The sequence below is a fragment of the Pseudomonas sp. 5C2 genome (genome assembly GCF_034314155.1).
GTDB lineage: Bacteria > Pseudomonadota > Gammaproteobacteria > Pseudomonadales > Pseudomonadaceae > Aquipseudomonas.
Window position 1 is genome coordinate 1 of record NZ_JAVIWH010000001.1, and the last position, 57,671, is coordinate 57,671.

47 protein-coding genes and 5 pseudogenes (1 of these 52 running past the window's edge) are annotated in these 57,671 nt (G+C 58.1%); 28 read left to right on the forward strand and 24 right to left on the reverse strand.

Annotated elements, in window-relative coordinates; all coding sequences use genetic code 11:
- Positions 1-793 (reverse strand): DUF262 domain-containing protein (locus RGU44_RS00005; RefSeq protein ID WP_322215121.1); only part of this gene is annotated, 793 nt, incomplete at its 3' end.
- A gap of 642 nt (positions 794-1,435) precedes the next feature.
- On the opposite strand from RGU44_RS00005, the gene RGU44_RS00010 reads away from it, so the two are divergent.
- From RGU44_RS00010 to RGU44_RS00040, 7 genes and pseudogenes are all read left to right on the forward strand, one after another.
- Positions 1,436-6,613: a hypothetical protein gene (locus tag RGU44_RS00010; protein WP_322215122.1), complete on the forward strand. Its 5,178-nt coding sequence runs from the start codon at positions 1,436-1,438 to the stop codon at positions 6,611-6,613.
- A 968-nt stretch (positions 6,614-7,581) separates the two neighbouring features.
- A complete protein-coding gene (locus RGU44_RS00015; protein ID WP_322215123.1) occupies positions 7,582-8,352 on the forward strand; it encodes a hypothetical protein in 771 nt (256 codons plus the stop codon).
- Between the two features lie 888 nt (positions 8,353-9,240).
- Positions 9,241-9,747 (forward strand): annotated as a pseudogene (locus RGU44_RS00020) (chromosome segregation protein SMC); the annotation flags it as partial.
- A gap of 64 nt (positions 9,748-9,811) precedes the next feature.
- Positions 9,812-9,970 carry a hypothetical protein gene (locus RGU44_RS00025; RefSeq protein WP_322178121.1) on the forward strand — a complete coding sequence of 53 codons (159 nt, stop codon included), beginning with the start codon at positions 9,812-9,814 and terminating at the stop codon, positions 9,968-9,970.
- A gap of 546 nt (positions 9,971-10,516) precedes the next feature.
- Positions 10,517-12,022 carry a PLP-dependent aminotransferase family protein gene (locus RGU44_RS00030; protein ID WP_322215125.1) on the forward strand — a complete coding sequence of 502 codons (1,506 nt, stop codon included), beginning with the start codon at positions 10,517-10,519 and terminating at the stop codon, positions 12,020-12,022.
- A gap of 112 nt (positions 12,023-12,134) precedes the next feature.
- The gene (locus RGU44_RS00035) at positions 12,135-13,205 is read left to right on the forward strand and encodes a sugar phosphate isomerase/epimerase family protein (protein ID WP_322215126.1); all 1,071 of its coding nucleotides are present in this window, start codon (positions 12,135-12,137) and stop codon (positions 13,203-13,205) included.
- A gap of 33 nt (positions 13,206-13,238) precedes the next feature.
- Complete coding sequence (locus RGU44_RS00040) at positions 13,239-14,504, forward strand: MFS transporter (protein ID WP_322178118.1); 1,266 nt, start codon at positions 13,239-13,241, stop codon at positions 14,502-14,504.
- Between the two features lie 767 nt (positions 14,505-15,271).
- Here the strand turns inward: RGU44_RS00040 and RGU44_RS00045 are convergent.
- Positions 15,272-15,967, reverse strand: coding sequence for a tRNA (adenine(22)-N(1))-methyltransferase (locus RGU44_RS00045; RefSeq protein ID WP_322215181.1), 696 nt, complete (start codon positions 15,965-15,967; stop codon positions 15,272-15,274).
- Between the two features lie 353 nt (positions 15,968-16,320).
- A complete protein-coding gene (locus RGU44_RS00050; protein ID WP_322178117.1) occupies positions 16,321-16,803 on the reverse strand; it encodes an OsmC family protein in 483 nt (160 codons plus the stop codon).
- A 575-nt stretch (positions 16,804-17,378) separates the two neighbouring features.
- Here RGU44_RS00050 and RGU44_RS00055 point away from each other — a divergent pair.
- The 4 genes from RGU44_RS00055 to RGU44_RS00070 are packed head-to-tail and all read left to right on the forward strand — an operon-like array spanning position 17,379 to position 22,517.
- Positions 17,379-17,855: a formate dehydrogenase subunit gamma gene (locus RGU44_RS00055; protein ID WP_322178116.1), complete on the forward strand. Its 477-nt coding sequence runs from the start codon at positions 17,379-17,381 to the stop codon at positions 17,853-17,855.
- The gene (locus RGU44_RS00060; RefSeq protein WP_322215127.1) at positions 17,852-19,414 is read left to right on the forward strand and encodes a formate dehydrogenase beta subunit; all 1,563 of its coding nucleotides are present in this window, start codon (positions 17,852-17,854) and stop codon (positions 19,412-19,414) included. The genes RGU44_RS00055 and RGU44_RS00060 overlap by 4 nt, the downstream gene beginning before the upstream one ends.
- Positions 19,411-22,299, forward strand: a complete 2,889-nt coding sequence (fdhF, locus tag RGU44_RS00065) for a formate dehydrogenase subunit alpha (protein WP_322215129.1) — start codon at positions 19,411-19,413, stop codon at positions 22,297-22,299. The genes RGU44_RS00060 and fdhF overlap by 4 nt, the downstream gene beginning before the upstream one ends.
- Positions 22,296-22,517, forward strand: a complete 222-nt coding sequence (locus RGU44_RS00070) for a formate dehydrogenase subunit delta (protein WP_322215130.1) — start codon at positions 22,296-22,298, stop codon at positions 22,515-22,517. The genes fdhF and RGU44_RS00070 overlap by 4 nt, the downstream gene beginning before the upstream one ends.
- A gap of 52 nt (positions 22,518-22,569) precedes the next feature.
- On the opposite strand, the gene RGU44_RS00075 is transcribed toward RGU44_RS00070, so the two are convergent.
- The 4 genes from RGU44_RS00075 to RGU44_RS00090 all read right to left on the reverse strand — a co-directional run bounded on the left by RGU44_RS00075 (position 22,570) and on the right by RGU44_RS00090 (position 24,609).
- Entirely contained in the window at positions 22,570-23,364 is a 795-nt protein-coding gene (locus RGU44_RS00075; protein WP_322215131.1) for a hypothetical protein, read from the reverse strand.
- Positions 23,365-23,555: 191 nt separating this feature from the next.
- Positions 23,556-23,936 carry a hypothetical protein gene (locus RGU44_RS00080; protein ID WP_322215132.1) on the reverse strand — a complete coding sequence of 127 codons (381 nt, stop codon included), beginning with the start codon at positions 23,934-23,936 and terminating at the stop codon, positions 23,556-23,558.
- 115 nt (positions 23,937-24,051) lie between these two features.
- Positions 24,052-24,234: a DUF1289 domain-containing protein gene (locus tag RGU44_RS00085; protein ID WP_322178110.1), complete on the reverse strand. Its 183-nt coding sequence runs from the start codon at positions 24,232-24,234 to the stop codon at positions 24,052-24,054.
- A 3-nt stretch (positions 24,235-24,237) separates the two neighbouring features.
- Positions 24,238-24,609, reverse strand: a complete 372-nt coding sequence (locus tag RGU44_RS00090) for a hypothetical protein (RefSeq protein ID WP_322215133.1) — start codon at positions 24,607-24,609, stop codon at positions 24,238-24,240.
- A 285-nt stretch (positions 24,610-24,894) separates the two neighbouring features.
- On the opposite strand from RGU44_RS00090, the pseudogene RGU44_RS00095 reads away from it, so the two are divergent.
- Positions 24,895-25,754 (forward strand): annotated as a pseudogene (locus tag RGU44_RS00095) (CAP domain-containing protein).
- Between the two features lie 55 nt (positions 25,755-25,809).
- Here RGU44_RS00095 and RGU44_RS00100 read toward each other — a convergent pair.
- The gene (locus RGU44_RS00100) at positions 25,810-26,481 is read right to left on the reverse strand and encodes an ATPase (protein ID WP_322215134.1); all 672 of its coding nucleotides are present in this window, start codon (positions 26,479-26,481) and stop codon (positions 25,810-25,812) included.
- Between the two features lie 213 nt (positions 26,482-26,694).
- On the opposite strand from RGU44_RS00100, the gene RGU44_RS00105 reads away from it, so the two are divergent.
- The 5 genes from RGU44_RS00105 (at position 26,695) to phnE (ending at position 31,497) form a co-directional block, all read left to right on the forward strand.
- Entirely contained in the window at positions 26,695-28,110 is a 1,416-nt protein-coding gene (locus tag RGU44_RS00105; RefSeq protein ID WP_322215136.1) for a diguanylate cyclase domain-containing protein, read from the forward strand.
- Positions 28,111-28,266: 156 nt separating this feature from the next.
- Positions 28,267-29,118, forward strand: a complete 852-nt coding sequence (locus tag RGU44_RS00110; protein WP_322215137.1) for a putative selenate ABC transporter substrate-binding protein — start codon at positions 28,267-28,269, stop codon at positions 29,116-29,118.
- On the forward strand, positions 29,115-29,912 hold the full coding sequence (locus RGU44_RS00115; protein ID WP_322178105.1) for a phosphonate ABC transporter ATP-binding protein: 798 nt from the start codon (positions 29,115-29,117) through the stop codon (positions 29,910-29,912). The genes RGU44_RS00110 and RGU44_RS00115 overlap by 4 nt, the downstream gene beginning before the upstream one ends.
- Positions 29,906-30,733 (forward strand): ABC transporter permease, encoded by an 828-nt coding sequence (locus RGU44_RS00120; RefSeq protein WP_322215138.1) that lies wholly within the window; start codon positions 29,906-29,908, stop codon positions 30,731-30,733. Before RGU44_RS00115 ends, RGU44_RS00120 begins: the two co-directional genes overlap by 7 nt.
- Positions 30,730-31,497, forward strand: a complete 768-nt coding sequence (gene phnE / locus RGU44_RS00125; protein ID WP_322215139.1) for a phosphonate ABC transporter, permease protein PhnE — start codon at positions 30,730-30,732, stop codon at positions 31,495-31,497. The genes RGU44_RS00120 and phnE overlap by 4 nt, the downstream gene beginning before the upstream one ends.
- A 234-nt stretch (positions 31,498-31,731) precedes the next feature.
- On the opposite strand, the gene RGU44_RS00130 is transcribed toward phnE, so the two are convergent.
- Positions 31,732-32,406 (reverse strand): DUF3313 domain-containing protein, encoded by a 675-nt coding sequence (locus RGU44_RS00130; protein WP_322215182.1) that lies wholly within the window; start codon positions 32,404-32,406, stop codon positions 31,732-31,734.
- Between the two features lie 47 nt (positions 32,407-32,453).
- Positions 32,454-33,371 (reverse strand): annotated as a pseudogene (locus tag RGU44_RS00135) (OmpP1/FadL family transporter); the annotation flags it as partial.
- Between RGU44_RS00135 and RGU44_RS00140 the strand changes: the two are divergent.
- A protein-coding gene (locus RGU44_RS00140; protein ID WP_250690811.1) for an IS3-like element ISPpu4 family transposase occupies positions 33,338-34,890 on the forward strand; the annotation gives its coding sequence in 2 pieces (ribosomal slippage) (positions 33,338-33,800 and positions 33,800-34,890; 1,554 coding nt in all). The pseudogene RGU44_RS00135 and the gene RGU44_RS00140 sit on opposite strands and share 34 nt — an antisense overlap.
- A 36-nt stretch (positions 34,891-34,926) precedes the next feature.
- Here RGU44_RS00140 and RGU44_RS00145 read toward each other — a convergent pair.
- Both RGU44_RS00145 and RGU44_RS00150 read right to left on the reverse strand, forming a co-directional pair.
- A pseudogene (locus tag RGU44_RS00145) lies at positions 34,927-35,400 on the reverse strand (OmpP1/FadL family transporter); the annotation flags it as partial.
- Between the two features lie 56 nt (positions 35,401-35,456).
- Positions 35,457-37,007, reverse strand: a complete 1,551-nt coding sequence (locus RGU44_RS00150; RefSeq protein WP_322215184.1) for an arylsulfatase — start codon at positions 37,005-37,007, stop codon at positions 35,457-35,459.
- A gap of 489 nt (positions 37,008-37,496) precedes the next feature.
- Between RGU44_RS00150 and RGU44_RS00155 the strand changes: the two are divergent.
- From RGU44_RS00155 to RGU44_RS00180, 6 genes and pseudogenes are all read left to right on the forward strand, one after another.
- A pseudogene (locus RGU44_RS00155) lies at positions 37,497-39,843 on the forward strand (tetratricopeptide repeat protein).
- Between the two features lie 204 nt (positions 39,844-40,047).
- Positions 40,048-40,662 carry a hypothetical protein gene (locus RGU44_RS00160; RefSeq protein ID WP_322215140.1) on the forward strand — a complete coding sequence of 205 codons (615 nt, stop codon included), beginning with the start codon at positions 40,048-40,050 and terminating at the stop codon, positions 40,660-40,662.
- Complete coding sequence (locus RGU44_RS00165) at positions 40,646-40,960, forward strand: hypothetical protein (RefSeq protein WP_322215141.1); 315 nt, start codon at positions 40,646-40,648, stop codon at positions 40,958-40,960. The genes RGU44_RS00160 and RGU44_RS00165 overlap by 17 nt, the downstream gene beginning before the upstream one ends.
- A gap of 276 nt (positions 40,961-41,236) precedes the next feature.
- A complete protein-coding gene (locus RGU44_RS00170) occupies positions 41,237-41,569 on the forward strand; it encodes a hypothetical protein (protein ID WP_322178099.1) in 333 nt (110 codons plus the stop codon).
- Positions 41,559-41,705 (forward strand): hypothetical protein, encoded by a 147-nt coding sequence (locus tag RGU44_RS00175; protein WP_322178098.1) that lies wholly within the window; start codon positions 41,559-41,561, stop codon positions 41,703-41,705. The genes RGU44_RS00170 and RGU44_RS00175 overlap by 11 nt, the downstream gene beginning before the upstream one ends.
- A complete protein-coding gene (locus RGU44_RS00180) occupies positions 41,689-42,264 on the forward strand; it encodes a DUF6701 domain-containing protein (protein WP_322215142.1) in 576 nt (191 codons plus the stop codon). Before RGU44_RS00175 ends, RGU44_RS00180 begins: the two co-directional genes overlap by 17 nt.
- Positions 42,265-42,309: 45 nt before the next feature.
- Here the strand turns inward: RGU44_RS00180 and RGU44_RS00185 are convergent, their stop codons facing one another.
- From RGU44_RS00185 to hmpA, 8 genes are all read right to left on the reverse strand, one after another.
- Positions 42,310-42,936, reverse strand: coding sequence for a hypothetical protein (locus RGU44_RS00185; protein ID WP_322178096.1), 627 nt, complete (start codon positions 42,934-42,936; stop codon positions 42,310-42,312).
- A 191-nt stretch (positions 42,937-43,127) separates the two neighbouring features.
- On the reverse strand, positions 43,128-44,015 hold the full coding sequence (gene cyoE / locus RGU44_RS00190) for a heme o synthase (RefSeq protein WP_322178095.1): 888 nt from the start codon (positions 44,013-44,015) through the stop codon (positions 43,128-43,130).
- 10 nt (positions 44,016-44,025) lie between these two features.
- Positions 44,026-44,358, reverse strand: a complete 333-nt coding sequence (cyoD, locus tag RGU44_RS00195; RefSeq protein ID WP_219060992.1) for a cytochrome o ubiquinol oxidase subunit IV — start codon at positions 44,356-44,358, stop codon at positions 44,026-44,028.
- On the reverse strand, positions 44,359-44,973 hold the full coding sequence (locus RGU44_RS00200) for a cytochrome o ubiquinol oxidase subunit III (protein WP_219060991.1): 615 nt from the start codon (positions 44,971-44,973) through the stop codon (positions 44,359-44,361). It abuts the gene before it with no gap.
- A gap of 3 nt (positions 44,974-44,976) precedes the next feature.
- Entirely contained in the window at positions 44,977-46,953 is a 1,977-nt protein-coding gene (gene cyoB, locus RGU44_RS00205; protein WP_322215143.1) for a cytochrome o ubiquinol oxidase subunit I, read from the reverse strand.
- Between the two features lie 3 nt (positions 46,954-46,956).
- A complete protein-coding gene (cyoA, locus tag RGU44_RS00210) occupies positions 46,957-47,895 on the reverse strand; it encodes a ubiquinol oxidase subunit II (protein WP_322215145.1) in 939 nt (312 codons plus the stop codon).
- 481 nt (positions 47,896-48,376) lie between these two features.
- A complete protein-coding gene (locus RGU44_RS00215; RefSeq protein ID WP_322178092.1) occupies positions 48,377-48,886 on the reverse strand; it encodes a disulfide bond formation protein B in 510 nt (169 codons plus the stop codon).
- A gap of 235 nt (positions 48,887-49,121) precedes the next feature.
- Complete coding sequence (hmpA, locus tag RGU44_RS00220) at positions 49,122-50,303, reverse strand: NO-inducible flavohemoprotein (protein WP_322178085.1); 1,182 nt, start codon at positions 50,301-50,303, stop codon at positions 49,122-49,124.
- A 335-nt stretch (positions 50,304-50,638) separates the two neighbouring features.
- Between hmpA and RGU44_RS00225 the strand changes: the two genes are divergently transcribed.
- The 4 genes from RGU44_RS00225 (at position 50,639) to RGU44_RS00240 (ending at position 53,287) form a co-directional block, all read left to right on the forward strand.
- The gene (locus RGU44_RS00225) at positions 50,639-51,541 is read left to right on the forward strand and encodes a chemotaxis protein (RefSeq protein WP_322215147.1); all 903 of its coding nucleotides are present in this window, start codon (positions 50,639-50,641) and stop codon (positions 51,539-51,541) included.
- Between the two features lie 44 nt (positions 51,542-51,585).
- Positions 51,586-52,041, forward strand: a complete 456-nt coding sequence (locus RGU44_RS00230) for a GNAT family N-acetyltransferase (protein ID WP_322178083.1) — start codon at positions 51,586-51,588, stop codon at positions 52,039-52,041.
- Positions 52,042-52,106: 65 nt separating this feature from the next.
- A complete protein-coding gene (locus RGU44_RS00235) occupies positions 52,107-52,430 on the forward strand; it encodes a hypothetical protein (RefSeq protein WP_322178082.1) in 324 nt (107 codons plus the stop codon).
- 104 nt (positions 52,431-52,534) lie between these two features.
- The gene (locus tag RGU44_RS00240) at positions 52,535-53,287 is read left to right on the forward strand and encodes a YkgJ family cysteine cluster protein (protein WP_322178081.1); all 753 of its coding nucleotides are present in this window, start codon (positions 52,535-52,537) and stop codon (positions 53,285-53,287) included.
- Between the two features lie 29 nt (positions 53,288-53,316).
- On the opposite strand, the gene RGU44_RS00245 is transcribed toward RGU44_RS00240, so the two are convergent.
- The 4 genes from RGU44_RS00245 to RGU44_RS00260 form a co-directional block, all read right to left on the reverse strand.
- Positions 53,317-53,568, reverse strand: coding sequence for a hypothetical protein (locus RGU44_RS00245; protein ID WP_322178080.1), 252 nt, complete (start codon positions 53,566-53,568; stop codon positions 53,317-53,319).
- Positions 53,569-53,686: 118 nt separating this feature from the next.
- Positions 53,687-54,676 (reverse strand): fimbrial protein, encoded by a 990-nt coding sequence (locus tag RGU44_RS00250; protein ID WP_322215149.1) that lies wholly within the window; start codon positions 54,674-54,676, stop codon positions 53,687-53,689.
- On the reverse strand, positions 54,673-55,479 hold the full coding sequence (locus tag RGU44_RS00255; protein WP_322215150.1) for a molecular chaperone: 807 nt from the start codon (positions 55,477-55,479) through the stop codon (positions 54,673-54,675). The genes RGU44_RS00250 and RGU44_RS00255 overlap by 4 nt, the downstream gene beginning before the upstream one ends.
- Positions 55,476-57,671, reverse strand: partial view of a fimbria/pilus outer membrane usher protein gene (locus tag RGU44_RS00260; RefSeq protein ID WP_322215186.1) — the 3' portion only. It continues 264 nt past the right edge of the window; 2,196 of the gene's 2,460 nt are visible here — the last part of the coding sequence; its start codon lies off the right edge, out of view; the stop codon is at positions 55,476-55,478. The genes RGU44_RS00255 and RGU44_RS00260 overlap by 4 nt, the downstream gene beginning before the upstream one ends.

Below are 57,671 nucleotides of genomic sequence, written 5' to 3' on the forward strand. Positions count from 1 at the left end.
AGTTTTCCTTCATTTCCTTCAACATAACAGCGTCATACTTATTAAACTCTACCATCTTATTAGTTAAGAACTTCTTAAATTGCCCCTTGTATTCTAAATACCCGTTACTATGGCTTATTGCAAAAAACCTGAGAACCAGCTCTTCATCTTCCATTTTTTTAATGCGAGTAGAATCCGGATCTAAATTTGCCACTTCAGCAAATATTGGATTTTTCGCAAGCTCTTTAATAAGATCTTTAAATGGACCTCTGCATGTCGCATTTCTTAGCTCTTGCGCTTCAAGCTTTACCGATCCGCTATTCAATCTTTCAAAAATATCAAATTTAACTTGAGTATCTACAGTGGAGTCAATTCGCAAGCAACGTATTGTTCTTTCCTCCAGCCTCCTTATCAGAAATGGGGGCAAATCTTTGTAGTAAGAACCATTTAGTTCAGACAGAACTTCTAACGACTGAAGTGCGTAACTTCCACTAAAAAAATTATATATGGCAGTCAACCTTTGCTGCCCATCTATGACCGAGTACCTTGCCAACTCATCTTCAGCTTCATCATCAACGTCAATATCCATTGATATATAAACTATAGGAATTGGTATATTCAATATCAGACTTTCAATAAGCTTTGAAGAGAAAGAGTCAGGCCACCGATGATTTCGTTGATAATCCGGATTAAGCCTAATCACCTCTCTTTTTATTTTTTTGACAAGCGTTTCCAAATCGTACTCTACAGTCTGCGTTTTAACAGTCCGCTCTTTAGCTTTTTGCTGTATGGCTTCTAACTGGTCTTTTAACATAAATATCGCTTCCGCTAGCATATATAGGCTTTATCTATCAAAGCTGAACCCCTACGAACATATTACACTAAGCGTGTAGTGGCCAACCGCTATAAAAATTTCTTTCCTCTGCTCCAATGCAAGCCGCTCAACCTATGCTAATGGAGGGGCAACGCTACTACGCAGTTGCCTAAGAGAGTACTGATTATCCGTCCATGCTGGTTGTTTAATCAGGTTATTGCCTTGGCTTGGATGATGCTTTGGAGATGCGGAATCTAATTTTTTGTCGAGTCTCACGCGCTGACAGTCCGTTTTTGGCCGATTGTGTTGAAAAAGTCGGTTGTCTCAAACTGCCGAAAAATTGATCGGTGAAAGCGCCTATTTAGCACGCAGCTACGTGAAATCTCAGTCCGAAAACCTCTGCGAGGATTCAGGATATCAATCTCAGACGCGAACTTTTCTGCAGCGGAAACCGTGGCTGACTTTTTCAATAAAGTCGGCCGATGTCAGCCCTTCATGAATGATGCTTTGAGTGGGGAGCCGTCATTGGGTAGTCGCCTGAAAGCCAACATTCGGCTTCGCGCCCACTCCAGCCGTTCGCAGACGTTCTTGATAATCCCAGAAGCTGACGTCCATTCAGGTGAGTTTGAACATAGGGTATGCTTGCCAGATAACGAAGGCGACCATTCGCCCGACGTATCGATGATGGAAGTGGAGCTCAGACCAGAAATGGAGTGCGGTTCAAGCCCGGCCTCGCGAGGGCCGGCCGGCGCTTATATCGAAGGCGAACTTGGTGCTCTCTATCTGCTCGCCCTGCTGACGGGCAATCGAGCGCCGGGTATGCCAGACGCCCGGGTCGTCAGCGTCCGATTTCAAGGCACCGAGCACGGGTTTAAGCTGGATGACCTGATCGCTTCTGGCGCGGGGCCGGCCGGCGACGCCATCCTCGAAATTCAGTCGAAGCGGGATATCACATTCTCGCCGGGGGACAGCGTCTATCAGGACGTCGCCTCCCAGATCGCGCGGAGCATAGTGGGTTCCGTTCCGGCGGATCGACACCTTCTCGGCATCGCGACGCAGCGGACCAGCCGCAAGATTTCCGGCGCTTATCAGGATGTGCTCAAATGGGCGCGGACAATGGAGAGCGCCGCGGCGTTCTTCACTCGGCTGGACGCCAGGGGCATCGCAAGCAAGGATATGCGCGATTTCGTCGCGACGACGCGAATGCACCTCGTCGCGGGCGGTGTCGCCGATGACGACGATGCGATCTGGCGGCTGTTGCGGCGGATGCTCATCCTCGAATTCGACTTCGAAGCGACGTCACCGATCACCCGAACCTATGGGCATGCGCTCGCACGGACGGCGCTAGCCGACGAGGACGTCGGCCGTGCCGGGGCGCTATGGAGCCGGCTGGTCGACTTGTCAATAAAGACTGGGACTACCGGCGGTGAAATCGACCGGACGGCTCTCGGGGCGAATCTCGCCGAGGCGGGGTTCCGGCTTGCTGGCGGCCGCGAATATGGTCCGGCACGCGTAAGACTTGCCGAGCTCGCGCAGAATACGCTTGCCCATATCGGCACGAGCGTGGCAGGCGTAACCTTGCCGCGGCTGGAAGCTGTCGCTGCGGTCGACGATGCGTCCGAAGCGCATCGTTTCGTCGAGGTCCGCGGCGATCCCGGCGTCGGCAAATCCTGGGTCCTTCGCCATCTAGCCGAGCGTGTTGCGCGCCAGGCACCGATCATCGTCCTCGACCGGGATGCAACGCCTCCGGGCGGTTGGCTGCCGTTTTCAAACGCTCTCGGCATCCCGGGGTCGGCGGTCGAATTCCTGACCGATCTGGCCGCAAGCGGCGGCGCGATGCTCTTCATCGACGGCATGGACATGTTCGACGATGTTGGGCGCCAGCGCACTATCGCCGAGCTCATGAGGGCAGCGAGCGCGATCCCGGACTTCAAGGTGATCGCCACCACGCGCACGGCCGGCAATGTCGATGTCGAACTCTGGCTCGACGATCAGATCGTTGCCGCAATGGGTGGCGCGTACCCGATACAGGTCGGGCCCCTGTCGGAGGATGAAGTCGCGACCCTGGTCGATCAAGAGCCGGATCTCCGATCGCTGCTGGACCCGAAGCATCCCGCCGCCGGACTTGCCCGAAATCTATACCGGCTGTCCCGGCTGCTGAAGGTGCCTCGCGCTACCGGGATCCGGACCGAAGCTGCGATGGCCGGTTTCTGGTGGAAGAGTGCGGACGGCGCGCCTGCAAACGACGTTCGCGCCGCGCAGCGGTTGATGGCCGCGCTCGCCGCAAGCGCCCTGAGGGGCGAAGGAGGGCTTGAAATTGCCGAAGATTCGGCGGCGCGTTCGCATTTGATCGGGGCGATGACGCTCAGGGAGGTGCGACGCGACCGGCTCGACTTCTATCACGACGTGTTGCGCGACTGGGCAATAGGCAGTTGTATCGCCGAGCACCCCCAGCATTTGGCTGCTCTGGACATGACCGTGCCGGTCTCACCGCGCGTTGCCCGCGGTATCGAGTTCGCCGCCCGCCTCGCGCTCGAGTCGGGTGCAGATTACAGCGGGTGGATCCAGCTGCTCGGGCAGCTCTCGGTCCCCGAGGCACATGGGTCCTGGCGGCGTCAGGCGATCCTTGCCTTGTCGCGTTCGGAGGCCGGATACGAACTGCTCGAAAAGTGCAGCGCCGGATTGCTTGCGGACGGGGCGGCCCTCCTCGTCGAATTGTGCACGACGATTGCCGCGGTCGAGACCGTGGCGACTTCCGACCTGATGAGGATGCCGGACGGTACCAGGATCGATATGCCGCGTTCCTATCGGACTGATGTCACCGGCTCCGCCATCGTGGTGCTGCGCTGGGTACTGGCACATGTGGCCGAGATCTCGATATCGGCGATCGGCGCGGTGGTCGAACTGGTCAAAATACAGCTCTATCTCCTCAACCATCTTCAGCTGTTCGCCCACCAAACTGCTGTCATGCTGTTTGGCTGGCTACGACAAATCGATGTCCGCGACGCCGCGGTGACGATCCCGGAGGAGCGGTACCTTGGGCGGACAACGAGCGACGGGCGAAGCAGCATGATCGAGCAACTTCGCCTGATGGCTCTGTTGCTCGGCAAATTCGCGCCTGATGAGCTGAAGGCCTATCTCAGGGAGGTCGGCAGCGAGCGGGACAGCTACAAGGTCGATGCGATCCGGCAGTTTTCGAGAGTGATTGCGCCGGTTGCGCCCGCCGAACTGGCGGAACTCGTGTTAGCGAGCCTCCTCCAGACACGGGATCGGCGCGGCCGCCGTGACCGCATAATGGAGCAGGCCTTCACTTTCGCCGACAGCAATTACTTGCCGGCCTCGCCAGCGCAGCCCCCATTCCTCGATCTGTTGGACGCCGCGCCCGCCGAAGGGTTAAAGCTGATCCGGACACTGGTCGCGGAAGCGATTGCATTCAGCACCGACGCGCGCGCGTCGGTAGATCCAGGCTTCACCGTCGATTTCGGCGATGGTCCACGCTTTTTTCCCCGGACCGACAGCTATCTCTGGTCGCGGGATCAATGCCGCGATTATTCGGCGGCCTCCGGGCTCAAGGCGCTGGAAGCCTGGAGCCAGCAAAGGCTCGATGATGGCGCCCCGGCCGATGAAGTTCTAGCCGATATCCTCGGCCCCGAGGGCAGCTGTGCGGCGTACCTCCTAGTTGCGGCCGATGCGCTGCTTTCGCATTTCGACGTAGCGCGCGATGCGCTGGCGCCGTTGATCGCGGATCCCGAGCTGCTGGCAACCGACCGCATGCGTCGGGATCATGACCAGCTTGGATCGGGGATTGATCAGTTCGCTATCGGGAAGGAGCCAAACAACAAGGTCAGGCTCGCCGACTTGAAGGACCGCCAGTCTCGACGCGTGACCTTATTCGACGTGGTGCACTTTTATCTGGGAGACGATCCCGTGGCGAATCGCCTGCGCGAGCAGCTAGGTGCCGCGGTCGCGAGCCTCGAGCCCGTTCAATCCTATTCGAACTGGAGTGACGCGCGGTTCGTCGCACGGGTTGCCAACAATATGCTCCAGCGATCGAACTGGATCGACATCGGGGGCAAAAAACTAGGATATCGACCGCCAGCGGACGAGGCTGCGCATCTCGAAGCAATGGAGAAGCAGCGGGTCGCATTCATGCGTTCGACCGAGATTGAATCGTGCATCGATTTGGCGATCTCTGGCGGAGGCGAATACGCCACCGCCGCGACGGCGCGCGATGCGGTCGCTTATGCGGGCGGCGGCCTTCCCGACGATAGCGATACCGATGCCCTCAAGTCGCGCTCAACCCGCTTGATCACGACGGCCTTGCTGGTGGCTCGCGACGGTGACGACGGCCTGCTTGCCACCGAGGAGGCGTGGGTCCGTCAGGTCGTCGCCATCGCGCTCGAGGAACATTCCGATCGCGGTATCGGATCAGAGGCTACGCTGCGCTTCAATCGGCCGGCGATTGCCATCCTTACTCTGATCCATCTCTGGGCCCGGAATGGGAGTGAGACGGACCGGAACGAGCTGATCCGGCTCGCGACGCGCGGGGATCAAAGCGCGGCTCCGGCATTCTCAGCCGGACTCGCGCGGATCCAAAAAATCGAGCCCAAGCTCTTCAAGGCAGCAATGCGCGCTGCGTTCGCAAGCATGATTTGGCGCTGGAAGAGCTACGATGAGGAGGACGAGGCAGAGCATGCGCGCTTCGGCGCTAAGCGGACCGCGGCGGTCGCTACCGCAGTCGCGGCCGAGATTGCCTGGCTGAATGGCGAGGCCGAACCTGCATGGCCGGCTTGGCCCGATGAACGCCCGCTTCTGAGCCGCGGTTCGCGCCTCCAAGTTCCTGGACTCGTCACGTCGGCAGAGCTCGGGAAAGAAGAGACGATCAAGTCAGTGATCGCCGAGCCATCGTCGATAATCCACGCCAACAGCAAGGCGGCAGCGCTATGGCTGGCGATGGTCCAAGCTGCGCCCAAGGGATCAACCGATTGGAGGCAGGAGGTGGTCGAGGCTTATGTCGACTGGACCGCGCGGATGAACGGGCTAGGTCTGCCCGTAGATATCGAGATCGATCACGATCCAGACGACTGGAATACACACTACTACGCGCTGTTCGCTGAGCGGCTGCTCGACGCCACCGATGCGTCGTTCGAAGCTGATCTGAAACTCGTGACAGATCTGCCGGACGAGCCATTCGGCGAGGTCGCGCAGACTGTCATCCACTCGGCCGACGCGCTTTATTTCAATGATCCGCAGCGTCCGGCCGCACGGCCTGCCGATTTGCGTGCCCGCTTGACGCAACGCGTAATGGCACTGCACAGGTGGCGATATGCCGATGATCCGGCCAGTTCACGCATCGACATGCAGAGCGGTGGGATCGTCGCAAAGATAATGTTGAACACTTACAACTCGTTCAACGGGACGCAGAGCTATCTGCCACCCGTATTGTTCGACCGCCTCGACCCGCTCCTTCCAGCGATGAGACCGCTGCTGCCAGGCGGCCCGACGGCCTTCGTGGCGCTGTGCACGATGAACCTGCTCCTGGTTGCGACGCGCGCGCGTCACCTCGACTTCCTGCTCGAAGCGACCGAGGCTTGGTTTGGTCGCACACGCGCGCCCGGACTGTGGATCGACATGGGCATCGGACGGAAGGTAGTCCAATGGCTGGAGGCGGCGATCATCCAGGAGCCGGAGTTGCTCGCACCCGCGCATCCTTTGCGCGCCCGTATCGACCGCGCGCTCGGGCGGTTAGTCGGTGTTGGCGTTGCCGAGGCCCATGAGCTCGAACTGAAGGTTGAAGTGGCGGATGGGGCGCATAGGTAAGAAAACCTACTAACTATAGATGACTAGCAACCGCGCTCTCAAGCAACCCGAGTTGCTGAAAAAGCCGGACAACTACCAAAAAAAGGCTTCAAAAAGAACGGGCTTTTTAGCGGGGACGACAGTCCGTATTGGCCGATTTCGACCTGTGGAATACCAATTTTTGTATACGCTGCTGTAACACCTATTTGGGATGTAACACCCAATGGACGCGAAAGACAAACGGTGTGTAACACCAATAAAATACAATAAATTCATATAGTTATGATCATGCGCAACACCTGAAACACCTGTAACACGTCTTTTCAGGCCCCCGCCCCCCATTGACGATAGCGCCGCCAGCGAAAGCTTCTCTGGGTTGGTATCGACTAATGCAGAGTTCGAACGCTGGAGCGTCAAACGCTAGGACGCTTGGGAGGTGTTGTTTGCCAATAACGAACAGGGGGACAGACAGCGACAGGGCGCCGACATCGCGTGGGACCCTGGGGATATTCTGCTGGTACGGGGTCGGAAACCCGCCGGATCTTGGTAGCGGAAAGGTGAGCAGCTTAGTGAACAGGTGAACCGGGTGAACTGCTTGTTCACCTGTGCATTTGCCCTATGGCTTGGTAGTCCGCTGGGGACCCTGGGCATTGCGGAGGGCTACGGGGCAGAGAACCCGCAGGATCTCGTTAGTGGTTGGTTTTCAAAGTTAGTTGACTCGTTGACCGAGTTGACTGGGTCAACCGTTCACTATCATCAACACCATCGGGGACCGTTACCGTTCCGGTAACGATGCCCCTTTCGCTTCAAGATCCTTTCAATTTCAACGTTGAAATTTCAGTAAGCTGGTACGGCTGCCGCTACCAAGATGTCGCGGGTTTCCGACCCCGTGTCGAAGCTACATCCTCAGGGTCCCCGGCGACCGATCTGGCTTTATGGCTCATACCTTCGATATCTTCCGCTCTCCCTCTAGGCATCAAGGAAGAGACATGTTTTGGAAACGAGACAAAACGGTTCGCGTCGAGATCATCACCCCGCTCACCATCAGCTCGCCGATATCCGACCCGAAGGCACAGAACCAGGTCAGCGATGCAGGGAGCCAAGCAAAGACAATAGATACAGACCTAACCTTCAAATTCGCGACCTTCTTCGCCTTAGCCCTGCAAGCGGCATTGATCATCTGGGGCTACCTAGAGCTTGCAGCGTATTACGAGCAATTCGGTATACAAACGAGCGAGCTGGACCTGGGCACACCGACGCTTTTGGTCTACGGGTACAGCTACACTTTTTCCGAACTAATGAGCACCGTTGATCGAGTGCCTGTGCTCGGTGCTTTTATCCCGGCGGTGGTATTCGTAGCCATTGGAGCAGTTGCCACATTTCTGTTCTTTGCAATGCATGGAGCAAGGAAGGTTGGAGATATCATTCAGAGAAGTGTGTGGGTCGGAATGGCTCTTCTTCTGATCTTCATCGCACCAACGCTTGCTGTGGGAAATGCCATCGACAGGGCAAACCGAAATTTTGAAGAGTACACAGGTACGAAGGCCAGCTACGGATTGTCAAAGGAACACAGCATTGTGACGGACCATAAAGAAACCCTTACCGGTCACTTGATCGTCGCAGATACAAAATCCACATTCATTCTTGTTAACGACACTGTCTACAAAGTCGACAACGCCTCAAACCGCGTGATGCGACAGACGGTGTTGAAACCAAAACCCAAAAAAGATAGCAAAACATCACCCGAGGCTGGTGGCTAACGGTGGCCTCCGGCAGTACAGGACGACCAGGCTTGTATGCCCACGTGCATGCCTAACCGAAACACCACCAGCAAACCCCTTATAAAACAAGGGCTGTAGAGCTCAGTTCAAACGACGTCTGGTCTAGCGAAGGGTTTGCACGGCACCCTATGGACTATTCATACTAGGCCCAGCAAAAGAGATCATGTATCCCTACATGTATCCCGAAATAGCAAACCTCTCTGGAGGCCTTGATTTTACTGGAAGACTACAGTCTCCCTCGGGCACCAAATAGCTACACATTGTGAGTTTCTACCGACTCACAGATCCAAAGAAACCGGCCATTTGAGCCGGTTTTTTTGTGCCTGAAACTCTTCTTTTATCTGAAATATAGAAAGCGAATTTTCGCAAATCTGCGGGCGCAGACGTGCCTGCGAATCAGGCAATGAGGTCTGCCAGACACAACGCGCCGCAACCATTCCCCACAGAGCAGTATGTGTCGCACTACAAATCCGCTTCTGGCCGCCAGGCGGTAGGAGATCCCGCCCCACCTTCGTCGCCGCGCTGTCGCGCAGCAAACTGGGAGCCGATTCTGCCCGGAGGGCGTAGGAGCTGACTTGTCTGCGATCTAGCCGGGGTCGCGTCCGACCGAAGCGCTGACAAAAGAATGAATTCAACACCGCTGTAAGGTCGTGCCGACCCGTCCTGGGCAATCCGGCTCTACCACCACACCGAGTTCACCGGACAACATCGCCGAGCCGAAGACGGAGTGAAATCTCTTATCGTGATTCGTAATCACATCGCATGTGGCCTGCTGCGTCGCCATCGACCAGCAAATTTCGTAGTGACGACCGGCATCACCACGTTCCTATCTCCCTTCTGTAAGCCCGGCAAGCTGCATGGCTGGTCTACATTGCCGACATGGCTAACTGGATGGCGGATGAATTGGAACTCAACGCTAAACGGTACAGCCTGAGCACTCGCCTGGAGGAAATTCGCCAGCAAACGCAGGAAGATATGGCCAGCGCACGGCAGGCTGAGACCCAGGCGGCTACCGCTTACGCACGGGCCGTGGCCTGGGGCGACGTCGAAGGCGAAAAAGCAGCCAGCACAGACGCTCAGAAAGCGGCGAAAAACCTCACTACCGCGACCGAACAACATCGCCGCCAGCTACTGATCATCACCGCCTTGCGACTGGCCCACGACGCCCTGGAGGAAACGTGGAATGAAGCCGCCCAAGCGCTGCTTGATGTGGGAGGTAAGCTTTACGCTGCAGCCAACCTGATTGGCCGCGACCCAGTGTCCTTGTTCAAGCTCGACATCCCTGAGCAGGGTGAAAACTCGGGCAGTTGGAGGTGGCGCGACCTGGCAGACCGTGGCAGCCAGCATCGCACGCGCGATCTGCTCGCGATGTAACAGCCGTTTACCCTGAAACAGCCTGCTTTCGCGGGCTGTTTAAATCACTCCAAGGATCGAAGCCATGAACGCTGCGACACAAAACAGCTCATCCATATCCGAAACGCTTAGAGCGAGAAAAGCCCACCTGACCGCCCTACTCAAGATCGTGGATACCAACATCGGAAAAAGCACAGCGATGCAGAAGCTCACAATCACTACGATCAAGGCAGAAATGGGTTGATTCCGGTCATTCATGACCGGCAGCAATCGGCCGAGGCTGTGTAAAAACGTTTTAGAGCCGGTTTGAATGTCCGAATCGGAGCCGAAATCGCGTTCCTACGCAAATTTCAGATCCACTGATCAACCAATCACTGGCAGATTTTACGTAGCGACGCAGACTTCAAAACAGTGGCTGCGTTTTTACACACTCAGGGCCAGAAGCGGACGCTTATGAGGTGACGTGAATCTGCCCTTTTTGGGACTTTGAAAGAACCTGTCAGTCAGACATCGCCTCCGCCATCCTTATACGACAGACCCATGATTTTACAGGGCTTTATCGTTTCTTTGAGGTGAGAACTGCGCCGTTTTCAAGACGCATTACAACACTGGCTTTTTCATCGACCTGGTCAATGCCGTGATCATCGGCCTGTTCAGTGGTATCTAGGGACCGGATTGCGCCGGACATCAACGCCAGACGGATGACTTATCGGATATCGCTCGATACCCTTACCTCCCCGTCGCCTGACGGTTTCCAGATCAAATCCCATTTCACCCAGACGAGCATGTCATGAAATTCCCCGCAGGTTTGCTGCTGTCGGCTATCAAGCTGGACCGTGCCAGTGCCATTCCCCTGTACCGCCAACTGTATCTGCAGATTCGCAAACAGATACTCAACGGCAGAATCCAGGGGGGCGTGCGCCTGCCGTCGACCCGGACCTTAAGCAACGAGTTGGGGTTGTCGCGGATCACCATTCTCAATGCTTTCGATCAACTGATTGCCGAAGGTTTCCTGGCCTCGCGCACTGGCGCCGGTACGTATGTCGGCACTGAGTGGGAAAGCCGGGGTATCGAGGACGAGCAACAGCGCCAGCCACCACGCCTGTCCGACCTGAGCCAGTCGATGCTGTCGCTGCGCAGCGATCATTTTCGTGGGGTGTCCTATGCCGACTGGGACCCCGCGACCCCGACCTCCTTCCTGCCCAGCCACAGCACCTATGATGCATTCCCGCAGGCGATCTGGCGGCGCCTGATGAACCGTCATCTGCTCAAGCCAACCAAGGCCATTCTGGGTTATGGCGAGTTACAAGGCTTGCACGCGTTTCGCACAGCGATTGCCGAATACGTCTTCGATGCGCGTGGCATCGACTGCAGTGCCGGGCAAGTGGTGATCGTTTCCGGCGCGCAGCAAGCGTTCAACCTGCTGGGCATGCTGCTGCTCAATCCGCAGGACAGTGTCTGGATGGAGGACCCGGGGCACATCGCCGCGCGCATTGCGCTGCAAGCCCAGGGGGCTCAGGTGATTCCGTTGCGTATCGATGAACAGGGGATCGATGTCCAGCAAGGCCTGACCGAGTGCCCTGATGCCCGTTTGGTGTTTTGTACGCCTTCGCGCCAGCATCCTTTGGGTGTCACGCTGAGTTATGCGCGGCGCCAGGCACTCATCGACTGGGCTGCGCAACATCAGAGCTGGATCATCGAGGACGATTGCGACAGTGAGTTTCGCTACAGTGGCCGCCTCCTCCCGGCGTTGTATGCCATGGACCAGATGGCCCGGGTGATCTACGTCGGAACGTTCAGCAAAGTTCTCTTTCCGTCACTGAGACTGGGTTACGTGATTCTGCCGCAGGCCCTGGTCGAACCCTTTTGCACCTTGCGCGCGGTCATGGATCGCAGTCCGCCCACACTGCTTCAGGCGACAACGACGGACTTCATGTGCGAAGGCCATTTTCTGGGGCACATCCGCCGCATGCGTGCGCTGTACAAGGCGCGCCAGCAGGCATTGATCGAACAGCTTGAAAAGCAGATTGGCAGCTTCTTCAGGATCACTCCGACGGATGCTGGCATGCACCTGATCGCCTGGCTGTCCCCCGAACTCAGTGACACTGACATCGCCCGGCAACTGGCCCAGCACAACATCCACACCTACGCCTTGAGCGACTACCGCATCAAGCATGCCCTGTCGCCGGCCCTGTTGATCGGCTTTGCCGGCACGCCTGAAAACCAGGCCCGGGAGCGTGTCGAGGCGCTGGCCCGGGCCTTGCGCACATTAGGTTATCTGCCGCCGACCACTTGATGCGAGGCAAGTGGTCTTATCAATTAACTGATAATGGATCTATCGAGAGTTCCTGACTGGCGCGATAAAGGCTGCGCCGGTAGACCCGGTGTCTGAACCAGGAACGACTCTAATGAACAATAAGATCCAGGAACGATTCAACGCCTTGCTGAGCCATAAGGTGGTCGAACACGGGGCTGCTCCCGTGCTGACGGACGCACTGGCCCAGCGGTTGCTTGAGCGTCTCGGGCAATTGCGCCTGTTTGCCCACGCCTACCCGCTACTGACCAACCTCACCCACGGTCGTGTCACCCCTGCCGACCTGCTGGACTTCGCCTATCGCCACGAGCTGCAAGGCCTGAGCCTGCACTTGCTCGACGGCGAGAAAAACAGCCTGAGCCAAATGTCACCCGCGCAGCTCCAGGCGTTTGCCGCCAAGGCCAAAGCGCTGGGGCTGGATGTGCACCTGGAAATCAGCAGCACGCTGAAAAAGGATGTCGACCAGGTGATCGCCATCGCCAGGGCCCTGGGGGTGCGCAACATCCGTGTTTACTCACGTTACGAGGGCACGCTGTCGCGGGTCATGGACGTGATCGAGACTGACCTGCACTACCTCGCACAACAGGCCGACGCACACGATCTGTACTTTGACTTCGAGCAGCATGAAGAACTCAAGAGCGGCGAAATCGCGCAACTGCTCAACCGCCTCAACCACCCTCGCCTGCATGCTCTGTTCGACTTCGGCAACATGATCAATGCCTGCGAACCGCCCCTGCAGGCCCTGCGTAACCTGGCGCCACACATCCGCCAGACTCACCTCAAGGGTGTGCGCATCGTCCCCGAACAAAACGGCTTCGGCCATTACGGCGTATTGCAGGGCAGCGACGAGGACGATCTGCCCAGCGCCCGCATGCTGTTCGAGCTGTTGATGCTGGGCGAAGCAACCCCGCAGGTGATCGCATTCATTCTCGAGCAGGAAAACCACTATGTGGCCCCGGCTTTCCGCCAGAGCCTTGAGGCGGCCGATCCCTTCATTACTTACCGGGAGATGAGCGAAACGCCGCTCCCGAACGGCTACTCGCTTGAGCGAATGCTGGCCGATGAACACCGCTGGGCGAACAACCAGGTCGCCTATGTCCGTAGCCTGCTGGCCGAATTGCGCACATTGGCCGAACTGACCCTTGCCACCCCTTCCAACGCCTGAACCTGACGACCCGATTACGCCCGGAGAACAATAATGACAACTCAAAACAAGGCCAAATGGCTCAGATTCCTGATCCTCATCCTCGGTGGCGGCACCATCTACAAGCTGGCGAACCTCAAGGACGCCTTCTATGTACCCATGCAGGAATTGATGGGCTTGAGCCACACTGAAATCGGTATGCTGCTGAGCGCCAACGCGATCATCGCTACTGCACTGTTTGTGATTGGCGGCCTGCTCGCCGATCGCTACGACACGCGCAAACTAATCCCCCTCGGCCTGATCGGGACCGGTAGCCTGGGGTTGTACCTGGCGACCTTTCCGCCCTTCAGCAATTTGCTGATCGTGTTCTGTCTGTTGGCCGTCTGTGCCGACTGCCTGTTCTGGCCATCGCTGCTCAAAGCCATCCGCAACCTGGGTGACGATCAGGAGCAAGGCCGGTTGTTCGGCCTGCTCGAAGGCGGGCGTGGCGTGGTTGATACACTGGTGGCCTTTTCCGCCCTGGGCGTCTTCGTCGCCATGGGTTCGGGCGAAACCGGCCTGAAGTCGGCGATCCTGTTCTACTCGGTCATCGACATTCTGGCCGGCACCCTGACCTGGTTCCTGCTCAAGGGCGGCAACGCGCAGTCGGTGGCCAAGCCAAAGAATGGTCTGGCGAACCTGATGGAAGCGATCAAGGTACCGGGAATCTGGCTGGTCAGCCTCAACGTGTTCATGGTCTACATCGTCTACTGCGGCCTGACCTATTTCATTCCCTACCTCAAGGAAATGTACGGGTTGCCCGTGGCATTGGTGGGCGCCTACGGCATCATCAACCAGTACTTCCTGAAGATCCTCGGCGGGCCTGCCGGCGGTTTCATTGCCGACAAGCAGTTCAAGAGCACCAGCCGCTACCTGAAATGGGCATTCCTGGCGCTGTTGCCGCTGATGGGCGTGATCATGCTGATTCCGAAAAGCCCGGGCTTCATCTATGCGGGCATGGCCGCCACCCTGTCCTTCGCCCTGATCGTGTTCTCCATGCGCGGCGTGTTCTGGGCCCCCATGGGTGAAGTCGGCATTCCCCAACACATCACCGGCTCGGCCTTCGGCATCGGTTGCCTGATCGGCTATGCACCCGGCATGTTTGCCTACGTCATCTATGGCGCGATCCTCGATCACTTCCCCGGTCAACAGGGTTACAACTATGTCTTCAGCCTGATGAGCATACTGGCCGTTGCGGGCTTCATGGTGTCCAGCCTGCTCTATCAAGCGGTGCGCAAAAAATCCATGGCCACTGGCGGGATGAGCGCGGCGCAAGCCTGATCATCGCCAAGGACTCCAGGAGGAGGAATCGTCTACCACGCCGATCCCTCCTCCGGCCACAACGCAGGAATGAACCGAAGCTTGCGCACAATCTGGATAACGCGTTAGCGCGACGGAACGCTTTTTCATCTTATGGCGACGCACCGGCTTATTGGGCGACCGTTGGCACTCTTGATCGGTGGCTTGAGACTGCAGCGTTTCGCGACAGGCAGCTATCGGCCGAGGCTGTGTGAAAACGTTTTAGAGCGAGTTTGACAGTCAGAACCGCAACGAAAATCGCGTTCCTACGCAAATTTCAGATCTGCTGACCAACTAGACGCTGGCAGATTTTACGTAGCAATGCAGACTTGAAAACGGCGCATGCGTTTTCACACAGCCTTGGCCGACTTCTGCCGGTTACGACAGGCAGAAACGGGTCGATTGCCGTCCTTCGCGACAGGCAGAAAACGGCCGATTGTGTTGAGAAAGTCGATTTTCTCAAACTGCCGCAAAATTGATCGGTGAAAGCGCCTTTTGACACGCCGCCAGGTGAAATCGCAGTCCGAATGCCTCTGCGAAAACTCTGGATTTAAATCTCAGGCGATTACTTTTTTGGCATGGAAACTAAGGCCGGCTTTTCAACAGAGTCGGCCAAAAGCTGTTATTCAGCGGTGTCTACGAATTAGAGGGCGATTCATATTGGCCCTCGCTTTGCCTTATGTTTTGTACGAAAAATCGCCTTGCCTGATTGCCGCTCGACGACTTTTCGTACAAACCCTAGACCGGGCTCAAGCCAGCAGTTCGGTGATCCACCGGGCCTGCCGGGAGATGTCCTGCGACTTCTCCACGGGCACAGCCTGCCGCGCCTGGGCGAAGTTGTTCAGGGTTTGCTGCTTATGGCGCAGCATGCGCCGCCACTTGGCCAGGAACGCCGGGCTGCGTGCCTGCATCTGCAGCGGGCCGAAGTACAACTCCTCGGCGGTGTATATCACCGGCCCGGCGCGCTCGGCGACGATGATTTCGTAGTCGAAACGGTTTTCCCGCAGCACTTCCTCGCAGAGGATGCGGTAGCCATTTTCCATCAGCCATTGGCGCAGTGGCTGCTCGCCGCCGTTGGGCTGCAGGATCAAGCGCTCCTGGCCGCTCAGGCGCGCCTTGCCGCTGTCGAGGATGTCACGGATCGTCTCGCCGCCCATGCCACAAATGCTGATCGCCGTGATCCCGTCTCCCGGCTCGATCGCCGCCAGGCCATTGGCCAGGCGCACGGTGATCCGCTGGTCCAGGCCGTTCTCGCGCACGGTGCGTTCGGCCGAGCGGAACGGCGTCGACGCCACCTCGCCGGCCACCGCTGCTGCGATGGCTCCACGGCGCATCAACACCACCGGCAGGTAGCCGTGATCCGAGCCGATATCGGCCAGGCGCGCATCGGCTGGCACATGCGCCGCCACGCGCTCCAGGCGCATAGACAATGTTTGTTCGTTCAACTGCAGCCCCTTTTCACCACGAACGTCCAGCACCTTTGGCCGGATCGGGACGAGATTCTGTCGAGTAACGCCGTGCATTTCAAACGCCTGCGACCAGGGCCATGGCTCGCCCCGTCCTACCGCTCGCGTATCGGCCCAAAGCAAACCCTGGTCATGGGCGGCTTTTGGTCGACTCCTGTCTGTTGCGACCGGCGGAAAGCGCCTCTAGCAAACACTCGAAAGCGTCTACCCATGCGGGGCCGATCAAGGTTGAGAGGAAGACCTGTGCAGCAGGCAACTCGAACGATAGAACTGCGGCATGGGTGAAAATCAACCTAATCACAAGAAGACGTATCGTTACAGGCTGGTAACGACTAGGTACTCAAGCCTATCGATATTTCGGGAGCGAGGCTGATCGGAAAGTTAACAGAGCGCGCAATGAAGCATTTTTCATGGGCGGCATGATGCAGAGCTAGGGCTTTCTCGATATCGGCTCCGGGAGCCAGGGTCACCTTGGGCCTCAACACCACTGAGGTGAACTGGCCAGCGCCATCGCTTTGCTCGACCATTGTGCCCTGCGGATTATCCACATAGGTCACGATCACCATCCCGGCCTCGGCACAAAGGCCCAGATACCACAGTTTATGGCACGCAGATAAGGAGGCGAGAAGAAGTTCCTCCGGGTTCCAGCGAGTCGGATCACCTCGAAAACTGGGGTCGGATGAGCCATTAATCGGGGGTTTGCCCTTGGCCTGAATAACATGCGAGCGACTGTAACCACGGTAAGAGGAGGTACCTGTACCCTCATTCCCCGTCCAGACAACCTGGACATCGTAGCGGTGAACTTTATCTGCCATTTGATCTTCCCTGAGCATGTTTTTGCGTCCAAAGGCTACGGTACATGCCCTATGAATTGAAAGCTGAACGTTGCCCGTGCCTTTGCTCGATACTTCTGCCTTTCGCATGGATTTAGCAACTCAGCACCCTGAGTTCCAGCGTTACCCGTGAAACCAAATCCAGAGCGCCACCAGCAGAGTCGCCGCGACGAGCCCGGCCAGCACCGCGCCACGTGGTTGACATGCCGCGCGTTTGTCAAAGTGTCTCGGCTCATCTCCTGTACCTGTCGCAGCTCGTTCGACAGCATTCAGGACAACACCTCGGCCCACCCTCTTCTAGACTCAACGCATGGTCGTAGAAAGAACCGAACACGTCGCTTTGGTGCCGTTGAATCAAAGGCGGCGTGGCAAGCTGCCTTTTATGCCCTGAAGAGGTGCGGCAAAGACCGCACCGGGTCCAACAAGATGCCCGCCAAGGGTGCCCTGGTCAACGGCCTGAACATGCCACGATACCGTGACGTGGTGTGAGTGCCGCAGCCGACACTTTCGGACAACCGGCGACTGCCTGGTTTGCCCGTGATCGTGAGGAATGCTGTATGCCTGATGAGATGTTGCAATTGCCTGTGGTCAACAGCGTGCTGGAGCGCCACAAGGGCTGCCCCGGTGCACTGTTGCCGATTCTTCATGAGATTCAGGAGGGCATCGGTTACATCCCGGATGCCGCCATCCCCGAGATTGCCCACGCCCTCAACCAGAGTCAGGCCGAGGTTCGCGGGGTGATCAGCTTCTACCATGACTTCCGCTCCGCGCCCCCGGCCCGGCATATTCTGCGTCTGTGCCGCGCCGAGTCCTGCCAGAGCCGCGGCGCCGAGCAGCTCGCAGCGCAGTTGCGCGAACGCCTGCAACTGGACGACCACGGCAGCAGCGCCGACGGCAGCATCAGTCTGCGCCCGGTGTATTGCCTCGGCGCCTGCGCCTGCTCGCCCGCCCTGGAGCTGGATGGCCAGGTGCATGCGCGGCTCAGTGCCGAGCGTCTTGATGCATTGCTCGACGCTTGCCAGGAGGACGCATGATGCCGCGCCTCTATTTGCCGATTGATTCTCTTGCCCGTGCCGTAGGTGCCGATGATGTAGCTGTGGCCCTTGCCACTCAGGCCCAGGAACGCCAACTGTCCCTGGACCTGCAGCGCACCAGCTCGCGCGGCCTGTACTGGCTGGAGCCGTTGCTGGAAATGGACACTCCGCAAGGCCGTATCGGCTTCGGCCCGCTGACCGCTGCCGATGTGCCGTCCCTGCTCGATGCGCTGCAAGGCGAGTCGTCCGCCCATCCACTGGCCTTGGGTCTGGTGGAAGAACTGCCTTATCTAAAGACTCAACAACGCCTGCTGTTTGCCCGCGCTGGCATTACCCGGCCGCTGTCCCTGGAGGATTACCGGGCCCACGGCGGTTTCGAGGGCTTGACCCAGGCCATCGCCCTGGGCGGCGAGCAGACCGCGACTGCGGTTTTCGATTCGGGCCTGCGTGGCCGTGGCGGCGCAGCCTTCCCGGCCGGGATCAAATGGCGCACGGTGCGCGCCACCCAGGCTGCGCAGAAGTACATTGTGTGCAACGCCGACGAAGGCGACTCCGGCACCTTCGCCGACCGCATGTTGATGGAAGGCGACCCCTTCCTGCTGATCGAAGGCATGGCCATTGCCGGTCTCACCGTCGGGGCCAGCTACGGTTACATCTATGTGCGCTCGGAATATCCACAGGCCGTGGCCACATTGCGCGAGGCGCTGGACATCGCCCGGTCCGCCGGTTACCTCGGCGCCAATGTCGGCGGCAGCGGCCAGGCCTTCGATATGGAAGTACGCGTCGGTGCCGGCGCTTACATCTGCGGTGAGGAAACCGCGCTGCTGGACTCTCTCGAAGGCAAGCGCGGGATCGTCCGCGCCAAGCCACCGATTCCTGCGTTGAAGGGCCTGTTCGGCCTGCCTACCCTGGTGCACAACGTGCTGACCCTGGCTTCGGTGCCACTGATTCTGGCCAAGGGCGCGCAGTTCTATCGCGATTACGGCATGGGCCGCTCGTTGGGCACCATGCCCTTCCAATTGGCGGGCAATATTCGTCACGGCGGTCTGGTGGAACGGGCGTTTGGCCTGACCCTGCGGGAACTGGTGGAAGACTACGGCGGTGGTACTGCCAGTGGCCGGCCGCTGAAGGCCGCGCAAGTTGGCGGCCCCCTCGGCGCCTGGGTGCCGCCAGGGCAATTCGACACGCCGCTGGATTACGAAGCCTTCGCCTCCATCGGCGCCATGCTCGGTCACGGTGGTGTGGTGGTGGCTGACGACAGCCTGGACATGGCCCGTATGGCGCGCTTCGCCCTGCAGTTCTGTGCCGAGGAATCCTGTGGCAAATGCACCCCATGCCGCATCGGCTCGACCCGGGGCGTGGAGGTGATCGACCGCCTGCTGGCCGCACCTGACCAGAGCGGTCGTGATGAGCAGGCGATCATCCTCAAGGACCTGTGCGACACCATGCTTTACGGTTCGCTGTGCGCGTTGGGCGGCATGACCTCCTATCCGGTCGCCAGCGCCCTCAAGCACTTCCCCGCCGACTTCGGTCTGCTGGCCTCGGAGGCCGAGCAATGATTACTCTCTTTGACCCGAAAACCGATATCGATCTGGGCACCCCGGCCCGCGACAGCCAGGTGCAAGTCACCCTGAACATCGACGGCCGCAGCATCAGCGTGCCCGAAGGGACCTCGGTGATGCGCGCCGCCGCGCTGCTGGGCACCACCATTCCCAAACTATGTGCCACCGACAGCCTGGAAGCCTTCGGCTCCTGCCGCATGTGCCTGGTCGAGATCGACGGCATGCGCGGCTACCCGGCGTCCTGCACCACGCCGGTCAGCGAAGGCATGAGCGTGCACACCCAGACGCCGAAGCTTGCCACCCTGCGCCGCAATGTCATGGAGCTGTACATCTCAGATCACCCGCTGGACTGCCTGACCTGCTCGGCCAACGGCAACTGCGAGCTGCAAACCGTCGCCGGCCAGGTCGGCCTGCGGGAGGTGCGTTACGGCTATGAAGGCGACAACCATCTGGCCGACAAGAAAGACACCTCCAACCCCTACTTCGACTACGACCCGAGCAAGTGCATCGTCTGCAACCGCTGCGTGCGCGCCTGCGAAGAAACCCAGGGCACGTTTGCCCTGACGATTACCGGGCGCGGTTTTGAATCCCGGGTCGCGGCCGCCGGTGGCGAGAACTTCCTCGACTCGGAATGCGTGTCCTGCGGCGCCTGTGTGCAAGCCTGCCCCACCGCGACCCTGATGGAAAAAAGCGTGGTCGAACTGGGCCAGCCCGAACGCGCCGTGATCACCACCTGTGCCTATTGCGGCGTGGGCTGCTCGTTCCGCGCCGAGATGAAAGGCGACCAGCTGGTGCGCATGGTTCCAGACAAGAACGGCCAGGCCAACCACGGCCACTCCTGTGTCAAAGGGCGCTTTGCCTGGGGCTACGCCACCCACCCGGATCGCATCACCACGCCGATGATCCGCAAGCACATCAACGACCCTTGGCAGGAAGTCAGCTGGGATGAGGCGGTGACCTACGCCGCCAGCGAATTCCGCCGTCTGCAGCAAAAATACGGCCGCGACTCCATTGGCGGCATCACCTCCAGCCGCTGCACCAACGAAGAAACCTATCTGGTGCAAAAACTGGTGCGTGCCGCGTTCGGCAACAATAACGTCGACACCTGTGCACGGGTCTGCCACTCGCCGACCGGCTATGGCCTGAAACAAACCCTTGGCGAGTCCGCTGGCACTCAGAGTTTCGACTCGGTAATGCAAGCCGACGTGATTCTGGTGATGGGCGCCAACCCCAGCGACGCCCACCCGGTGTTCGCCTCCCAGCTCAAGCGCCGCTTGCGTGAAGGCGCACGGCTGATCGTCATCGACCCACGTCGCATTGATCTGGTGGACTCGGTGCATGCCCGCGCTGAACTGCACCTGGCCCTGCGCCCGGGCACCAACGTCGCCATGCTCAACGCCCTGGCCCACGTCATCGTCACCGAAGGCCTACTCAACCAGGCCTTTATCGACGCCCGTTGCGAAGGCAGCGATTTCGCCCACTGGCGCGAGTTCGTCAGCCGCGCGGAAAACTCGCCGGAAGTCCTTGGCGCCATCTGCGGTGTCGCCGCTGCCGACATCCGTGCCGCCGCGCGTCTGTACGCAACCGGCGGCAACGCGGCGATCTATTACGGCCTGGGCGTCACCGAACACAGCCAGGGCAGCACCGCCGTCATGGGCATCGCCAACCTGGCCATGGTCACTGGCAACATCGGCCGCGAAGGCGTGGGCGTGAACCCGCTGCGTGGGCAGAACAACGTTCAGGGCTCCTGCGACATGGGCTCCTTCCCCCACGAGTTGCCTGGCTACCGACACATCTCCAACGAGGTGGTTCGGGCGCAGTTCGAGCAGGCCTGGAACGTCACCTTGCAACCCGACCCGGGCCTGCGTATTCCCAATATGTTCGAGGCAGCCCTGGACGGCAGCTTTAAGGGCTTGTATTGCCAGGGCGAAGACATCGCCCAAAGCGACCCCAATACCCAGCACGTCACCTCGGCTCTGTCGGCGATGGAATGCATCGTGGTGCAGGACATTTTCCTCAACGAAACCGCCAAGTTCGCCCACGTATTCCTGCCGGGCAGTTCGTTCCTGGAAAAAGACGGCACCTTCACTAACGCCGAGCGACGCATTTCGCGCGTGCGCAAGGTCATGGAACCGCTGGGCGGCAAGGCCGACTGGGAGGGCACCGTGGCCCTGGCCAACGCCCTGGGTTACCCGATGAACTACCAGCACCCGTCGGAAATCATGGATGAAATCGCCAGCCTGACGCCGACCTTCAGCAACGTCAGCTACGCCGCACTGGATAGCCACGGCAGCCTGCAATGGCCGTGCAACGCCGCAGCGCCGGACGGCACGCCGACCATGCACATCGAGGAATTCGTGCGCGGCAAGGGGCGCTTCATGCTCACCGGCTACGTGCCCACCGAGGAAAAGGTCAACAACCGCTATCCCCTGCTGCTGACCACCGGACGCATCCTCAGCCAGTACAACGTCGGCGCCCAGACCCGGCGTACCGAAAACATCGCTTGGCACGACGAAGACCGCCTGGAAATCCACCCGACCGACGCCGAGAGCCGTGGCATCAATGAAGGTGACTGGGTCGGCATCGGCAGCCGCGCCGGACAGACCGTACTGCGTGCGCGGGTCACCGAACGGGTCGCTCCAGGCGTGGTGTACACCACCTTCCACTTCCCCGAATCGGGGGCCAACGTCATCACCACCGACAACTCCGACTGGGCCACCAACTGTCCGGAGTACAAGGTCACCGCCGTGGAAGTCAGCCGCGTCTACCACCCTTCCGAGTGGCAAAAACGTTACCAGGCATTCAGCGACGAACAACAACGCCTACTCGACGAACGTCGCCGGGCACGCACCGCAGGAACAAAGGCCGAGGTACGCCGATGAGCACTGCCAACCTGATCAAAATGGCCAACCAGATCGCCCAGTACTTCGCCAGCGAACCGGACCAGCAACAGGCCGTGCTTGGCGTGCGCAATCATCTGCAGATGTTCTGGACGCCCGGCATGCGCAAGGAGTTGCTGGGCTGGCAGACGACGCATCATGGGGCCGACTTGCACCCACTGGCGCAGGCTGCGGTCAGTGGGGCGGGCTGGGAGGCTTAAGGCTCACACGATCCCTTACGGAGCACCTGCTGCCTGTCGGGCAGCGGTGCAACTAAGGAAACCAGCGTGCATGAATCTGCTTGAGTACGCCTTTGGCCCCGATACGTTGGTATCCCTCTTCATACGTCTTCAGTGCACGCAATCCATCCGGGTGGGCCAGGCTAAAGCCTATCGTTGCGCTTACCACACCGCAATTGAAGGCGAAGCGCACCGAATTTTCTGTGCCCGACTGCCTGGCCTTATAAGCCTCCGCCTCAAGGTCGGTGGTAATGATCAATGCCGCCTGGAAGCGCCGGGCGGCCAGCTTCTTCAGATTCAGTAAGTCCGAGTGAACGTTCTCGAACAGCACTCCGGACTTCTGTAGCGCCATGACCTGGGGCGAATATTCGTAGTCGTTGGTGATGCCCAGTACAGTCCCGGGCGGCAACGTGCATATGCCGTCTGGAGGCCTCGGCAAGGGGGCTTCGATATGTTCGAAGATGTCGTCATTCGCCGCGTAGATCGGTAGCGCCGCCAGCTTGATCTTGCCATCGAACTCGGGCAGCCAACTCATGTTGAAGCAGGCCGCGACCTCACCATTGAGCACCATGTATTTGCAACGTGAATAAGGCACGACTTTCAGGCGCACCTCAACCTCCACCTCCTTGAACGCGGCGACAACTACGTCATTGGCGTAACCTGTACCGTCGCTCTTCGACCAGGGATCGGCAGCATCCTCGACCATGATCGTCAGCGTCTCGTGCGGCATCTGCGCGGCGACGGCACTTGCTGCCAGCAGGTAGAGTGAGCACATCAGCAGGATCGGTTTGAGTGGCCACATTCGGTGCTTAGTCTTTTGCTGATGCATGGCTCTCCATTGATCTACTGACTCCACCACCGGCGAAGCTATTGGACTCTAGGCATTGGTCTACACACATCAACGCCACATTATGCGCACCCGCAAGAGATTCCGCGGAGGTTATGCCGAACACCGCCAGCAGCGCTCATAAGACAAGTCTATGAAACAAGGCGCTAATCAGATATCTCACGCGGCCCGGCCTAAACAATCTTGCACTTGATCCAGGCATCTTCGGCAACGCCATAGATGGCGCAGAGGCGGTGATAGCCGTCCGCGATGACCAGCTTGTCGTTCTTCTCTCCCCTGACCAGCAGCAACGGTGACAGCGGCGTTCCGTTCTTGATTTTGCTGCGGTCTTTCTCTACATGGGAGTTGCTGATGCCAAGCAGGGAAAGTTCTGACGCGCGGAAAATGTCCTTTGCCTTGAATTGGGTAAGGTCTGCAGCACGCAGGGCGGAAATTATTTTCTGCACCCGGGTTTCGCTGAATAGCAGAAGAAGGTAGGACTGTGCGGCTGGGTAGTCCTGCTCTTCCACATCTGGAAGCCATTTTATTGCAGTCGCTTCTTTCGCGTTGCTCATGTTTGCTCCCGAGGTGTTCACGCAGTGTAGTTGTGGGAATGCGTTTTTTCAGGCGGATCAGGCTTTACCCAAGGGTGCGTCGATCAGAACCTGAAGCCGCACTGAGACCCGCATTTCAAGCGTCCTTTTTCTGCAGGCTCTTCAGGCGCAGGCCCGCCCGTTGCACAGCGGCCATTTTTTCGGGTCGCTTCATGCGTTTCCATTTTCTGATGTCCTCCTTGGTGCGACCACAACTTACACATAAATCACCGCTCAACTGGCAAACGGAAATACAGGGATTTTCGATGTCCTTGGCCACGACTCAACCCCGAGTCGAGCGCTTGCGCGCCAAGCGTTGCTGCCAGTTTCCGGCATTGGCATGCTGACATTGCTCTTCAGTATCGACGTGCACATGGGCCGACACCGGACTGACGTGGATATCCGCTTCGCTTAACGCCACGGCCGTCAGTTCGACCATGCGTTCACCCTGCCCACTCGCAAGGGCCTGGTTCTTGTTGGCCTGCGTGTCAAAGACCCAGACGACCATCAGGCTGGACGGGAATACGGTGTAATCAACCTCGTGGGTCAGCCAGCAGAACCCTGCTATTTCGGCTTTGGCCGTCTCACAGGCGTCGGTCAGGGCCACCACCAGACGACGCTCGATCTGCGCCTGATCGCGTTTGCTTAACAGCATTGTTTGATCCTTGAATCAGTGTCGAAGGCTTGCCGAGGGCGCTCGGTCTAATATCGCGCGGCTCGCTGCTGCGTGCCTCTTTTGCCAGTATCGATGTGCAGCACCTTGAGACGCAAAGGAATAAAACCAACAGTGCTCAGCAAACGCATGGCCTCAACTGCGAGTTTGTATCTATTGCCAGTGAAACTTGTGTGGAAGCCCGCAGTCCTATTCGGGCTTTGCCGGTCACTACCGCAGCCCCTTTGCTGCCAAGCCCCCTGTCATTCCATCTGAGCTGTTCGACTCATGCGCCTAACCGTTCGTTCCTCCCGCTCTATTTCGCTCTGCCTCGTACCTTTGCTCCCCCTGCTCGCCAATCCCGCTTATGCCGAAGGGGAGCAGCAACTGGTGCAAGCCATCAACGGCTACCGCGCCCACCCCCAGCGCTGCGAGGGACGCATGACCCCTGCAATGACACCGTTGGCGCTGAAGTCCAGCGTGGCCTTGCCCGTCGGTTATGGCGGCGATTTACGGGACGGGTTGAAGGCCGCCGGTTATCAAGCAGGGAAAGTGCAAGCCATCCAAGTGGCAGGTGCGCGCGATGCCGAGACGGCCTTTGCCGTGATCAAGAACAACTACTGCGACAAACTACTCAATACCCAAGCGACCGATATTGGTGTCACTCACGTCGGTAATCGGTGGCAGATGGTACTGGCGCGCCCCTTGGTCGATGATCACCTGACTGATCGGCGGACAGCGGATAAAGCGTTGCTGACAGAGGTCAATGCGGCACGGGCGAAGCCGCGTCTGTGTGGGTATCAGCGCTTCGCCGCCGCACGACCACTGACGTGGAACAATGCCTTGGGGGCGGCAGCGCAGGGGCATAGCCGGGCGATGGCCTTGGCAATTACTTCGCTCACCAAGATCCAAACGGTGACTCGCCAGCGGCCCGGGCTCGGGCCGTTGGCTACCGTGGTCGGCAGATCGGCGAGAACATCGCTGCAGGGCAGGGTTCCCCGAGCCAGGCGATGCAGGGGTGGCTGGCCAGCCCTGGGCATTGCGCCAACCTGATGAACCCGATGTTTACCCAAGTGGGTGCTGCTTATGCCACGGCCTCGCGTAGCGACTTGGGTATCTATTGGACGATGCTGTTCGGCGCGCCCTGATGATCGTGGACGGGCTGTGGACTTTTACGGACAGGCCGTCAATGGAACCACACCGTCAGTTGCTTGCGACTTGAGCCATCCCGCCGGATGTCACGAGCGCCTTCAACGATGCATCGAACTGTTTCAGGGCGTTTAATTGCAGCTCACGTTGTTGGTCGATTTGCGCGGCAATCTCTGGAGCGGCTTTGCCATGCACCCAGACAGCGGACATTTGCTTTTCACCCAAACCTTCGGCCTTGCCAATGTATTGCAGGTTCGAATCGTAAAATTTGGCGACGAAGCGCGCTTCGACCTGGGTATTGCGCTGTGTCACCAGACGGTTGTAGGTGTCCAGCATGACCACTACGTCTGGGTGGGCTTGCACCAGCGCATCAAGGTTGTCGTAGACGGTCACTGAGGAGAATTCTTTCTGCAGCGAACCCATGAGCCAATTGATCGCGAGTTTCGGATCGGAGCTGTTGACGAACGCGTCGCTAATGCGAGAGTCAATCGCACCATTCTTCACGCCGTTCAGCGCGACAGAATGGTAATGCTCAAGGTACTCAAGGGTGTTGAGGGTGTTTTCGCTGTAGAGCACACCGACTGATTGTGCATGCTGCAGGCCAGCGATACTATCGGCCACCGATAACAAATGGCAGGACGGCGCGTCTGCAGCGTAAGAAGGCACAGTGGCGGCAGCGCCACCGGTCAATACGGCGACAAGAGCCAGCAGGGTGGAAATTCTCATCGCGTTATTTCCCTTAGAAGCATATTCGGTATGGCGCTATCTTCCTCCTTCGCTGGAAAAACAAAACTCGCATTCGTCGATGGTAACTATCAACTAAACGAATGGTAAAAGCAGAAGCGGTTTATTGCGTGAGGGCAACGTGTAAAGTACCCCCCCAAAAAGCGCCTCGAACAGTTTTTTCGCCATGGGTGCAGAACAGAGTACACACCAGCCATGACCATCAGCACCCAGTCTCCAGATCGACAGCGCCTGATTCGCGCCCTGTTTGAAGAGTACATCGAGATGTACGCCTCTCGGGATCAGCGCCTGACGACCCGCTTCAGTAAAAACTTCAGTGGGTATACGGGGAGCGGCGATTTTCTGGTCAAGGATCTCGCCGACTGGCAGACGATCACTCGCCAGGACTTCTCTCAAGTGCCTGAACGTATCCGCATTGAGATGCTCGATCTCTCTCTGCAGGACCTGGGTGAAGAGGTGGTGGTTGCCACCGCTTTATTCCGCATTCACTTGCCCGTTGACGGCGATATGCTTGCAAAGGAAGCGGCACGCCTGGTGCTGATTTTCCGCCTCGAAGGTGAAGAGTGGAAAATCGTTCACAGCGGTATCTCCATTCCCTATCACCGGGCGGAGGATGGCGAGGTGTATCCCCTCAAGAGCCTGCAGGAGCGCAACCGCACTCTGGAGGCACTGGTCGAGGAACGCACCCAGGCACTGCATGCAAGCGAAGCTCTCTATCGCCAGCTCACCGAGGACACTCGCGATGTCCACTGGAAAACAGACCGTGACCTGTTCATCACCTACATCAACCCCGCCGACGAACGCCTGCGTGGCTTCAAGGCCGACGAGGTAGTCGGGCATCACGTCTTTGAACTGTTTACCGACGAGGGTGTGGCCACGGTCAAGCACCTGATGGAGGAAAGACGGCGATCTGAACGGCGACCTTCGTCGGATGACTTTGTGACCTTTGAGGTACAGCATCGCTGTAAAGACGGCAGCCTGCTCTGGGGGGAGGTGCTGTCGAAGCCGGACCTTGACGAACAGGGTGAGATTATCGGCTACCACGGTATTACGCGAGAGGTCACCCGGCGCAAGCTGTTGGAAGAGCAGGTCAACCAGTTGGCGTTCCGTGACACGCTGACCCACTTGCCCAATCGCCGCCTGCTGGAAGATCGCCTCACCCAGGCAATGTCGTCCAGTCACCGCAGTAACTGCTACGGCGCCCTGTTATTCCTCGACATGGATAACTTCAAGCCACTCAATGACACGCACGGCCACAGCGTCGGCGACCTGCTGCTGATCGAGGTCGCCAACCGCCTGAAAGCCTGCGTACGCGAAGCGGACACCGTCGCCCGCTTTGGCGGTGACGAATTCGTCGTACTGCTATGTGACCTGAGCTGCGACAAGCGCGAAGCCATTGCTCAGGCAAGACGCATTGCCGAAAAGATACGCATCAGTTTGTCGACGCCCTATTTGCTGAGTCTCACCATTGAGCATCGCTGCACGGCCAGCATCGGTGTAACCCTCTTCAAGGGACGCGAAGCAAGTGAAGAACACGTCATAGATTCGGCTGACTCAGCGATGTATCAGGCCAAAGAGCATGGACGAAACACGATTCGGTTTTGTGAATAGAACATGATTTGAATCTCCCCCTGGTTTGCAAAGCTGGTCTTTCGCGCAGGGGGTCATATAATCGCGCCGTTTCGTCTACCCTCACGAAGCGCCGTGCAGCAAACAGCTCGCGCCAGGCGCCTCGACATTTTTCCGCTATTTAACCGGAGAACTTCCATGCTCAAGCGTACGCTGGTGCTGGCCGCAGGCTTTGCCCTGTCCCTTTCAACCCTGTTCGCACAGGCCGCCGACACTCTGAAAGTCAGCGCCATCCCTGATGAAGCCCCGACCGAACTGCTGCGCAAGTTCAAGCCGCTGGGCGCCTATCTGGAACAACAGTTGGGCATGAAGGTCGAGTTCATTCCGGTTGCCGACTACCCGGCCGTGGTTGAGGCGCTGGCCACCGACCGTATCGACCTGGCCTGGCTGGGCGGCTTTACCTTCGTTCAGGCACGCCTGAAAACCGGTAACGCCATTCCGCTGGTACAGCGCGAGCAGGATGCCCAGTTCACCAGCAAGTTCATCACCGCCGACCCTGCGGTCAAATCCCTCGCGGATCTCAAGGGCAAGACCTTCGCCTTCGGTTCGGTGTCGTCCACCTCCGGCAGCCTTATGCCGCGCTACTTCATGCTCAAGGACGGTATCAAGCCGGAAACCTTCTTTAGCCGCGTAGGCTACTCCGGCGCCCATGACGCCACCGTCGCCTGGGTCCAGGCCGGCAAGGTCGACGCCGGGGTACTCAACGCCAGCGTCTGGGACAAACTGGTCGCCGCCGGCAAGGTCGACACCAGCAAGGTCAGAGTATTCGCCACCACCCCGACCTACTACGACTACAACTGGACCGTGCGCGGCACCCTCGACCCGGTACTGACTGCCAAAATCAAGGCCGCCTTCCTCGCCCTCGATCCCGCGAACCCGGAGCAAAAGGCGATCCTCGATCTGCAGGCCGCCAGCCGTTTCATCGAAACCAAGGCTGAGAACTACAAGGGTATCGAGGAAGCCGCACGCGCCGCCGACCTGCTGAAATGACCCTGCGCCTTATCCAGGCCAGCCTCAGCCACGCCAATGGAGTCCACGCGTTACGCAGCGTGGACCTGCACATCGGTGCCCGCGAACAGGTCGCCATTATTGGCCCGTCCGGCGCGGGCAAGTCGAGCCTGCTCAACCTGCTGGCCACCGCCCTGCGGCCCAGCAGCGGCGAGGTCCAGGTGCTCGGCGAGCGGCCTTGGCAGCTTTCTGCGCACCAGCGTCAGCGCCTGCGCGCGCGCATCGGTCTGGTGCATCAGTCGCCACCACTGCCACCACGCCAGCGCGTAATCACTGCGGTACTGGCCGGAAAGCTTGGCCAGTGGGGTCTGGGCAAGAGCTTGCTTAACCTGCTGCATCCGCTGGATATTCCCGGTGCGCGCGCGGCATTGGCCAGGCTGGACCTTAGCGACAAGCTATTCGCCCAGTGCCAGCAACTGTCCGGCGGCCAACTACAGCGCGTAGGCATTGCCCGTGTGCTGTACCAAGCTCCCGAGGTGTTACTGGCCGATGAGCCCGTGTCGGCCATGGACCCGGTGTTGGCGGCGCACACCCTGGCAGTCCTCTGCCAGCATGCGCAGGAGCACGACGTCACCCTGGTCGCCAGTCTGCATGCAGTGGACCTGGCCCTGTCGCACTTCCCACGCATCATTGGCGTGCGCGACGGGCAAATCCTGTTTGACCGTCCAGCCAGCGACGTCAGCCGCGACCTACTCGACACGCTCTATGCCAACGAATCTCTGCAGCCTGCACCGGTTCCAGATACACCCTTGAGCGTGCAGATTCCCCGATGCTGACGCGCGACAACCGCGACCCGGCCGCCGGGCCTCGTCTGCTGCTCAGCCTGCTGGCCATCGCCCTGCTGTGGCCGGGTATCCGGCTCAGCGAGTTGGACCTGAGCGTTCTGCTGGCGACCGACAGTCAGAGCGAGATAGGCCGCTTCGTCTCCGCGTTCTGGCCTCCCGCCCATGGCGAGGAGTTCATCCAGTTGCTGCTGCAAGCCACCCTGCAGACCCTGGCCATCGCCACGGCCGGCATGGCCCTGGCCCTGCTACTGGCAGTACCCGCCAGCCTGCTGGCCAGTCGCGCGCTGTCACTGTCCGCCGCCTCTCGTGGCGGGCACCCGAGCCGCTGGGCACAACTGCTGCGCTGGCCAGTACGCGGGCTGCTGATCTTCCTGCGTAGCGTGCCGGAAATCGTTTGGGCCCTGCTGTTCGTCCGTGCCGTCGGCCTCGGCCCGGCTGCTGGGGTACTGGCCATTGCCATCACCTACAGCGGCATGCTCGGCAAGGTCTACGCGGAAATATTCGAGTCGGTCGACCAGCGCCCGGCCCACGCCCTGATGCAGGCTGGCAGTGGTCGGCTGGCGGCCTTCTGCTACGGCATCCTGCCCAATGTCGCTGCAGAGCTGCTGTCGTACACGGTGTACCGCTGGGAATGCGCGATCCGCGCCTCGGTGGTAATGGGCTTCGTCGGCGCCGGCGGCCTGGGCCAGCAGATCGACCTGTCGATGCGCATGTTCGCCGGGGGCGAAGTGGCCAGCATGCTGCTGACCTTCTTCGTCCTGGTCATGCTCGCCGACCAACTCAGCCGCCTGCTGCGCTGGAGGCTGGCATGAATCGCCTGTTCAACCTGCTGCTGGTCCTCGGCATCGGCGCAGCAGTCATCGCCTCGTTCGCCTATCTGGGCATCGACTTCGGTGAGCTGGGCAGCACCCGCAGCCTGAACCAGATGGGCGCCTATGTGCAGCGTTTTCTCAGCCCGGACCTGAGCACTGGCCATCTGCAGGCCATCGGTTATGGCGCCCTGGAAACCCTGGCCATGTCCGCCCTCGGCACCCTGCTCGCCGCCGTGTTCGGTCTGCTGTTGGCACTGCCCGCCGCCGGCCGCTTTGGCTGGCCGCTGCAGAGCGCATCGCGCCTTGTGCTCAACGCCCTGCGCGCGATCCCGGAAATGGTGTGGGCGACGCTGATGGTACTGGCCGCTGGCCTCGGCCCGAATGCCGGCACCCTGGCCCTGGCCCTGCACACCACCGGTGTACTCGGCAGGCTGTTCGCTGAAGCCCTGGAAAACACTCCGCCAGAACCCGCCGAGGCTATCCGCCTGCAGGGCGGTAATCCGGTGTGGGCCTTCTGTTACGGCACACTGCCCAACCTGTTGCCACAACTGCTGGCCTACTGTTTGTACCGCTGGGAAAACAATATCCGCATGGCCAGCGTGCTCGGCTTCGTCGGCGCTGGCGGTTTGGGGCAGATGCTCTATGTCAGCCTCAGTCTGTTCCAGGAAGCCCAAGCCAGCACGGTGATCCTGGCCATGCTGTTGCTGGTATTCGCCGTCGATGCCCTGAGCGGCTGGAGCCGCCAGCGCTGGGTCAAGGCCTGATCGTGTCCACCGAACAGGTAAAATCATAAAAGTGACGATAAGACGCCGAATGGCCCTGAAAAACGCCATCCATAGCTCGCTCTCGACTACTAACGGCTGGCAGCTCCGGGTCGATTCCGGCACGGTGGTCGACGTTGAGGAGCGCAGGGTAATAAAAGTGTTGTTCAGTAGCATATAGACACCGTTATACAAGGCCGCTTTAAGCGGCCTTGTTGCTCCGGAGTGACTCTATCGCTACTTGATGAACGCTCTCATATCACCTGCCAGCCCGTCGATCGCGGCCTTGAAGTCACCCACGGTAATCGCCTGGCTTTCATTTTTCAGGGTTTTACCGAAAACTTTACGCACGACTTTCACCACTGGCGAACCCGTGGCGGCGTCGACAAAACTCGCCTCAATGTAAAGTTCACTGTTCTGATCGCGATGGCCGGAAGCAGCGCTGGCCGCCCCCACAACCGCCGCGACCGGAACCACTTCGTACCAGTGCATACCTTCGTTAGAGGCCGTTACACCCGTAATTGCCGCGTGCATGATCAAGGTTCGCGAACCGGGTGGTACAGCCTGCAGGCTGTTCACCACCCGGTACCTTTGTGAAAGAACGCCCTTGGCACTGCTGCTGGCATACGCCTGTATTTGCTTCAGCGTTTTCATGTCAACCCGATCCGTCGGCTTGGGTGCGGGGTACAACTCAAGTTCGTTGAACACCACCGTAGAGTACGCCCCGGGTTTAAAGTCGGGAGCCACCCAGCGCAGCACTTCCTTCCCGCTCGACGACGTCGTTTCCTGGAGTCCATCGTAATTCGGCAAAAAGCCTGAGAACTGCTCCTTTTCAGTCACTTTCGAGACACAACCACCCAGCAACAAGCTGCTCAGCGCAATGCCGACAAGCAATTTACGTGATGCTTTCATGTGCTTTGTACTCATGGGATTAATAGGGTATTTATTGTTGTCAGGCGTTAGAAACGCCACGTCATATTGCCGGTAACAGACTGAATCCAGGCGCTACTGAACTGGCCGGAAACGCGGTCACCTGACAGACGTTTGCTCTGGTCGACAGGCATATCGCCCATCCACACAAAATCCCAGCCGAGGTTAAGGTCGGTATCATGATCCACTGCATAAGTGACCCCGGCCCCCACATGCCATTGAGCACTCATAGGGACATTCAAGGTTCGATCACTGTTCGATACCGCCGAGGTATCGTAGGCGACACCGCCACTCCAAAGCAGTTTCGGTGTGGCTCGGTACTGTGTGCCCAGCGCTAATTGATAGGTGTCCTTATAAGACGCATTAACGGTGGTTGACTGCCCACCCGCCCTGGACGTATCGACATCGATATAGATCTCGCCGAACTGTGACCAGTCCTGCCAGTTGACGGTCGCCAGCACGGCCCATTGCGCGTCGAGTTGCTGATAGAGGCTGAGCGTGACCGTTTGTGGGACCTGCACACCGAGCGTGGTGTCCGTACCATTCACGCGGTCCAGTAACAGGCCATTCCCTTGAACGTCTATACGGTCCTTGAAATCAAGATTGATCTTACTGGTATAAGCCAAACCAATCCGGGTGCCCGGCTTGGGTGCATAAATAACCCCCAGGTTAGCGCCGTACCCCCATGTACTGTCCTCATATTTGTACTGCCCGTCAGCACGATCCGTTAATCCAAAAGGAGACCGATTGATCGCCGCCTGAGCTTGCAACATGCCGTACATGGCCTTTATGCCAACGCCCACTGACCACTCGTCATTGAACCGATAGGCCACACTGGCCCCCGGTGTCAGGCTAGTTGTCGCCTGAGCTGATTTATCAAAACGATAGATCGGGGGCGCCAAAGAGAGCTGTAATGTCGAGCTATTCACCTGAGCGTAAAGCGGCCCTTATCAACAAATTGCTGCCGCCTCAAAACATGTCCGTGGCCGAGTTGTCGCGTCAAGAAGGCATCTCTCAAGCCACCCTGTATGCTTGGCGAACCAAGCTCAAAGCAGGAGGCGCAGTGGTGCCCGGAGATAAAAGCAGTGCCGATAACTGGTCGGCTGAAGCCAAGTTCGCAGCGGTGTTGCACACGGCCACGTTGAGCGAGATCGAGCTTAGCGAATACTGTCGCAGCAAGGGTTTGTACCCCGAGCAAATCGGCGCTTGGCGACAGGCCTGCATCAGTGGCCAGCTAACAGCCCAGGCACAGCGCCAGGCCGAGCGAGAACAGGCGCGCGCCGACAAAAAACGCATCGCCGAGTTGGAGCGTGAACTGCGGCGCAAGGACAAGGCGCTCGCAGAAACCGCCGCGATTCTGGTGCTGCGAAAAAAGATGAATGCCTTCTGGGGAAACGACAGCGAGGACGTCTGACCTCGCTGCCAGAACGGCAACAACTCGTTGAACGTTTTAACCAAGCCGTTGCTTCTGGTGCACGCAAAACTATTGCCAGCGCGGAGATCGGGCTGTCGCTGCGCAGCCTGCAACGCTGGGCGCTGACGCCTGTGATGCAGGCCGACGTGCGCACCACCACGTCACGTCCGCGACCACTTAATGCCCTGAGTGAACAGGAGCGTTGCGCTATTTTAGAGGTCTGCAACAGTCCGCCATTCGTCAGCCTGCCGCCCAGCCAGATCGTCCCGATACTGGCCGATCAAGGTCGTTATCTGGCCTCAGAGGCAACCTTTTACCGCGTCCTGAAGGAAGCTGATCAGCAGCACCGACGTGGCCGCAGCCATGCACCGCACAAGCATGCTGCGCCGACAACTCACAGCGCAACCACAGCCAATAAGGTCTGGTCTTGGGACATCACCTACTTGCCATCGCCAGTGCGTGGGAAGTACTACTATCTGTATTTGATCGAGGACATCTACAGCCGAAAGGCCGTGGGCTGGGAAGTTTACGAGCAAGAAAGTGGCGAGCTGGCGGCCGAACTGATGCAGCGCACCGTGCTCACCGAACGCTGCGCCGGACGGCCCCTAGTGCTGCACTCGGACAACGGTGCACCGATGAAATCGGTGACGTTGCTGAGCAAACTGTACGAACTCGGCATCACCCCGTCACGCGGACGACCACGGGTGAGTAACGATAATCCCTACTCAGAATCGCTGTTTAGAACCCTGAAATATTGCCCGCAATGGCCTCCTGGTGGTTTTGCAGATTTGGACGCGGCACGCAGCTGGGTGCGCGATTTTATCCGCTGGTACAACCACCAACACCGCCACAGCCGCATCCGCTTCGTGACCCCGGCGCAGCGTCATCGAGGAGATGATCAAGAGATCTTGGCCAAGCGTCATGCCCTGTATCAGCAAGCTCGTAATCAACATCCACATCGCTGGTCAGGTGCGACACGCAATTGGCAGCCCATCGGCGCGGTCACACTCAATCCGGAAAGGGAGTTACCGACACTGAAAATAGCCGCATAAAACACAGCTGACGCGACAACTACCTTGCAAAACGCCGCTGGGTACAAATGACAAACCACCAATACTTCCATATTGACTGAAGTAGCGACCGTACCAGTCATTCTTATAACTGAGCGCCAGACCGAAGTCGCCATACGTGCCAAAGCCGACACTCCAGTGTTCATCCAGTTTATGGCTTATAAAGAAGCTGGCACCCGGTGTCGGTTCAATAACATCGCCGCTGCCACTGCCAGCCACGTTAGTGTCCCCGTCAGCATCAAACTTCACATTGCCGTAAATAAGTTGAGCACCGGCCGCGATCTGGGTGCCCTCCAGATAACTGAGGCCTGCCGGGTTACTCGCAATGGTAGACGGCCCTTGCGCACGCGCCGCGGCACCCGCATTGACCAGACCGGTATTATCGCTACCGATCTCATAAAGCATGATGCCTCCTGCCAGCGCCTGTTGGCTGTAACAGAGCGTCAGCAGAGTAAACGCGGAGACCGGCAGCGTACCTGTTTTTGACGGCATAAGAACTCCAGGATCAAGTAGGCGCACACCGCCTACCCGATCGATTTCTGAGTGAGTTACTTACCTGACTGGCTCAACATCGCGTGCTGGATTTGCTCCTTCACTGCATCCAGGTTAAAGCTGGCACCCTTTTGCATTGGAGGAAACTCAATCGCAGTCGCCGCCACCTTGGCGACTTCTTTTTGCACGAACTGAAAGCGCCAAAATTCGTAGAGGAACCAGTTCATGTACTGGTATGAGCCTTGAGCGCCTTTGGTAAAGCCCGTGCGCTCGAAGGGATCAAGGCGCAGGTTGGTGAGAACCGGCATGTCCAACTTCACGGTACTGCCGATCCAGCCATCGGGTTGATCAGTGAAGCGGTATTTGAAATCGTCGATACGCACGGCGGAGAGCGTGCCTTCGGTGAAATAGAAGACTTCGTGGCGCGTCGACGGTCCCTTGCCCATGATCATGTCGGTCTGATTGTAGCCATCAAGGTGCACCTTGTAGCTTTGACTGCCGACTTGTTTACCCTTCAGTAACTCTTCGACTATGTTCGGATTACCCGCCGCAGCGACAAACGTCGGGAACCAGTCCATCCCTGACATGATCCCGTTCTCGACCTTACCGGCCGGAACTTTCCCTGGCCAGCGCAGAATGGCCGGGACACGGAAGCCACCTTCCAGCGCCGTCCCCTTCCCGCCAGCGAATGGCGTCTGACCACCGTCCGGCCACGTAAAGTTCTCGGCACCGTTATCGGTGGTGAATACAACGATGGTGTTATCGTCGAGGCCCATGTCCTTGAGCTTCTTCAGGACATCGCCAACGATGTCATCCAGCTGGGCCATCCCGGCCTCTTGGATAGTCCAGTCGTTGTCCGCGTTACGCATCCCTTCATATTTGGGCGACAGGTGAGTGGTGACGTGCATACGTGTAGGGTTGAGCCAGAGGAAGAACGGCTTGTCATCCTTCTTGGCCTTATCAATGAAGCTCAAGGCAACGTCGCGAATCTCCTCGTCGACCGTTCTCATTCTCTCCGGATAGAGTGTGCCGGCATCTTCGACTTTCTGCTTGCCCACTTTGCCCCAACGCGGCATCACCGTAGGGTCATCAGTGTCGGTTGCCCAGCTGTGCACCATGTTACGCGGGCCGACCGTATCTTTAAGCGCCTGTGGATAGTTTGGGTGGGCCGGATCTTCCATCGCGTCAAGGTGATAGAGGTAGCCAAAGAACTCGTCAAAGCCGTGAACCGTTGGCAGGAACTCGTTCAAGTCACCCAAATGGTTTTTGCCAAACTGCCCCGTGGAATAGCCCATCGACTTAAGCGTTGTCGCAAGGGTCAATGCCTGATCGGGAATACCAATCGGTGAACCGGCCTGGCCTACGGTGGTCATGCCCGTGCGGATGGGTAACTCACCGGTGATGAAGTTGGCCCGGCCAGCGGTGCAACTCGCCTCGGCGTAATAATCGGTAAACCGCATGCCCTGGGCCGCCAGACTGTCGAGGTTCGGTGTTTTACCCGCCATCATGCCTTGATCATAGGCGCCAATATTAAACCAGCCGACATCATCGGCCATGATGACAACAATGTTGGGTTTATCGGACGCGGCCTGCACGTGCAGGGGCATGGCAGTAAGCAGAAGTGTTGTTACTGTCAGCGCCAAAAAATCGATTATTTTTGTCACGGTCAGTTCCTCAGTACTCTTATGAAAGTCTCAGGACTAGCCTACAACGTGAAAATTCGGGATACACACAGTAGCTGAATTTAATCCTAGGCGAGAATACTCAGATAGCCACTTTCTTTTTTATCGCTCGCCCTGGAACGGCTGCCAACTTCCAGGCCTGCAATATGCCCGCAAAACCCTCTATCGCGCAGGTTCGTTACCGACACTCTTTCGTCGGCCCTCACAGAGATTCATAACGTTTAGACATAATAATTATTCAGTTTCACTATGAACACGAACCCCCGCGCCCGCAGATAAACAGGAATGAATATCGAAAACCGCCGAACACGTTAGTGTAAATACTGTGAGAAAACACAGAATGAATATTTGACAGACCTCTATCCTGCGTCAAAGCTGCAACAGCATTGGACAATGTTCTATCAGGACAACGGAATGCCGAAACATAAAAATAAATCAGCGCACTCCACATCGGGTTTACGACGCACTTTCATGACGCCCTCTCTGCGTATCGTTTTAGCGATCCTGTTACCCCTGGCAATTTTTAGTAGTTGGCTGTTCTTCCAACACAGTAAGCCCGCACCTTTGATCTATTCACCCGCCATCACATCAGCACCGCCGTCTCTGAACCCCCCCCGCGCCAGCAGCAAAAATGGTCGACGAGCAGCAATGCCAGAGTTGCCACAGTGCGCAGGTAAAAGATTGGCAAGGCTCCCATCACCAGTTGGCCATGCAACCGGCTAACGCTGAAACGGTCCTCGCCAATTTCAGTGACGTCACGTTCAAAAACAAGAGAGAGACCACCCGCTTCTCTCATAAAAATGACGGCTTCTGGGTCAATACTCCTGGCGCAGACGGTAAACCCGCTGATTTCAAAGTCGCTTACACCTTCGGCGTCGCCCCCTTGCAGCAGTATTTGATAGAGACACCCGGCGGGCGGTTGCAAGCGTTGGGGGTGGCCTGGGATACCGAGAAACATCGCTGGTTTCATCTCTATCCAGGCCAAGGTGTGAACTTCAAGAATCCCTTGCACTGGAGCAAGCCGAGCCAGAACGCCAACTTCATGTGTGTCGAATGCCATACCACTGGCTTCAAACGCAATTTCGACGCCGTGAGCGATAGTTTTGCCAGCCAGTGGAACAGTCTGGGAGTCGGCTGTCAGGCCTGCCATGGTCCGGCCTCCAATCATTTAGCGTGGGCGACAAAGCCCAATGACCTGACGCATGCCGGCTTTGTCGTCGACCTCAAAGACAAAGACGCCACCACCGAGATCGAGACCTGCGCCCGGTGCCATGCTCGTCGCGCACCGCTGGACGACGGTTATCAGGTCGGCAAACGGTTGATGGATGATTACCTGCCCAGCCTGCTGACGCCCGAACTCTATACGGTGGACGGCAAGATCAAGGATGAAGTGTTCGAATACGGTTCTTTCCTGCAAAGCAAAATGTTCGACAAGGGCGTGCGCTGCAGTAGTTGCCACAACCCTCATAGCACCGCACTCAAGGCCCCAGGCAACGGTGTGTGCGTGCAATGCCACAACACAGCAGGCAAAACCTCCGTCGAGCGTGTCAATGGCAAGGGCCTGCAAGCGAAGAACTACGACTCTCCCGAGCACCATCGGCATCAGGTTGGAAAGCCAGGCTCGCAATGTGTCGATTGCCACATGCCTGGCAAGCTGTACATGGGCAATGACTTTCGCCACGACCACAGTTTCAGTATCCCCAACCCCCTGCGCGCACAGACGCTCGGTACGCCGGATGCCTGTTTGAGCTGCCACCAAAGCGTGGCGGGCAACAAAATTATTGAGCAATTCAAGCTCTGGACCGGCGACCGGCCTGACCAGGCATCGCGCTACGACGAAAGCCTCTCGCTGATTCGCGGTGGTCAGGTCGGTGCAGCACAGGCGTTGTACGAGCAGCTGCAACGTAGCAATCTGCCCGCCATCCAACGTGCAACACTACTCGCCGAGCTGCCCGCCTACCCCAGCGCACAAGCGCTGAGGCTGGTCACCAAGGATCTGAACAATCCGGCACCGCATGTGCGCGAAAGTGCCATTCGCGCGGTCAGCGCCCTTATGCCCGAGGCGCAACGTCTGGCGTTGCTATCACCGCGGCTCGATGACCCGGTCCGCGCCGTACGAATCGCCGCCGCCCGTGCTCTGCCAGGCGCTGCGAATGGCGGATTGGGGGCATCGCAGCCAAGCTGGAATACAGCCATCGGCGAGTACGAGGCTGTGCAGTTGAGCCTGGTGGAACGCGCCGAAGCCAACCTCAACCTGGCGATGCTCTACCAGGCCAGTGGCCGCAATGCAGATGTCGAACCCCGCCTGCGTGCAGCCTTGCAACGTGACCCGGATTTCTTTCCGGCGCTGGTCACGCTGGTCGAGTGGCTGGAATCAAATGCTCGCGGCAAAGAAGCTCGGCAGTTGCTGGACGACGGCCTGCGCGAACACCCTGACGTCGCCTTGCTACACCAGGCCCAAGGCCTGGCAATGATTCGCGCGGGACAGCGGGTGCAGGCCATCCCCGCGTTACGCAGGGCTGCCCGACTCGAACCGCAAAACGCTCAGTATGGCTACGTGCTGGCAGTGGCCTTGTACGAAAACGGCCAGGTCGATGAAGCCTGCTCACAACTGGAACAGATGCTCGAACACCAGCCAGCCAACCGCGATGCCAGGCTGTTGCTGATCCAGTACGATCTGAAGAACGGTCATGAGCCAAAGGCGCGAAAGTTGATAGACGCATGGACGCACATCAACCCTGAAGACCCTGCCCTTAAATGATTCCTTTCCGCCACTTAAATGCCCTTTTCTTTATGCCAGCCAGCATGAAGCGGATCGCCGGAAATGCTGCCCAAAACCACAGTTTTTGGACCGCCCATCTAAGTATTATGATCGACCTACAATGCGTGATATTGTTTTGACATCACGCTGTATGCGGGATCGGTGATCCTGGCGAGGTGCGCCAGGTAAAGAGATAAGAAGTTAATGTGGTTTCCAAGAAGTAAAACCACAGCGCGCGGTTTGGTGGGTGTTGAAACAGGTCCAAATGGAATAGCTCTAGCCCACGTACAGAGAAGCCAAGGCGAAGCTCCACGCCTGCTCCACTGCAACTTCCGCGCAGCCACGCCCGAACAACACCCCACCGTATTGAAAAATATGGTCGACGAATCAGGCCTTGGCGGCTTGCCGGTCAACCTTGTGTTGCACCCCGCTGCCTACCAGATGCTGCTTCTCGACAGCCCCTATGTCCCCGCTGAAGACTTGGGCGCCGCCATGCGCTGGCGCATCAAGGACCTTATCAGTGAGCCCCTTGAAGATGTCGTCGTTGACGCATTTGCTCTTCCCGAAGATGCCTACCGTGGCCGCTCGCGCATGGCCTACTGCGCAGTGCTCAATAAAGCGCGCATGCAGGACTGGGCCAAGCTGATCAAGCACGCCGGTCTCCATCTGGTCAGCATCGACGTTACCGAAATGGCATTTCGCAATCTTGGTCTGGGCCGGTGCCGACAATCTGAACATCGCACTGCTGCGCTTGCGTTCCAGCGAGGGCTTGATCTGCGTGCAGCATGGCGCGGATCTGTACATGGCGCGCGTCATTGAGCATGGACTGGAACAGGCTGGCCAGGATTTTTCTTCAGCCACCCTGGAGATCCAGCGTTCCCTTGACTATTTCGAGAGCCAGTTAGGCAAGGGGCACATCAATCGCCTGCTGTTACTGCCCATGAAGCGCGATGGCGAAGCCGCACTGCAAGCGCTGGGTAATGGACTGACCGTCAAACTGCAGGCCCTCGACCTGCGCGAATTGTTCAGCGGGCAACCCGCCGCTGAACTGGACGAACAGATGCAGGCTCTCTGCATGGCAGCCGTCGGCGCAGCTCTGCGCCAGACGGCTTCCTGATGCAGAACCTCAACCTTTATCAGGTACAAAAAAACGCGCACCACGGACCGCAGAAACTCCAGCTACTGGGCTGCCTCGCGGTGCAGGTGCTGGACGGGGCATTCGATCCGACCGGGGCCCGCTGGATGGTGATGTACAACATCGGTGCCGAGTCCGGTGGCAACCCGGTTGTCGGGAGTAATCTCTGGGCACCGGCCAATCCAGGTGTGATAACCCCAACAGGCAGTACTTTCAGTACTGCTTCCAGGCGCACCGGCTGGAGAAAGCATTATCGCGGTGGGCAACCTGCCCGCCACCGGTTTTCGCTTTGCCTATGCGTCGCCGCAGCAGCGTGTGTATCTGGCCCAGACGGTCGTGGGCTTTCGCTGCCAAAATGGCCAACTGCTTCGATATACCTATAACCAACTGCTTTCTACACTGCCCGCCGCCCCGCCGCCCGGTTCCAACCCTGAGCCGTTGGCTATGAATGTCGATTGTGGGCAAACACGCTTTACCTACCAGGCCGGCAGCACCGCGCGCGCCGGTTTGCTGTCCCTGATGCTGCATACCACCCTCGACGGCGAAAGCTTTCAACTCTTGCAACAGGTCCACATCGACAATGCGCCCTGATCCCCGCTGGCCCCATCGCGCCCAGGGTTTTGGCCTGGTTGCAGCGATGTTCCTACTCATCGTGGTCGCCCTGGTGGTGATCGCCATGGCACGCCTGTCCGTCGCGCAACACGGCACTCTTGCCGCTGGCCGATGATTACCCGTTTATCGCGGCCATTCGTCAAGGTTTCAGCGCTGCAACACTGACCGATACCGATGGTGCCTGTTTTGGCGATGGCAACAGTTGTTCAGCGTACGGCTATGACTTTAGCGACAGCCCCGGCAGCGAAGTTCGTCTGGGACGCTTGCGTCTGGACAATGCCCATGGCTCTGAGTTGCAGGCATTGGATCTGCCCTTGCGCATCGAGACGTGGCAGAACCTTGCGGGCGGCAGCTTTCGGGTCGAAGGCCTGGATACCTGCACCACGGCAGCCGTTTTGCAAACGCCCGCGCTGAGTAGCTACACCGGGCAACTCAGCCAACAGGTCTATGGCAATGACAAGGTTACGTTGATCGCACCCAGCGCAGGATTGGGGCTGTTGCGCTTGCAGCCTCCCGGGATCAACGGATCGGTACTCGGTGGATTACCGGCAACACCGTCCTGGCTTTTCTACGACTGGAATGGCAAGGGCCGTGAAGCTGCAACGGGGCTGGCCAGATTCGGCATCTATCGAGGCTCATCGCCAATGATTTTTCGCCGCGAAGTGTATCGCTAGCGACCTGCTACTCACGGGCGCTGGCGACTCACATCGACAAAGCGCTTAAAGCTTTGTTGTATCGACTGGTGCTCGCCACTCAGGCCGCTTGAACGCTGTCTCCGCTCCGGAGATGGAGACAGCGATACGATTCAGCACGTGCTCGGCGGTGTATTTCTTGGTGGTCGTGTTGAGGGCGATGAGGACAAGGCCAATCACCAGCACCGCATGAGGGATTTTTTTGATCTCTGTGTTTTCCAGGTAATACAAAAACCCACAGGCAGCGACAGACCCCAGGAGAGCCCCGGCAATCGCCTCCTGCAGCGGATGGATATAGGGTGCCACGCAGTTGATACTGAACCACCACGCGATCAATAACCCTAAACCAGCTCCTGGCCAGCGAAGACGAGGATTGATCTGTCGCGCAAGCAGGCTCATCGCCACGGGTAGCACCAGGCTAGTATTCGTGGCATGACCGCTGATGACCGCAATGTTCAGGCTTTCAAGGCCTATGCCCCATCCTTTGAAGAGGATTTTGCTCGCCCCGACAATCGCGTACACAAACAGCAGTAATGCGCCCCATAACAGCGCCGACTGTCTGGACCTGGAAAACCAAAGCCAGGCACCGATGACCACTGCCGCCGGAAGCATGACCGTGATTCCGCCGTACTGAGTGATGTCTGCCAACCTCATATCGCGTGCAACCTTTATAGACGTGTTTCACATAGACATGCATAAAACCAGAATTTGCTCTGCGGCCACTAGAAATATCTGTGTAAACGATAGCAGCACGTGCGTGTTTGTCCGGGGCAATGGGCTCACAAAAAAACGCCCCGTTCTTCATCCAAAGAACGGGGCGTTTCTGGTGCAACGGCTGGCTCAACTCAAGGTGCGTAAGTCAGCAGCAGCTCACTGGGCGCCTGAAAATCCAGCGACATCATCACGCTCAGCGCGGTAATGGTGAAGATCGAGAAGACGAACAGCTTGCGCGCCCAGACCCGGTCATCCACTGCCTTGTAACCGCTCCAGGCCATGTACAACCAGTACATGCCCATGATGGCCGCGACGGCCAGGTAACTAAGACCGGCGTAACCCCCCACGGTCAACATCAAGGTGGCCAGCAGGAATGCCAGGGTGTAGATCAGGATATGACGCTTGGCGACGACGATGCCACGCTTCACCGGCAAGACCGGAATCGACGCAGCGAGGTAATCGTTGAAGCGAAAGATCGCGATGGCGTACGAGTGCGGCATCTGCCACAAACTGAACATCACCAACAGGGTCAGTGCCGCCAAGTCGAAGCTGTTACTCACCGCGACGTAACCGATCACGGGCGGCATTGCCCCGGACAAGCTGCCGACCAGTGTGCCGTGCACCGATTTGCGTTTCAGGTACAGGCTATAGAAGCCGACGTAAATCACAAAACCGATCACCGCGAACAACGCCGCCAGCGGGTTGGCCTTGGTATACAGCAAGCCCACCCCGGCGATGCCAAGCACGCTGGCGAAGATCAGGGCCAGTCTCAATGAAACCAGACCCTGCACCAGTACCCGATTCCTGGTGCGCTCCATCTTCACGTCGATGTCGCGGTCGATGCAGTTGTTGAACACGCACCCGGATGCCACCACTAACGAAGTGCCGATGACAGCAGCCAGGAACAGGCCAAAGTCGACATGCCCTTTGGACGCCAGGAAAAAGCCACCTGCCACCGAAAGCACATTACCGAAAATGATCCCCGGCTTGGTGATTTGGATAAAGTGCTTCAGCGACATCGGGAGATCCTCAGTGCGCCATCATGTTCGTGTGGACGTTGTACATAATCCACAACGACAGGCCGACCACGATCGCAATGATCAGGGCGGTAAAGGCGAAGGCGATGATGTTCCAGCGCTGTTCGGACGACCTGTTCATGTGCAGGAAGAACACCAGGTGCACGAATATCTGCACCACAGCGAAGGCCACGACAATGGCCAGGGTCATCGTCTTGGGGAACACCGGGTGCATCAAAAGACCGAAAGGGATCACCGTCAGAATCACGGAGAGGAAAAACCCGACGGCGTAGGACTTCAGGCTGCCATGGTCGGCACCGCCATGGCTGATATGTGCGTTAGCCATTTACAGCGCTCCCATCAGATAGACAACGGTGAACACGCAGATCCAGACCACGTCCAGGAAGTGCCAGAACAGACTCAGGCAGCTCAGACGCGTGTTGTTGGTTGCGGTCAGACCTTTCTTCTTGATCTGGAACATCAGCACCGCCATCCAGATCAGACCGGATGTCACGTGCAGGCCGTGAGTACCGACCAGCGTGAAGAAGCCTGACAGGAAGGCGCTGCGATCAGGGCCAAAGCCCTCGGCGATCAGGTGATGGAATTCATTGATTTCCATGCCGATGAACGCGAGGCCCAGCAAGAACGTTACCGCCAACCAGGCGATAACCCCGTTCTTGTTGCCCTTGTGCATCGCCAGCATGGCGAAGCCGTAGGTGATACTGCTGAACAGCAGGCAGAAGGTTTCTACCAGCACGTAAGGCAGTTCGAAGATGTCTTTGCCCGACGGGCCACCTGCGACGTTGTTACTGAGCACCGAGTATGCGGCGAAGATCGTCGCGAACAGGATGCAGTCAGTCATCAGGTAGATCCAGAAACCGAACACGGTCATGGACCCGGCATCCTCGTGCCCATGCTCCTCAGCATGGGCAATCTGAGTTTCTAATACTAAGTTCGACATGGTTTAAGCCTGCTTAGCCAAAGTTTGAAGGCGTGCATTTTCGATTCGCGCCACTTCTTCGGCGGGAACGTAGTAGTCGATGTCATCGTCGTTACTGCGCATGATGAAGGTGGCTACCATGCCGACCAGACCGACGGCGGCCAGCCACCAGATGTGCCAGATCAACGCGAAGCCAAAGACCAGACTGCCAAAGCTGATATACACGCCAACACCGGTGTTGCGCGGCATGTGGATCTTCTTGTAATCGGCTGCTTTTTTGCTCTGTACACCGCGTTCCTTGGTCTCCCAGTGGGCGTCCAGGTCATTGACGTGCGGTTGCTCGGCGAAGTTGTAGAACGGCGGCGGCGAAGAGGTCGACCATTCCAGCGTGCGGGCATCCCACGGGTCACCTGTGAGGTCACGGTTTTTCTCGCGATCACGGATGCTGACCACCAGTTGCGCGATCTGGAAGATGATGCCGACCATGATGACCAGCGCACCACAGAACGCAGCGATCAGCCACGGTGTCCATGCCGGGTTGTCGTAGTGGTTCAGACGACGGGTCATGCCCATGAAGCCGAGCACGTACAGCGGCATGAATGCCAGGTAGAAACCGACGATCCAGCACCAGAACGCATACTTGCCCAGACGCTCGTTCAACGTGAAGCCGAACGCTTTCGGGAACCAGTAGGCGAAGCCCGCCAGGTAACCGAACACCGCACCGCCGATGATCACGTTATGGAAGTGCGCGATCAGGAACAGGCTGTTGTGCAGCACGAAGTCAGCACCCGGAACCGCCAGCAGTACGCCGGTCATGCCGCCGATGCTGAAGGTCACGATAAAGCCCAGGGTCCAGAGGATCGGCGTGGTGAATTGAATTCGCCCGCGGAACATGGTGAACAGCCAGGTAAAAATCTTCACTCCCGTGGGCACGGAGATAATGATCGTCATGATGCCAAAGAAGGCGTTGACGTTGGCCCCCGAGCCCATGGTGAAGAAGTGGTGCAGCCAGACAACGAAGGACAACACGGTAATGGCGATGGTCGCGTAGACCAGCGAGGTGTAACCGAACAGGCGCTTTTTGGAGAACGTCGAGGTCACTTCCGAGAATATGCCGAAGGCCGGCAGGATCAGGATGTACACCTCGGGATGGCCCCAGGCCCAGATGAGGTTGACGTACATCATCGGGTTGCCACCAAGCTCGTTGGTGAAGAAGTGCATGCCCAGGTAACGGTCCAGCGTCAGCAGAATCAAGGTCGCGGTGAGGATCGGGAACGACGCCACGATCAAGATCGCGGTGCACAGGCAGTTCCAGGTAAACACCGGCATTTTCATCAACGTCATGCCAGGGGTGCGCATTTTCAGGATGGTGACAACGAAGTTCACCCCCGTCAGCAACGTACCCAATCCTGACAACTGCAATGCCCAAATGTAGTAATCGACCCCGACACCTGGGCTATACGCCAGGCCGGAGAGCGGCGGATAAGCAACCCAACCGGTACGGGCAAACTCGCCGAGCCCCAAGGACAGGTTGACCAGTACCGCGCCGACCACGAACAACCAGAAGCTCAACGAGTTGAGGAACGGGAAGGCAACGTCGCGAGCGCCGATCTGCAGCGGTACGACGATGTTCATCAGGCCGACCACAAAAGGCATCGCCATGAAGAAGATCATGATCACGCCGTGAGCGGTGAATATCTGGTCGTAATGTTCCGGAGGCAAGTAGCCTTCGGAACCCGCGCTGGCGAGGGCCAGCTGCGAGCGCATCATGATCGCATCGGCGAAGCCGCGCAGGAGCATGACCAGCGCAACGATGATGTACATCACACCGATTTTCTTGTGGTCGACCGAGGTCAGCCATTCAGTCCACAGGTAGGACCACTTGCGGTGATAGGAGATTGCAGCAACCAATCCCGCACCCACCAGCATGATGATAACCAGCGTCACCATTACGATCGGTACATGGAAGGGAATGGCTTCCAGCGTTAATTTACCGAACATCTCTTACTCCTCTGCGCCGGCAGCCGAATGCATTTTCATGTCCATGCCCCTCATTTCTGGTGCATCGTCCGCCTTGTGGTGCATCCCCTTGGCCTTGTTCATCCCTTCATATTTATCAATGATGGTCTGGAACAGGTTGGGCTGAACGCTGGCGAAGTACTCAACAGGGTTTTTCACGCTAGGCTTGGCCAACTGATTGAATTCAGCGATTTCAAGCGGGTGTGGTGCTTTTTTGGCTGCTGCGACCCAAGCATCGAAGTCCGCTTGCGACGTGGCATAGGCCTTGAATTTCTGGTCCGAGAAGCCTTCGCCGCTCAAGTTGGCCGCCATGCCGTCGTACACATGCTCTTCGTTGGAGATCAAGTGCAGCTTGGTTTCCATACCGGCCATGGCATAGATCTGACCGCCAAGGCCCGGGATGAAGAACGAGTTCATGGTGGAGTCGGATGTGATCCTGAAGTTAACCGGGACATTGGCCGGGAACTTGATCTCATTGACCGTGGCGATACCCAGTTCCGGGTAGATGAACAACCACTTCCAGTCCATTGCGACGACTTCAATGACCACCGGTTTGACGTTGGAGTCCAACGGTTTGTAGGGGTCAAGTTCGTGACTCGATTTCCAGATCAGGATACCCAGCGCGATCACGATCAAGGTTGGAACGCCCCACACCACGGCTTCAATCTTGCCGGAGTGAGCCCAGTTCGGCGCGTAGGTCGCCTTGGTGTTCGAAGCGCGGTATTTCCAGGCGAAGGCGAACGTCATGATGATCACCGGAACAACCACCAGCAGCATCAGCAGCGTCGCGGTGATGATCAGATTTTTCTCGTCGATGCCTATCTGCCCTTTTGGATCGAGCAGGGCCATGTTGCAACCACCCAGCGCAAGCATGCTCAAAAGGGCCAACGAGCCAAACAATCTGGGGTACCTTTTTCTACTCATCTCACGACCTCTAAAGCTGCGCACGCAATGCACATAGGTTTCGACCGCCAACACTTCACCCTGCCAGGTGTTGGCATGTTTTTTTGATTGAATAAGGGCCTGCCAGAAAAGCTCGAGAGCTGGGCGGCAAATCCAGAATTGTCTGTGGTTTCTTATTGAACTGGTGTGGCAACGGCCTGGTTAGCAGACCAATTCCATTTGGTGCGGATTTTTTGAAAGGGTGTCAGTCCCTGAAATCGTATCGGCGTGATCTACATAGAGTGCGTAGAGACGCTTTCGACCTCGTTTCTTGTCAATTGCAAAGCGGTGCTGACTGATAAGTGTTAGCGATTGTAGATATGTAACCATTTGTTGACTATGACTTATTCTGCAACAGTTATTCTCATATTCAGCAATGATCAGCCAGCAAGGACATTATCGGGGCTGAAAAAAAGCCCTACTTTCCGTAGGAAAACAGGGCTTTTGCGGTGTCCAACTGAATTCAGCGGGCGGTGCGACGATTACGCATGATCCCCAGCGGTACCAATATCACTGTCAGAACGAAGGCAGCCAAAGCCCACTGCGCCAGCGACAAACCGAGGATAGGTGGGTACGGCGTGGTGCAGAAGCCATCGACCTGGAAGCCCAACGGGAACCAGGACGCCAGCGGCAGACCGTCGACGATAGGCTGCAATACATCCAGACCGCAGCTCTCGTTCGGATTCGCCAGGATGTAGACATGACGGCCGGCAGCGACGATGCCGCCAATCGCACTGAGCACGGTCAGCCCCTCGAACACCGTAGTACTGCGTCTGCCCGGCATCGCGGCACCAATGAAGGCGAAGATGGCGATAAACAGCAAGGCATAACGCTGAAGAATGCACAGCGGGCATGGCGCCTCGTCCAATACCACTTGCATGTAAAGCGCGCCTCCGATCAACGTGAGGCAGATCACCCCGAGCAAGACCAGAAAGCGCTTTTCGCGTCTTAGGTACATCGTGCTGTCGCTCATTCCCTTACCTTTTGAAATGGTGTGACCCGGAGTGTAAATGCACAACGGTCTGATCGCCCGCGATAATCGTGGGCAGAGGTTACCAACTCAAGTGAAGAACCGCTGTACGGAACAATTGGGTGGCCGGAAGGCCTTGAGGCCAGAACACATCTTGTAGGTTTCGAGTATTTCCTGCGGACACAAAAATGCCGCCAGCCCCTGACAGAGGCTGACGGCATTTTTTATTCCGCCGAGTTTATTCGAGCACGGAAGCCGGGCCAAAGAACTCGTAGCGACTTTGTTTCTCTGGTACGCCGGCTGCTTTCAACTGGCGTTTGACCACGGCCATGAACCCTTTCGGACCCAGGAAGTAGGCATCCAGATCCCGATCTTCGGGCAACCACTGTTCCAGCTGCTGCTGATCAAGCAGGCCAACCGCATCCGCCGCGGGGCTCACGCCGTCGTCTTCGGCGTAGCAATAGAAGTGCTTGAGTTGCGGGTGACGCCCCGCCAGACCATCGACCCAATCGCGAAACGCATGCACCGCGCCATTGCGCGCGCAGTGGATAAAGTGCACGGGGCGTGAGGTTTCCAGCGCGGTCTCAAGCATGGCCAGTGTCGGCGTGATGCCAACACCGCCGCTGATCAACACTAACGGCTTTTGGCTCTCAGTCAGGGTGAATTCGCCCGACGGCGTGAACAACTGGAGGCTATCGCCAATCTGCAGTTGGTCATGCAGGTAGTTGGACACCACGCCATTGGGTTCGCGCTTGACGCTGATGCGGTATTGGTTGCCGCCGGCCACTGCCGAGAGCGAATAGTTGCGGCGCATTTCTTCGCCACCGATGAACAACTGCAAACCAATGTATTGACCCGCGGTAAACCCGAGAATCGGCCCATCATCCGCAGGTTGCAGATAGAAAGAAGTGATCTCGGCACTTTCATCCACCCGGTTTACCAGCTTGAACTCACGCGCACCGCGCCAGCCGCCAACGGCTTCGGCTTTTTCGTCGTAGATCGCGCCCTCGGCACCAATCAGAATATCGGCCAGTTGCTGATACGCATGGGTCCAGGCTTGCAATACTTCGTCAGTGGCAATGTCGCGTCCCAGCACTTCGGCGATGGCGCGGATCAGGCAGGAGCCGACGATAGGGTAATGCTCAGGCAGGATTTGCAGAGCGACGTGCTTGTTGATGATTTTCGCCACCAGATCGCCCAACTGCTCCAGTTCGTCGATGTGCCGTGCGTACATCAGTACACCGTTGGCCAGCGCGCGGGGCTGATCACCGCTGGCCTGATGCGCCTGGTTAAACAGCGGGCGCACCTCTGGGTATTCCTCGAGCATCATTTTGTAGAAATGAGTGGTCAGCGCTTCTCCACCGCTTTCAAGCAGGGGCACGGTGGATTTGACGATGGCACGATCTTGAGCGTTCAACACGATTGGACTCCTGAGCCGCAAGGCTTCTAGCTAATTGCCGCTTACACATCAGGATTCGTGCCAGCTATTTTTATAATAAAAATCAATAGCTTGAAAATATTAAGTCAAAATGACACATGATAAATAATAGTCAATAAGACTCCTTTGCGTCCTTATGACTACCAAAACACAACGCTGCCTTGCGCTGATTTTGCCGACAGCATCATTGATCGGCTTGACTGTTTACTGCCCTGAGGCACAAATACCCTAAAGCGAAACCTTTGCAAGTCGATAACCCGGCATCGAAAGCTGTTTGCCACTCTTGTAGCGACGCCTTTAATTTTCAGAAGGTTGATATGTCCTCAAATAATGCCCGCGCTGACTCCCTGTCACTCCTGCTGTTTACGTTGCGCAGCGGCAAGCTGATGGCCATCAACTTGCTCAAGGTCAGCGAGATCATCCCCTGCCCTGCCCTGACCCGCTTGCCCGAATCCCATCCTCACGTCAAAGGTATCGCCGTCCTGCGCGGCGCATCGTTGTCGGTGATCGACCTGAGTCGGGCCATTGGTGAACAACCGCTGCTCGACCCTTCGGGTGGCTGCTTGATCGTCACGGATGTCAGCCGTTCCAAACAGGGCCTGCACGTGCAGGCAGTGAGTAAGATCGTGCATTGCCTGACCACGGACATCCGACCTCCACCCTTCGCCTCTGGTAACAGGTCATTTATCACGGGTGTGACTCAGGTCGACGGCGTGCTGGTACAGGTGCTGGATATCGAAAAAGTCATCCACGGCATCGCCCCGGCGAGGATCATCGCCGACGAGCCTGCGCACCTGAGCGAAGAAGACACCCAGGTACTGGCCAAAGCCAAGATCCTCGTGGTCGATGACAGCCAGGTCGCCTTGCAGCAATCGCTGATCACCCTGCGCAATCTTGGCATTCATTGCCACACCGCCCGTAGCGCCAAAGAAGCCATCGACCGCCTGCTCGAACTGCAAGGCACGGAGGAGCAGATCAACGTAGTGGTATCCGACATTGAAATGTCGGAAATGGACGGCTATGCCTTTACCCGTACCCTGCGTGAAACACCTGACTTCAAGGACCTGTACGTCCTGCTGCACACCTCTCTGGACAGCAAGATGAACAGCGAAAAAGCCAAGGCTGCAGGAGCAAATGCCGTGCTGACTAAATTCTCTTCACCCGAGTTGACCAAATGTTTGATTCAGGCAGCCCGTACGGTCGAGGCCCAGGGCATTTAATACAGCCCCCCCAGCCAGAGGATTCGACGGCTTGGTGCTGGCTGATGCGCCGCGATCTGCTTCAGACCATCGCCCCCACAGCATGGCCTGCCGCACTTAGCCTTCTCGAGTTCAGCCCTGAACTCGCGCCACAAGTGCACGCATTATTGGTACTCGGTTACCAGCAAGGCGAAGGCAGCGTGCCGGACTATGAGGACTGGCACAAAGCGTTCGCCACCGACCCCGAGTTCGACCCGTCACTGTGTTTTATCGCTGCTGATGAATACGGTGTGGTAGGCGTTGTACTGTGCTGGACCAGTGCCTTTATCAAGGATCTGGTGGTGGATCCACGCGCCCGCCGCCAAGGCTTCGCACGTGCCCTGCTGAACCATGCATTCGAGGCTTTCCGCGTGCGGGGTGAAGCGTGCGTCGACCTCAAGGTGATGGACAATAACCATGACGCTCGGCGCCTGTATGAAACATCAGGTATGCGTTACGTCCAGCGCTTTACTGTCGACTAAGGCCGCCTCGCAACGGCGTCTGCCATAATCCGACCTTTGGAAGCACCACTCGGAAGAAGCCTGATATGAAAGCATCCACTGCGCTGTGCATTGCCCTTGCGGTTGCTGCAACCCATGCCAATGCGTCCAGCAGCCAGGCCTGGAGCGACCTGGACAAAGCCGTCATCGCCAGTTGCATAAACGCCAGTCAGCTTAAAGAGGTAAAACCGGCCGGCACCGCAGCCTTGTTCGATGACAGCGTCGGGTACAGCGCACTCCTGCTCAAAGGCCGCTACCCGCAGGCGCACATGAAGAACAAAACCGGCACCGAGCTGTGCCTGTACCAACGTCAAACCCAAAAAGCCACCGTGACCGAGTGGGATGAAATGACCACGTTGCCGAAAAAATAGACGCTTGGCAGTGGCGCACAATTTGCTTCGACACTTGTCCCCGGCGGTGACCGCGCCTGCAAATTGTCACCGTCAACGCGCGTCTTTTCTGGTCTTTTACGTCAATGAACACACCGTTTTCATGCGTAGGTTGTGGCAAGTGTTGCACCGATCATCACGTTCCCCTGACGCTGTCCGAGGCGAGCCAATGGGCGGCTGACGGCGGCGCGGTGATCATCCTCGTAGAGGGTTTCCTCGAAGACGGTTATGGCGTGCCTGAGTTGCAACGCACGCATGCCCAACGTCGTTCATGCCGGGTGCCCAGCGGCACAGCGCAGGTGTATGTCGCCATTACCTTCGCGGCTTATAACGTCGGGCCTTGTCGGAATCTTGACGCAGAAAACCTGTGCCGTATCTATGAACGACGTCCCTTGGTCTGTCGGATTTACCCGATGGAGATCAACCCGCACATCCCCCTGCGACCTGAAGCAAAAGGTTGTCCGCCGAATGCATGGGAGCACGGGCCGGACTTGATCGTCGGTGGCAACCTGGTCGATACCCAACTGACGGCACTGATCGAACAATCGCGCCAGGCGGATCGCGATGAGGTCGCCGCCAAAGATGCTATCTGTAAACTGCTGGGGATCCGCACCACCGCCCTCAAAGGTGACGGTTTTACCGCGTACCTGCCGGACATGCAGGCCTTTGCGGCCGCCACGCAACAGATCGCCGACAGCGGCACGTTACCTGCGCTGTCCGTCGAACCGGGTTGGGGTTTTCACGTATCGGGCGCGGAGATTGCCAATACGCTGCAACAGGCCGGCGCTCAGGTGGTGAGCGCCGATCCGCTGGACTATGCCTTCATTTCTTTTGCATAACGCCCGGCGAGGCTGGGCAGGCCTGAAAATCAGCGTTTGCCCATGGTCTTGCGTGTGCCGTGAGGCGCGACACCGGGGACTTTGTTATGACTGGCTTTGCCCGACTTCTTGTAATACAGCGAGTCTTGGGTCTTGGCCTGCAACAACTCGCCCGGTTTGAATGGAAAGCTGAACGCAGGAATGGCGGCTTTTTTATCGGTGGTTTCAGCACCCGGCTCGACGACTGTCACCTCTTCGGTGACGACGGCTTCAGGAGCTGGCGTGTGTTCGGGGGTAGTCATGGAAGCTCCAAAAGTATCGAGTCAGTCATCTGGCGAAAATGGGCAGTCGCCCAAGGCCCGGCAGCATACCTGAATCACAGGCGGCCTGCCGCCATCACCACTCACCTCCTATCGCCTGCTATTTGTAAAACAGATCAATGATGACTTCGGCCTCGAAGGCGCCTGCTTTGGGTGTTTGGCTTTGCCAGACCAGTTCGGCCTCGAAATCGGCCTTCGCCGACTGACTCGTCCCGAGCAGATCCGCCAGATGGAAGGACTGGTTGTAAGGCAACGTCGCGCCATCGCGGCCATTGATGATGCGGATACCGACGCCGTCGTTGGCCGTGGGAATCAGTAAATCGCCAGACAGCACACCTGACACCGGCTTGAATCGCGCATCGAGGCTGAACGGAGTGTCACAGGTGCGGCTGGTCACCAGTGAAAACGGACGTCGATCAATGACCCGCCCCACCGCTACCTCCTGAATCCCTATCGAGCCAAACTCGACGGTCTCCGGGGTGACCTGCAGCTCGGCATCGCAGGCAATGAAACGCAGGCCGGTCAGGTTATTGATGACGTAGCTCAGGCTGTAGCCGGGCAACGGGTTCAAGCCTGCCGCACTGTCGAGTTGGAATATCCGATAGTCCAGCAGATGACTGGCCACCCCCGACGGTGGCGTCGGACCGAACTTTTGCACGAACACCGAGAACACCAGATTGAAGGTGATGCGCGGACATGCAGCCATATTCGCGTCACTTTCATGACAAACAGGCAGACTCTGGCCTGTGCCTATCCGGCCGCTGTTCTGCAGATAATCGATACCGTCGACGGTCAAACCCGCGCGAATACCTTGGCCAATCGGCACGTTATCCGGGTTCAGATAAATGAACACTTCCTCCTGCTGCTCTTGCAGACCGTCCTTGAAGCATTCGACCTGAGCATTGAACCGATCCGAGCGCCAGACGATTGTTCCCTCGGGCGACGCGGCAGGAATGGCAACAGTGCTGCCCAGATCGCCATTGATCACCGCAGCGCCTGCACCCTGCTCCTTGCAGACCAAGGCAAAACACGTCGCCGGGGCCAGTAGCAGCACCAGCAGTAGACATCGAATCCAGCGAATATCGATCATGGTTGTAAGCCTTTTAAGTGGGCAATGCCTGGCAGCAACCTGGCCTTGAACGGTAAACGTCCGTCAATTTCGGCGCGGTAACTACGCTGGCCGCCATAATCAGTAAGGGCCTTGAAGGACATGTATTGCCATTGGCTGTCAGCGGGCTCGGCGGCGCTCAGGGGTAAGATTCGGGTGGTCCCCGGCAGCAGCAACAGGTAGTCGCTGACGTCATGTTTTCCAGCGCGGCCCTCGAGCTGCAGGTCCTGCAGTGAGGCGTGGAAAGCAGACCGATTGCTGACCTGCAACGACATCCTGCCGTTCGCATCGCGGGTCAGCTGCCAGAGCAATTCCTGGGTGCTATCAGCCGGATCACCGGGCAAACCTGGCGGGCGATAAAACACGTTGATGCGCTGGCGAATGGCAATGCTCAGTGGGTTCTCACCTTCTGCGCGCCGAGGGATTTCCATCACGTACAGGTGCAACAGCGACTCCCGCCCCTGCGGCATACCGACGCCTTCATACAAGATGCGTAGCGCCTGTTTGCCGTTAACAGGCAGTTGTGACAGGTGAGGCGTCAGGGCAAACGGCAGATCATCAGGCACGCCATCGCCCTCATTCGCGGCGCTGCTCAACCACGCCTGGAGCAGCACCTCGCGAGGGCTCCGGTTGATCACTTCGATACTGACTTCGCGAAAAGCCCCGTCAAAGATCAACCGCGTTCCGGTAAGGGACACCGCAGCCTGCACGCTTGCACTGGCGACCCCCATCAGTAGCAACATAAGGCTGATCAGCCTCTGACCGAGTCGTTTCGACAGACTCATTGGCAGGTCACCTTCAGTCGTTCATAGGCACGTAACGGGTCCTTTGGCGGCAGGCTATAGGGCACCCGGCAGCCTTGATCGGACCACTTCACTCGCAGTACGCCTTGATCTTGACCGGTCAACACCAACGCGCGACTGGTGGGGTCGACCACCGCCAAAGACTTGCCGTGCTCGTCCTCTACGCTAGCGCCCAACGGCACCTTACTGCCATCAGCGCGCACCAGTTCGAATTGCACACGGCGACCGATCGACGCGGCAAAGTGCACGACACTCACGGCGCCGCGACGTGGCACCACCTGGACGATTGCGTTATCCACCTCGACGTCCGCCCCCAACTGGCGAGTGTCCAGACTGACCCAATTGGTTCGGTAAGGCTGGGCGTAAGGCAACACCGCGTAACCGTTGTCCGAAGTCTCGACGTTGCTGTAGTTGGTCAGTTTTGCACCGCTGACGTTTGGCACCTCGACCAGGGCGAAGGTTTCACCCAAAGGCTGTCCGAAGTTCACCCCGCCGCCGTGAGCAACCAGCGACCCTGATGCACCCACGCTAAAAGCATCGTAATCGCGACCCTGGCTGTACCCGGCCTCAAAGCGACCGTAGGGCGTGGTGGTGTTAAGTTTGCCGGATCCGAAAGTGCCGGAGCTGCTGTCGCGCCCGCTCTGTAGCGAATAAAAAGCATTTCGATTGTCCAGCACCTGGCCGCTGAGACCGGCCTGGGCGTTGTAGTCTCCTTGGCTGTCGCGCACCAGATTGAACGATGTCCGGGACGCGCTTGAGCTTGAGCCCAACGGTACTGTCAGGCTCAGGGAAAGCCGATGATCGGTGTTGGCCTGCCCGTCACCGTCCAATTGCTGGTTACGCTCGATCGACAGACTGTAACTGACAGTTTTCCATGCGCTGTTGTAGGACAGGTACAACTGACGAGTTTTACCCGGCAGGTTCCAGTAACGCTGATCGCTGGCGGTCAGGCTCAACGAACCGGATTGCTCCGGCAGCGACTGCGTGACATTGAGCTCTACCCGATCCTTTGCCCGGCCGGTGACCGTTCGAGCGATGCGCCCATCGAGTTCCTCTACGTGCTCCTGCAGCGTGCGGTATTGCTCGGTGGAATAGCGATAACCCGCGACGGCTAAGGTGGTGTTCGTCACATCGAGGGTGTTGGCATAGCGCAACCGCACGCTTTGGCCCTGGCTAGTCTTGCTCACACGCGCCTGGCTGATCGACTGCGTCACGTCGGCCGAAAAAGCCCCCAAGCCGGTGTTGACCCCCGCCCCGACATTCGCCGCCTGATAATCCTCGGCCCATTGCAGTCCACCGAACCCGGTCAACCGTTCGGATAGACCATAAACCAGGGTGCCACTGGTGAATGTCGGCGAGGACTGTTGATCGGCATTGCTGTCGTATCGACCGGCGGCGAGGCTGTAGCGGAACGCACCGTTGGGCACCATGATCGGCAACGAGGTAAATGCCTGCGTAAAGGTGCGCGTGCGCCCATCCGCCTCCACCACCGTGACCAACAGATCGCCATTGGAGCCACTGGGGTAGATATCGGTAATCTCGAACGGCCCCGGAGAAACGTTGCTGCTGTACAGCAGAAAGCCGTTCTGGCGAACTTCAACCGTGGCATTGGTCTCGGCAATACCGCGAATCGTCGGAGCGTAGACCCGCTCGCTGTCAGGCAGCATGCCGTCATCGGAGGCGATTTCGGCGCCGCTGAACCGCACACTGTCAAAAATCAGCGAGTTTGAGTAGATCTCACCGAGTGTCAGTTGCCCCTTGAGCCGCGTCAGGTCACGTTGGGCGAACGTGCGGTTGCTGCTGAAGCGATAAGGCTGATTGCCGCCGTAGGTCAGCGACGACTCGTTGCGCAGGCGCCAGGCGCCCAGGTTCAGGCCATTTCGCAGGCCCAGGTAATACTGATCCGTGCGTTCTTGCTGATTGTGCCGACGGGCGCCGTTGAAGCTGTAATTGATGAAGGCGGCGGTCTCGCCTTCAGTCCAGAGTTCGGGTGACACGTAACCTCGAGCACTACGGGCCATGGCGGTCTGCGGCACGCTGACATTCAGGCGCAGGCTATTGGGCTGGTAGTCGACCCGAGCAAATTCGACCTGTGCCGCCAGGTCAAAACAAGCACTCGGTTGCAAATCAACCGCCAGGCTTGCGTCGTTGTGCAAGCGCTCCATGTCCAGTCC

Bases quoted from the DNA above. Each gene is read 5' to 3' on its own strand.
- RGU44_RS00100 (WP_322215134.1), bottom strand. From the start codon at position 26,481: ATGAGAATTTCCACCCTGCTGGCTCTTGTCGCCGTATTGACCGGTGGC.
- cyoA (WP_322215145.1), bottom strand. From the start codon at position 47,895: ATGAGTAGAAAAAGGTACCCCAGATTGTTTGGCTCGTTGGCCCTTTTG.
- RGU44_RS00110 (WP_322215137.1), top strand. From the start codon at position 28,267: ATGCTCAAGCGTACGCTGGTGCTGGCCGCAGGCTTTGCCCTGTCCCTT.
- RGU44_RS00060 (WP_322215127.1), top strand. From the start codon at position 17,852: ATGATGCCGCGCCTCTATTTGCCGATTGATTCTCTTGCCCGTGCCGTA.
- RGU44_RS00175 (WP_322178098.1), top strand. From the start codon at position 41,559: ATGCGCCCTGATCCCCGCTGGCCCCATCGCGCCCAGGGTTTTGGCCTG.
- RGU44_RS00215 (WP_322178092.1), bottom strand. From the start codon at position 48,886: ATGAGCGACAGCACGATGTACCTAAGACGCGAAAAGCGCTTTCTGGTC.
- RGU44_RS00015 (WP_322215123.1), top strand. From the start codon at position 7,582: ATGTTTTGGAAACGAGACAAAACGGTTCGCGTCGAGATCATCACCCCG.
- RGU44_RS00255 (WP_322215150.1), bottom strand. From the start codon at position 55,479: ATGAGTCTGTCGAAACGACTCGGTCAGAGGCTGATCAGCCTTATGTTG.
- fdhF (WP_322215129.1), top strand. From the start codon at position 19,411: ATGATTACTCTCTTTGACCCGAAAACCGATATCGATCTGGGCACCCCG.
- RGU44_RS00165 (WP_322215141.1), top strand. From the start codon at position 40,646: ATGGCGCGCGTCATTGAGCATGGACTGGAACAGGCTGGCCAGGATTTT.
- RGU44_RS00185 (WP_322178096.1), bottom strand. From the start codon at position 42,936: ATGAGGTTGGCAGACATCACTCAGTACGGCGGAATCACGGTCATGCTT.
- RGU44_RS00250 (WP_322215149.1), bottom strand. From the start codon at position 54,676: ATGATCGATATTCGCTGGATTCGATGTCTACTGCTGGTGCTGCTACTG.
- RGU44_RS00075 (WP_322215131.1), bottom strand. From the start codon at position 23,364: ATGCATCAGCAAAAGACTAAGCACCGAATGTGGCCACTCAAACCGATC.
- RGU44_RS00120 (WP_322215138.1), top strand. From the start codon at position 29,906: ATGCTGACGCGCGACAACCGCGACCCGGCCGCCGGGCCTCGTCTGCTG.
- cyoE (WP_322178095.1), bottom strand. From the start codon at position 44,015: ATGTCGCTGAAGCACTTTATCCAAATCACCAAGCCGGGGATCATTTTC.
- RGU44_RS00115 (WP_322178105.1), top strand. From the start codon at position 29,115: ATGACCCTGCGCCTTATCCAGGCCAGCCTCAGCCACGCCAATGGAGTC.
- RGU44_RS00245 (WP_322178080.1), bottom strand. From the start codon at position 53,568: ATGACTACCCCCGAACACACGCCAGCTCCTGAAGCCGTCGTCACCGAA.
- RGU44_RS00240 (WP_322178081.1), top strand. From the start codon at position 52,535: ATGAACACACCGTTTTCATGCGTAGGTTGTGGCAAGTGTTGCACCGAT.
- RGU44_RS00225 (WP_322215147.1), top strand. From the start codon at position 50,639: ATGTCCTCAAATAATGCCCGCGCTGACTCCCTGTCACTCCTGCTGTTT.
- cyoB (WP_322215143.1), bottom strand. From the start codon at position 46,953: ATGTTCGGTAAATTAACGCTGGAAGCCATTCCCTTCCATGTACCGATC.
- RGU44_RS00040 (WP_322178118.1), top strand. From the start codon at position 13,239: ATGACAACTCAAAACAAGGCCAAATGGCTCAGATTCCTGATCCTCATC.
- RGU44_RS00035 (WP_322215126.1), top strand. From the start codon at position 12,135: ATGAACAATAAGATCCAGGAACGATTCAACGCCTTGCTGAGCCATAAG.
- RGU44_RS00105 (WP_322215136.1), top strand. From the start codon at position 26,695: ATGACCATCAGCACCCAGTCTCCAGATCGACAGCGCCTGATTCGCGCC.
- RGU44_RS00070 (WP_322215130.1), top strand. From the start codon at position 22,296: ATGAGCACTGCCAACCTGATCAAAATGGCCAACCAGATCGCCCAGTAC.
- RGU44_RS00025 (WP_322178121.1), top strand. From the start codon at position 9,812: ATGAACGCTGCGACACAAAACAGCTCATCCATATCCGAAACGCTTAGA.
- RGU44_RS00055 (WP_322178116.1), top strand. From the start codon at position 17,379: ATGCCTGATGAGATGTTGCAATTGCCTGTGGTCAACAGCGTGCTGGAG.
- RGU44_RS00160 (WP_322215140.1), top strand. From the start codon at position 40,048: ATGTGGTTTCCAAGAAGTAAAACCACAGCGCGCGGTTTGGTGGGTGTT.
- RGU44_RS00130 (WP_322215182.1), bottom strand. From the start codon at position 32,406: ATGAAAGCATCACGTAAATTGCTTGTCGGCATTGCGCTGAGCAGCTTG.
- cyoD (WP_219060992.1), bottom strand. From the start codon at position 44,358: ATGGCTAACGCACATATCAGCCATGGCGGTGCCGACCATGGCAGCCTG.
- RGU44_RS00090 (WP_322215133.1), bottom strand. From the start codon at position 24,609: ATGCTGTTAAGCAAACGCGATCAGGCGCAGATCGAGCGTCGTCTGGTG.
- RGU44_RS00235 (WP_322178082.1), top strand. From the start codon at position 52,107: ATGAAAGCATCCACTGCGCTGTGCATTGCCCTTGCGGTTGCTGCAACC.
- RGU44_RS00030 (WP_322215125.1), top strand. From the start codon at position 10,517: ATGAAATTCCCCGCAGGTTTGCTGCTGTCGGCTATCAAGCTGGACCGT.
- RGU44_RS00080 (WP_322215132.1), bottom strand. From the start codon at position 23,936: ATGAGCAACGCGAAAGAAGCGACTGCAATAAAATGGCTTCCAGATGTG.
- RGU44_RS00230 (WP_322178083.1), top strand. From the start codon at position 51,586: ATGCGCCGCGATCTGCTTCAGACCATCGCCCCCACAGCATGGCCTGCC.
- RGU44_RS00200 (WP_219060991.1), bottom strand. From the start codon at position 44,973: ATGTCGAACTTAGTATTAGAAACTCAGATTGCCCATGCTGAGGAGCAT.
- RGU44_RS00150 (WP_322215184.1), bottom strand. From the start codon at position 37,007: ATGCCCCTGCACGTGCAGGCCGCGTCCGATAAACCCAACATTGTTGTC.
- phnE (WP_322215139.1), top strand. From the start codon at position 30,730: ATGAATCGCCTGTTCAACCTGCTGCTGGTCCTCGGCATCGGCGCAGCA.
- RGU44_RS00050 (WP_322178117.1), bottom strand. From the start codon at position 16,803: ATGGCAGATAAAGTTCACCGCTACGATGTCCAGGTTGTCTGGACGGGG.